This is a genomic window from Aureimonas endophytica, from assembly GCF_014642635.1.
Classification (GTDB): domain Bacteria; phylum Pseudomonadota; class Alphaproteobacteria; order Rhizobiales; family Rhizobiaceae; genus Plantimonas; species Plantimonas endophytica.
Genome location: NZ_BMIQ01000013.1, coordinates 1 through 53915 on the forward strand (window position 1 = coordinate 1; position 53915 = coordinate 53915).

At 67.9% G+C, this 53915-nt stretch carries 62 protein-coding genes (1 of these 62 running past the window's edge); 18 read left to right on the top strand and 44 right to left on the bottom strand.

Features of this window, described 5'->3' with window-relative positions; all coding sequences use genetic code 11:
* From IEY14_RS24400 to motA, 18 genes are all read right to left on the bottom strand, one after another.
* Positions 1-633: flagellin N-terminal helical domain-containing protein (locus IEY14_RS24400; RefSeq protein ID WP_444542174.1), on the bottom strand; the 633-nt coding region annotated here is incomplete at its 3' end.
* A gap of 182 nt (positions 634-815) precedes the next feature.
* Positions 816-1592, bottom strand: a complete 777-nt coding sequence (fliP, locus tag IEY14_RS24405; RefSeq protein ID WP_188913244.1) for a flagellar type III secretion system pore protein FliP — start codon at positions 1590-1592, stop codon at positions 816-818.
* Entirely contained in the window at positions 1589-2125 is a 537-nt protein-coding gene (locus tag IEY14_RS24410) for a flagellar basal body-associated FliL family protein (protein ID WP_188913246.1), read from the bottom strand. Before IEY14_RS24410 ends, fliP begins: the two co-directional genes overlap by 4 nt.
* Before the next feature lie 165 nt (positions 2126-2290).
* On the bottom strand, positions 2291-2971 hold the full coding sequence (gene flgH, locus IEY14_RS24415; protein WP_244639669.1) for a flagellar basal body L-ring protein FlgH: 681 nt from the start codon (positions 2969-2971) through the stop codon (positions 2291-2293).
* A gap of 31 nt (positions 2972-3002) precedes the next feature.
* Positions 3003-3599 carry a MotE family protein gene (locus IEY14_RS24420; protein ID WP_210318574.1) on the bottom strand — a complete coding sequence of 199 codons (597 nt, stop codon included), beginning with the start codon at positions 3597-3599 and terminating at the stop codon, positions 3003-3005.
* Positions 3600-3603: 4 nt separating this feature from the next.
* Entirely contained in the window at positions 3604-4821 is a 1218-nt protein-coding gene (locus IEY14_RS24425; RefSeq protein ID WP_188913252.1) for a flagellar basal body P-ring protein FlgI, read from the bottom strand.
* Positions 4818-5315 carry a flagellar basal body P-ring formation chaperone FlgA gene (gene flgA, locus IEY14_RS24430; protein WP_244639667.1) on the bottom strand — a complete coding sequence of 166 codons (498 nt, stop codon included), beginning with the start codon at positions 5313-5315 and terminating at the stop codon, positions 4818-4820. Before flgA ends, IEY14_RS24425 begins: the two co-directional genes overlap by 4 nt.
* A gap of 67 nt (positions 5316-5382) precedes the next feature.
* Positions 5383-6171, bottom strand: coding sequence for a flagellar basal-body rod protein FlgG (gene flgG / locus IEY14_RS24435; protein WP_188913254.1), 789 nt, complete (start codon positions 6169-6171; stop codon positions 5383-5385).
* Between the two features lie 26 nt (positions 6172-6197).
* Positions 6198-6518: a flagellar hook-basal body complex protein FliE gene (fliE, locus tag IEY14_RS24440; RefSeq protein WP_188913256.1), complete on the bottom strand. Its 321-nt coding sequence runs from the start codon at positions 6516-6518 to the stop codon at positions 6198-6200.
* Positions 6515-6937, bottom strand: coding sequence for a flagellar basal body rod protein FlgC (gene flgC, locus IEY14_RS24445; RefSeq protein ID WP_188913258.1), 423 nt, complete (start codon positions 6935-6937; stop codon positions 6515-6517). Before flgC ends, fliE begins: the two co-directional genes overlap by 4 nt.
* Positions 6938-6941: 4 nt before the next feature.
* Positions 6942-7322 (bottom strand): flagellar basal body rod protein FlgB, encoded by a 381-nt coding sequence (flgB, locus tag IEY14_RS24450; RefSeq protein WP_188913260.1) that lies wholly within the window; start codon positions 7320-7322, stop codon positions 6942-6944.
* Positions 7323-7750: 428 nt separating this feature from the next.
* Positions 7751-8200, bottom strand: a complete 450-nt coding sequence (locus tag IEY14_RS24455) for a BspJ family T4SS effector nucleomodulin (RefSeq protein ID WP_188913262.1) — start codon at positions 8198-8200, stop codon at positions 7751-7753.
* Positions 8201-8336: 136 nt separating this feature from the next.
* Positions 8337-9419: a flagellar biosynthesis protein FlhB gene (gene flhB, locus IEY14_RS24460; RefSeq protein WP_188913264.1), complete on the bottom strand. Its 1083-nt coding sequence runs from the start codon at positions 9417-9419 to the stop codon at positions 8337-8339.
* A gap of 89 nt (positions 9420-9508) precedes the next feature.
* Entirely contained in the window at positions 9509-10552 is a 1044-nt protein-coding gene (locus IEY14_RS24465; protein WP_188913266.1) for a FliG C-terminal domain-containing protein, read from the bottom strand.
* A gap of 19 nt (positions 10553-10571) precedes the next feature.
* The gene (gene fliN / locus IEY14_RS24470; RefSeq protein ID WP_188913387.1) at positions 10572-10898 is read right to left on the bottom strand and encodes a flagellar motor switch protein FliN; all 327 of its coding nucleotides are present in this window, start codon (positions 10896-10898) and stop codon (positions 10572-10574) included.
* A gap of 141 nt (positions 10899-11039) precedes the next feature.
* Positions 11040-11456 (bottom strand): hypothetical protein, encoded by a 417-nt coding sequence (locus IEY14_RS24475; RefSeq protein WP_188913268.1) that lies wholly within the window; start codon positions 11454-11456, stop codon positions 11040-11042.
* Complete coding sequence (locus tag IEY14_RS24480) at positions 11437-12375, bottom strand: FliM/FliN family flagellar motor switch protein (RefSeq protein WP_188913270.1); 939 nt, start codon at positions 12373-12375, stop codon at positions 11437-11439. The genes IEY14_RS24475 and IEY14_RS24480 overlap by 20 nt, the downstream gene beginning before the upstream one ends.
* Positions 12376-12401: 26 nt before the next feature.
* Positions 12402-13274, bottom strand: coding sequence for a flagellar motor stator protein MotA (gene motA, locus IEY14_RS24485; RefSeq protein ID WP_188913271.1), 873 nt, complete (start codon positions 13272-13274; stop codon positions 12402-12404).
* 197 nt (positions 13275-13471) lie between these two features.
* Here motA and flgF point away from each other — a divergent pair, with 197 nt between their 5' ends.
* Entirely contained in the window at positions 13472-14197 is a 726-nt protein-coding gene (gene flgF / locus IEY14_RS24490) for a flagellar basal-body rod protein FlgF (protein WP_188913273.1), read from the top strand.
* 3 nt (positions 14198-14200) lie between these two features.
* Positions 14201-15535, top strand: a complete 1335-nt coding sequence (locus tag IEY14_RS24495) for a FliI/YscN family ATPase (protein WP_188913275.1) — start codon at positions 14201-14203, stop codon at positions 15533-15535.
* Positions 15536-15620: 85 nt separating this feature from the next.
* On the opposite strand, the gene IEY14_RS24500 is transcribed toward IEY14_RS24495, so the two are convergent.
* From IEY14_RS24500 to aptA, 11 genes are all read right to left on the bottom strand, one after another.
* Positions 15621-16607 carry an ABC transporter substrate-binding protein gene (locus tag IEY14_RS24500; protein WP_188913276.1) on the bottom strand — a complete coding sequence of 329 codons (987 nt, stop codon included), beginning with the start codon at positions 16605-16607 and terminating at the stop codon, positions 15621-15623.
* 30 nt (positions 16608-16637) lie between these two features.
* Positions 16638-17600, bottom strand: a complete 963-nt coding sequence (locus tag IEY14_RS24505) for an ABC transporter permease (RefSeq protein ID WP_188913279.1) — start codon at positions 17598-17600, stop codon at positions 16638-16640.
* Entirely contained in the window at positions 17597-18460 is an 864-nt protein-coding gene (locus tag IEY14_RS24510; RefSeq protein WP_244639670.1) for an ABC transporter permease, read from the bottom strand. The genes IEY14_RS24505 and IEY14_RS24510 overlap by 4 nt, the downstream gene beginning before the upstream one ends.
* A 71-nt stretch (positions 18461-18531) precedes the next feature.
* The gene (locus tag IEY14_RS24515; RefSeq protein WP_308422082.1) at positions 18532-19008 is read right to left on the bottom strand and encodes an endonuclease domain-containing protein; all 477 of its coding nucleotides are present in this window, start codon (positions 19006-19008) and stop codon (positions 18532-18534) included.
* Positions 19009-19102: 94 nt separating this feature from the next.
* Positions 19103-19891, bottom strand: coding sequence for an ABC transporter ATP-binding protein (locus tag IEY14_RS24520; protein WP_210318576.1), 789 nt, complete (start codon positions 19889-19891; stop codon positions 19103-19105).
* Positions 19884-20306 (bottom strand): NUDIX hydrolase, encoded by a 423-nt coding sequence (locus IEY14_RS24525; RefSeq protein WP_188913285.1) that lies wholly within the window; start codon positions 20304-20306, stop codon positions 19884-19886. Before IEY14_RS24525 ends, IEY14_RS24520 begins: the two co-directional genes overlap by 8 nt.
* A gap of 7 nt (positions 20307-20313) precedes the next feature.
* Complete coding sequence (gene hydA / locus IEY14_RS24530; RefSeq protein ID WP_188913287.1) at positions 20314-21762, bottom strand: dihydropyrimidinase; 1449 nt, start codon at positions 21760-21762, stop codon at positions 20314-20316.
* A 15-nt stretch (positions 21763-21777) separates the two neighbouring features.
* On the bottom strand, positions 21778-22110 hold the full coding sequence (locus IEY14_RS24535) for a type II toxin-antitoxin system PemK/MazF family toxin (protein ID WP_188913289.1): 333 nt from the start codon (positions 22108-22110) through the stop codon (positions 21778-21780).
* Positions 22107-22310, bottom strand: a complete 204-nt coding sequence (locus IEY14_RS24540) for an antitoxin MazE-like protein (protein WP_188913291.1) — start codon at positions 22308-22310, stop codon at positions 22107-22109. Before IEY14_RS24540 ends, IEY14_RS24535 begins: the two co-directional genes overlap by 4 nt.
* A 48-nt stretch (positions 22311-22358) precedes the next feature.
* Positions 22359-23606 carry a Zn-dependent hydrolase gene (locus IEY14_RS24545; protein ID WP_188913293.1) on the bottom strand — a complete coding sequence of 416 codons (1248 nt, stop codon included), beginning with the start codon at positions 23604-23606 and terminating at the stop codon, positions 22359-22361.
* An 8-nt stretch (positions 23607-23614) separates the two neighbouring features.
* Positions 23615-24943: an omega-aminotransferase AptA gene (aptA, locus tag IEY14_RS24550; protein ID WP_188913295.1), complete on the bottom strand. Its 1329-nt coding sequence runs from the start codon at positions 24941-24943 to the stop codon at positions 23615-23617.
* 123 nt (positions 24944-25066) lie between these two features.
* On the opposite strand from aptA, the gene IEY14_RS24555 reads away from it, so the two are divergent.
* Positions 25067-25720 carry a TetR family transcriptional regulator C-terminal domain-containing protein gene (locus IEY14_RS24555; protein WP_188913297.1) on the top strand — a complete coding sequence of 218 codons (654 nt, stop codon included), beginning with the start codon at positions 25067-25069 and terminating at the stop codon, positions 25718-25720.
* 75 nt (positions 25721-25795) lie between these two features.
* On the opposite strand, the gene preA is transcribed toward IEY14_RS24555, so the two are convergent.
* On the bottom strand, positions 25796-27145 hold the full coding sequence (gene preA, locus IEY14_RS24560) for an NAD-dependent dihydropyrimidine dehydrogenase subunit PreA (protein ID WP_188913299.1): 1350 nt from the start codon (positions 27143-27145) through the stop codon (positions 25796-25798).
* Positions 27146-27159: 14 nt separating this feature from the next.
* On the bottom strand, positions 27160-28521 hold the full coding sequence (locus IEY14_RS24565; protein WP_188913301.1) for an NAD(P)-dependent oxidoreductase: 1362 nt from the start codon (positions 28519-28521) through the stop codon (positions 27160-27162).
* Positions 28522-28737: 216 nt separating this feature from the next.
* On the opposite strand from IEY14_RS24565, the gene IEY14_RS24570 reads away from it, so the two are divergent.
* Complete coding sequence (locus IEY14_RS24570; protein ID WP_188913303.1) at positions 28738-29151, top strand: hypothetical protein; 414 nt, start codon at positions 28738-28740, stop codon at positions 29149-29151.
* 41 nt (positions 29152-29192) lie between these two features.
* On the opposite strand, the gene clpS is transcribed toward IEY14_RS24570, so the two are convergent.
* Positions 29193-29498 carry an ATP-dependent Clp protease adapter ClpS gene (clpS, locus tag IEY14_RS24575; protein WP_188913305.1) on the bottom strand — a complete coding sequence of 102 codons (306 nt, stop codon included), beginning with the start codon at positions 29496-29498 and terminating at the stop codon, positions 29193-29195.
* 123 nt (positions 29499-29621) lie between these two features.
* On the opposite strand from clpS, the gene IEY14_RS24580 reads away from it, so the two are divergent.
* The gene (locus IEY14_RS24580; RefSeq protein ID WP_188913307.1) at positions 29622-31337 is read left to right on the top strand and encodes a helicase HerA-like domain-containing protein; all 1716 of its coding nucleotides are present in this window, start codon (positions 29622-29624) and stop codon (positions 31335-31337) included.
* A gap of 62 nt (positions 31338-31399) precedes the next feature.
* The gene (locus IEY14_RS24585) at positions 31400-31657 is read left to right on the top strand and encodes a TM2 domain-containing protein (protein ID WP_188913309.1); all 258 of its coding nucleotides are present in this window, start codon (positions 31400-31402) and stop codon (positions 31655-31657) included.
* A gap of 265 nt (positions 31658-31922) precedes the next feature.
* On the opposite strand, the gene IEY14_RS24590 is transcribed toward IEY14_RS24585, so the two are convergent.
* Both IEY14_RS24590 and IEY14_RS24595 read right to left on the bottom strand, forming a co-directional pair.
* Entirely contained in the window at positions 31923-33488 is a 1566-nt protein-coding gene (locus tag IEY14_RS24590; protein ID WP_188913311.1) for an FAD-dependent oxidoreductase, read from the bottom strand.
* A gap of 81 nt (positions 33489-33569) precedes the next feature.
* On the bottom strand, positions 33570-34337 hold the full coding sequence (locus IEY14_RS24595; protein WP_188913312.1) for a L,D-transpeptidase: 768 nt from the start codon (positions 34335-34337) through the stop codon (positions 33570-33572).
* A gap of 261 nt (positions 34338-34598) precedes the next feature.
* Here IEY14_RS24595 and IEY14_RS24600 point away from each other — a divergent pair, with 261 nt between their 5' ends.
* Both IEY14_RS24600 and IEY14_RS24605 read left to right on the top strand, forming a co-directional pair.
* Positions 34599-35201 carry a superoxide dismutase gene (locus IEY14_RS24600; protein WP_188913314.1) on the top strand — a complete coding sequence of 201 codons (603 nt, stop codon included), beginning with the start codon at positions 34599-34601 and terminating at the stop codon, positions 35199-35201.
* Positions 35202-35269: 68 nt separating this feature from the next.
* Positions 35270-35842, top strand: coding sequence for a histidine phosphatase family protein (locus tag IEY14_RS24605; protein ID WP_188913317.1), 573 nt, complete (start codon positions 35270-35272; stop codon positions 35840-35842).
* Between the two features lie 36 nt (positions 35843-35878).
* Here the strand turns inward: IEY14_RS24605 and IEY14_RS24610 are convergent, their stop codons facing one another.
* The 3 genes from IEY14_RS24610 to cysQ all read right to left on the bottom strand — a co-directional run bounded on the left by IEY14_RS24610 (position 35879) and on the right by cysQ (position 39520).
* On the bottom strand, positions 35879-36400 hold the full coding sequence (locus IEY14_RS24610; RefSeq protein WP_188913319.1) for a DUF805 domain-containing protein: 522 nt from the start codon (positions 36398-36400) through the stop codon (positions 35879-35881).
* A 100-nt stretch (positions 36401-36500) separates the two neighbouring features.
* Entirely contained in the window at positions 36501-38621 is a 2121-nt protein-coding gene (locus tag IEY14_RS24615; protein ID WP_373289051.1) for a S9 family peptidase, read from the bottom strand.
* Positions 38622-38752: 131 nt separating this feature from the next.
* Positions 38753-39520 carry a 3'(2'),5'-bisphosphate nucleotidase CysQ gene (gene cysQ, locus IEY14_RS24620; RefSeq protein WP_188913321.1) on the bottom strand — a complete coding sequence of 256 codons (768 nt, stop codon included), beginning with the start codon at positions 39518-39520 and terminating at the stop codon, positions 38753-38755.
* Positions 39521-39631: 111 nt separating this feature from the next.
* Between cysQ and IEY14_RS24625 the strand changes: the two genes are divergently transcribed.
* Both IEY14_RS24625 and IEY14_RS24630 read left to right on the top strand, forming a co-directional pair.
* Entirely contained in the window at positions 39632-40018 is a 387-nt protein-coding gene (locus IEY14_RS24625) for a DUF423 domain-containing protein (protein ID WP_188913323.1), read from the top strand.
* Positions 40015-40800, top strand: coding sequence for an SDR family NAD(P)-dependent oxidoreductase (locus tag IEY14_RS24630; RefSeq protein ID WP_188913325.1), 786 nt, complete (start codon positions 40015-40017; stop codon positions 40798-40800). The genes IEY14_RS24625 and IEY14_RS24630 overlap by 4 nt, the downstream gene beginning before the upstream one ends.
* A 15-nt stretch (positions 40801-40815) precedes the next feature.
* Here IEY14_RS24630 and IEY14_RS24635 read toward each other — a convergent pair whose 3' ends face one another.
* Entirely contained in the window at positions 40816-41163 is a 348-nt protein-coding gene (locus IEY14_RS24635; protein ID WP_188913327.1) for a RidA family protein, read from the bottom strand.
* Positions 41164-41282: 119 nt separating this feature from the next.
* Here IEY14_RS24635 and IEY14_RS24640 point away from each other — a divergent pair, with 119 nt between their 5' ends.
* The 3 genes from IEY14_RS24640 to IEY14_RS24650 all read left to right on the top strand — a co-directional run bounded on the left by IEY14_RS24640 (position 41283) and on the right by IEY14_RS24650 (position 43430).
* On the top strand, positions 41283-42518 hold the full coding sequence (locus IEY14_RS24640; protein WP_188913329.1) for an NAD(P)/FAD-dependent oxidoreductase: 1236 nt from the start codon (positions 41283-41285) through the stop codon (positions 42516-42518).
* Positions 42515-43183 (top strand): DUF1345 domain-containing protein, encoded by a 669-nt coding sequence (locus IEY14_RS24645; protein WP_188913331.1) that lies wholly within the window; start codon positions 42515-42517, stop codon positions 43181-43183. The genes IEY14_RS24640 and IEY14_RS24645 overlap by 4 nt, the downstream gene beginning before the upstream one ends.
* Before the next feature lie 70 nt (positions 43184-43253).
* The gene (locus IEY14_RS24650) at positions 43254-43430 is read left to right on the top strand and encodes a hypothetical protein (protein ID WP_210318577.1); all 177 of its coding nucleotides are present in this window, start codon (positions 43254-43256) and stop codon (positions 43428-43430) included.
* Between the two features lie 6 nt (positions 43431-43436).
* Here the strand turns inward: IEY14_RS24650 and IEY14_RS24655 are convergent, their stop codons facing one another.
* Entirely contained in the window at positions 43437-43676 is a 240-nt protein-coding gene (locus IEY14_RS24655) for a hypothetical protein (protein ID WP_188913336.1), read from the bottom strand.
* Positions 43677-43958: 282 nt separating this feature from the next.
* On the opposite strand from IEY14_RS24655, the gene IEY14_RS24660 reads away from it, so the two are divergent.
* The 3 genes from IEY14_RS24660 (at position 43959) to IEY14_RS24670 (ending at position 47301) form a co-directional block, all read left to right on the top strand.
* The gene (locus IEY14_RS24660) at positions 43959-44333 is read left to right on the top strand and encodes a hypothetical protein (protein WP_188913338.1); all 375 of its coding nucleotides are present in this window, start codon (positions 43959-43961) and stop codon (positions 44331-44333) included.
* A 119-nt stretch (positions 44334-44452) separates the two neighbouring features.
* Positions 44453-46141, top strand: a complete 1689-nt coding sequence (locus IEY14_RS24665; RefSeq protein WP_188913340.1) for a sensor histidine kinase — start codon at positions 44453-44455, stop codon at positions 46139-46141.
* A gap of 86 nt (positions 46142-46227) precedes the next feature.
* Positions 46228-47301 (top strand): magnesium transporter CorA family protein, encoded by a 1074-nt coding sequence (locus IEY14_RS24670; RefSeq protein WP_188913342.1) that lies wholly within the window; start codon positions 46228-46230, stop codon positions 47299-47301.
* Positions 47302-47309: 8 nt separating this feature from the next.
* On the opposite strand, the gene IEY14_RS24675 is transcribed toward IEY14_RS24670, so the two are convergent.
* Positions 47310-48311: an asparaginase gene (locus IEY14_RS24675; protein ID WP_188913344.1), complete on the bottom strand. Its 1002-nt coding sequence runs from the start codon at positions 48309-48311 to the stop codon at positions 47310-47312.
* 122 nt (positions 48312-48433) lie between these two features.
* Between IEY14_RS24675 and IEY14_RS24680 the strand changes: the two genes are divergently transcribed.
* Both IEY14_RS24680 and IEY14_RS24685 read left to right on the top strand, forming a co-directional pair.
* Complete coding sequence (locus IEY14_RS24680; protein WP_244639672.1) at positions 48434-49177, top strand: DUF3750 domain-containing protein; 744 nt, start codon at positions 48434-48436, stop codon at positions 49175-49177.
* A gap of 101 nt (positions 49178-49278) precedes the next feature.
* On the top strand, positions 49279-50229 hold the full coding sequence (locus IEY14_RS24685) for a carbohydrate kinase family protein (RefSeq protein ID WP_188913348.1): 951 nt from the start codon (positions 49279-49281) through the stop codon (positions 50227-50229).
* Positions 50230-50303: 74 nt separating this feature from the next.
* On the opposite strand, the gene IEY14_RS24690 is transcribed toward IEY14_RS24685, so the two are convergent.
* The 4 genes from IEY14_RS24690 to IEY14_RS24705 form a co-directional block, all read right to left on the bottom strand.
* Complete coding sequence (locus IEY14_RS24690; protein ID WP_188913350.1) at positions 50304-51101, bottom strand: outer membrane beta-barrel protein; 798 nt, start codon at positions 51099-51101, stop codon at positions 50304-50306.
* A 292-nt stretch (positions 51102-51393) separates the two neighbouring features.
* The gene (locus IEY14_RS24695) at positions 51394-52188 is read right to left on the bottom strand and encodes an outer membrane protein (protein ID WP_188913351.1); all 795 of its coding nucleotides are present in this window, start codon (positions 52186-52188) and stop codon (positions 51394-51396) included.
* Positions 52189-52569: 381 nt separating this feature from the next.
* The gene (locus IEY14_RS24700) at positions 52570-53487 is read right to left on the bottom strand and encodes a class I fructose-bisphosphate aldolase (RefSeq protein WP_188913353.1); all 918 of its coding nucleotides are present in this window, start codon (positions 53485-53487) and stop codon (positions 52570-52572) included.
* Positions 53488-53748: 261 nt separating this feature from the next.
* A protein-coding gene (locus tag IEY14_RS24705) for a sarcosine oxidase subunit gamma (protein ID WP_188913355.1) crosses the window boundary here: on the bottom strand, positions 53749-53915 show its 3' portion. It continues 415 nt past the right edge of the window; only the last 167 of its 582 coding nucleotides appear in the window; its start codon lies off the right edge, out of view; the stop codon is at positions 53749-53751.

Genomic DNA, 53915 nt, shown 5'->3' on the forward strand with positions numbered 1-53915 from the left:
GCCCGCGCTGGCGCCGGCCGTCGTGTTGGAGCCGCCGACCGTCACGCCCGACAGATCGACCGCCGTGTCGAGGACGCCCTTGGTCACCGCCGTCGTGTTGCCGTCGTAGAGGACGAACGAGCCGGCATTGATGTTGATCGTGCCGATCGACACCGAACCGGTCGTATCACGGCTGAAGGAGGCGACGACGGTCTTCGTCGTGCTGTAGCCATTGGCCGAGGAGTCGACCTGCAGCCAGTTCTCGCCGGAGAAGACCGAGGAGGCGGCGATCGACTTCAGCTGCGCCTGCAGCTGGCTGATCTCGTTCTGGATCGTGTCGCGGTCCACGCCGTCCTGCGTTGCCGCCGTCAGCTTGGCCTTGATCTCGTCGAGAACGTCCTTGGCCTTGTTGAGGCCCTGATAGGCGACGTCAACCGTCGAGCCGCCGAGGTTGAGCGCGTCCTTGACCGTGGAGAGCGACTTGTTGTCGGACTTCAGCGACGTGGAGATCGCCCAGTAGGCGGCGTTGTCCTTGGCTTCGCCGATCTTGTAGCCGGTCGAGATGCGCTGCTGCGTCTTGTCGAGATCCGCGTTGGTGCGCTGGAGGGTGCGGAGCGCCGTGATCGCCGCCGCGTTGGTGTTCACGCTTGCCATGAGAGTGTGCCCTGGAAAAGGAAATTCGAGGACATGCTGGACGCGCCAGCTTCGCGGGTCGGCATCATGCCTTTGACCGACCCCTCCCTTGAGGGCGCGTCAATCCGCCTCTAGAAGATGACATTAGGCGGGTAAGGTTAACACCAGCCTAAGATGGGCGGCTTCCCCTGCGGCAAAGCGCGCTAGAAGAACGAGCGCACCAGGGAACCCGTCAGCATGTTCCAGCCGTCGATCAAGACGAAGAACAAGATCTTGAACGGCAAAGAGATTACGGTCGGCGGCAGCATCATCATGCCCATCGACATGGTCAGCGTCGCGACGATCAGGTCGATCACCAGGAAGGGCAGAACGATCAGGAAGCCGATCTCGAAGCCGCGTCGCAGCTCGGAAATCATGAAGGCCGGCACGATGACGCGTAGATCGACGATCTCGCCCTCCCCCGCGCCCTGTTCGTTCTTCGGCTGCAGGCGGTCGCGCCCGCCGGCCTCGTTGAAGTCGCTGAAGAGCTTCAGGTCCTGGGGGCGCACCTGCGTCAGCATGAAGTCGCGGAAGGGGTTGGAGATCCGGTCGAAGGCCTCCCCTTCCGTGATCTGATTGTCGAGAAGCGGCTTCAGCCCTTCCCGCCAGGCCTGATCGAAGGTCGGCGCCATGACGAAGAAGGTCATGAACAGCGACAGCGAGATGATGATGAGGTTGGCCGGCGTCGATTGCAGGCCGAGGCCGGAGCGCAGGATCGACAGGGCGATGACGATGCGCGTGAAGGAGGTGACCATCACCAGAAGGCCCGGCGCCACCGACAGGACGGTGACGATGCCGAAGAGCTGGATGATGCGCCCCGAGGCCGAGGCTTGGCCGGCGGGGATGAGGCCGGCCAGCCCCTGCGCGATCGCGCCCGCGTCCTGGGCGAAGGCCGGCGTCGCCGCCAAGGCGATGATCAGCGCCAGCGCGAGCCGCTTCATTGGGCGACCAGCGATTCGATGAGATAGTCCTTGATCGCCGGCGAGCGCAGCTTGGCGCGTTCCGTCAGATCCTCCTTCAGGTGAAGGAGGCCGCGCGTGCCCTCGATCTGGACGATGTCGACCGTGCGCAGGAAGGCGAGCGTGTCGCCCTCGACCTCCGCGGCGAGGACGGCCGGATCCGGCACGTCGGCCTTGCGGTAGACGATGCTCGCCTGGAGGCGGATGACCATCGACGACGGCGTCGCGACATTGGTGAGGATCGGCTGCAGCTTGACGATGGCATCGGGACCGGGCGGCGGCGGGGGCGCCTCCTTCTCGGCCGCCGGCTCTTCCTTCGGCTTGGCGAGCGCCTCCGCCTTCCGCAGCGCCTGGCCGCCGACCGTCCAGCCGACCGCCGCGCCGCCGCCGACCGCGACGAGGGTCAGGCCCACGATCACGCCGATCGTCGCGACCATCCCGCCCTTCTTCTTCGACTGGTCCGGCAGGGCGCCGGTCGCCTGCGCGATGAGCGCGTCCGCGCTTGTATCCGTCATGGACCGTTTCCTCTCATAGGAAGCGTGGAGGCCTGGCCTCCCTCGGGCTCCCTCATGGAGACCCGGTCCGACGATTAGGCGTCCACCCTGTTACGAGCCTTGCGGCGGTGCGGAGGAAACGAAAGAGCCGCCCGAAGGCGGCTCTTCTGTCGTTCGGTTCGTCGCCTACCAGGGCGCAACGACGTCGATCGCCTGCTGGCCCCAGCCCGGCTGCTGCACCTCGCTGAGCCGCCCGCGCCCGCCATAGGAGATCCGCGCCTCGGCGATGCGGTCATAGGGGATCGTGTTGTTCGGCAGGATGTCGCCCGGCCGGATGACACCGGCGATGGAGAGGACGCGCACCTCAAAATTGACCCGCATCTCCTGCTGGCCGGTGATGTAGAGATTGCCGTTCGGCAGGATCTGCGTCACTACGGCCGCGACGGAGAGCGCGATCTTCTCGGAGCGCTTGATATTGCCCTTGCCGGTCGTGTCGGTGCCGCCGCTCAAGCCGATCTTGCCGCCGAGCGTGCCGAGGAAGGACTTGCCGTTGAAGGTCGGGTTGACATCGGCGCCGATATCGACGCCGGATTCGCGCGAGCGCTTGGAATTGTTGTCGAATTCCGCCTGATCCTTCACCTCGATGCGCACGGTGACGATGTCGCCGAGATGCAGCGCCCGCGCATCGCGGAAGAGGTTGGCGTTGTTGTCGGTCCAGAGCGAGTTCTTGCGGATCTGCGTCACCTCCACCGGAAAGGCGGCGGGCGTGATCATCGAGGGATTCTGCACGAAGCCGGCGCCTGGCGGCGTCATCACCGGCGCGGCCAGGAAGTCCTGCTTGGTGGTCGAGCAGCCGGCAAGGCCCATCAGCGCGAGAAGTGCGAGCTTCTTCAATGGATCAACCCTTGCTCAGACCGGCCATGGCGCCGTCCGGCGTCTTGGTCGTCTTCTCGACGATCAGATTGCCGAGCTCGGCGGCGATCGGCGCCGACATTTCCGCCAGGATGGCGCTGGCCGTGCGGGCGTTCAGCTTGACGAGCAGCGCCGCCGCCGTCGGCCGATCGACGGCCGCGAGCTGGGCGGCGGCCGCGTCCGGCTTCATCTTGGCATAGATGTTCAGCATCGTGTCCGAGACGGAGTCGAGAAAGACCTGCCGTTCCTTCAGCCAGGTCTGGTAGTCGGCGCGCTTCTTCTCCAGCTCGTCGATGCGGGCATCGACCTGCGCCTCCAGATCCTTCAGCTTCTTCTGCTGGACCGCGATGCGCGCCTCGCGCGCCGGATCGGCGATGGCGCTGCAATAGCGCTCCACTTCGCTGCCGGGCTCCGGCGGCGGCACCGGCTTGCCGTCCGAGCCGATGACGCGCACGGCGGACTGGTCCGGCGGCGGCGGGCCTTCGTTCTTCTCCGCCTTCTCGGCGAAGGCCGTCGTGACGGACAGGCCGAGAAGGAGGGCGGAGACGGCGACGAGAGGCGAGGAGCGGGTCGGGCGAAGCATCATCTTATTGCACCACGAGATCGGCCTGGAGGGCGCCGGCGGTCTTGATCGCCTGGAGGATGGCGATGATTCCGGTCGGCTTCAGACCGAGACGGTTGAGTCCGCGAACGACGGTCTCGAGATTGGCGCCGGAGACATAGGCGAAGTTGCCGCCCTCCTGGCGCGCGTCGACGGTCGTATTGGAGGTGACCACCGTCTGTCCGTTGGGCGAGAAGGGCGCGGGCTGCGACACTTCGGGCATCTCGGTGATGCGCACGGTGAGATTGCCGTGGGTGACGGCGACGGTCGAGATCTGCACGTCCTTGCCGATCACCACAGTGCCGGTCTTCTCGTCGATCACGACGCGGGCCGCCGTGTCGGGCTGGATCGGCAGGTCGCCGATCGCCGCGATGAAGCGCGTCGAGGACAGCCGCGCCGGCCGCGTCATGCTGATGGTACGCAGATCCTGCTCGCGCGCCACCGGCTTGCCCCAGGTCTTGATGGCATAGGCGTTCACCGCGTCCACGATGCGGATCGTCGTGCGATAGTCGGGATTGCGCAGTTCCATGGTGATCTGGTCGGTCTCGACCTGGGCGCGGGGCACCTCGCGCTCGATGATCGCGCCGCCGGAAATGCGGCCGGAGGTCGGCACCCCTTGCGTCAGCTTCTCGCTTTCGCCGGCCGAGGTGAAACCGCTGACCGCCATCGACCCTTGCGCGACGGCATAGACCTCGCCGTCCGGCCCGTAGAGCGGCGTCATCACCAGCGTGCCGCCCATCAGCGACTGCGCGTCGCCGAGCGAGGAGACGTTGACGTCGATGCGCGAGCCGGCCCCGACGAAGGGCGGCAGTTCGGCGGTGACGACGACGGCCGCGACATTCTTGGTGCGCGGATTGCCGGCGCGCACGTTGACGCCCATCCGGTCGAGCATCGATTGGAGCGACTGTTCGGTGAAGGGCGAGTTGCGCAGGGAATCGCCCGAGCCCTGGAGGCCGATGACGAGACCGTAGCCGACGAGCTGGTTCTCGCGCACGCCCTTGATGGTGGTGATGTCCTTGATGCGCACGCCCTCGCTGCGCAGCGCGTTGAGGCCGGGGCGGACGGTGTCGAAGCTTTCCCGCGCGCCGATGCCGGCCTCGTAGGCCTGGGCCGGAGCGCCGCCGTCCAGGATGTCGGCCGCCTGCGCCGCGCCCTGCCCCAGAAGGAGCACCGGCACGAGGAGAGCCCTTGTCATGCGCTTCATTGCGAATCGACCTCGATCGTTCCGTCCGCCTGAACGACGCCGTTGATGGTGATGCCGCTGTCGACATTGCGCACGCGGATGCGCTCGCCCTCGGCCGCCGAGACGAGCGGCATGCCGATGCCGGCGATGAAGACGCCGCCCTCGCGATAGACGATCGGCGCGTTGACGCCGGCGCGCACGATGTCGGGCGATTTCAGGTCGGACAGGAGGATGGGCTGGTTCGGCAGGAGGGTGCGCTTGGCGACGCGGTCGCCGAGCATGCCCTCCTCGATGACATAGGCCGAGAGCTTGGCGGCCGGCACCCGGAAGCGGACGCGGGACAGGCCCTTGTCCGAGACGCTCTGGCCCGGATAGACGACGCCGGCCGGAACCGGCAGGTCGATATCGGCCGAGGCGGGCTGTGCCGGCATCGCCGGTCCGGCGAAGGCCATGAGAATGGCGAGCACGGCGCCGGACCGGCGCGGCATCCGCCGGCGCTTCGAATGGGCTTCCATGGTGCCGCAGCTCCGTTGCGATCGCGGCGCCGAGGCGCCGCCTGTCCTTCGTCGCGTCCCGCGCCGGTCAGCGCAGGCCGGTGGAGATGACCTTCGACATGTCGTCGGCCGCCTGGATCACCTTCGAGTTCATCTCGTAGGCGCGCTGCGCCGAGATCAGCTCGGAGATCTCCTTCACCGGATCGACGTTGGAGCCTTCGAGATAGCCCTGGTTGATCACGCCGAAGCCGGGATCGCCGGGAACGCCGGCGATCGGCGTGCCGGAGGCCGTGGTCTCCTTGAAGAGATTGCCGCCCTGCGCCTCGAGACCCGGCTCGTTGGCGAAGTTGACGAGGGTCAGCTGGCCGAGGAGCTGCGGCGCCGCCTGCCCGGCGACGGTCGCGTAGACCTGGCCCGCCGACGTGACGGTGGTCTTCGTCGTGTTCTGCGGAATGGTGATCTGCGGATCGACGAGGAAGCCGTCGAGCGTGACGAGCTGGCCCTGGTCGTTGGTGTTGAAGGCGCCGTCGCGGGTATAGAGCGTCTCGCCGCCCGGCCCCTGGATCTGGAAATAGCCGTTGCCGTTGATCGCGAGATCGAAGGTGTTGCCCGTCTGGTCGAGCGTGCCCTGGATATGGGTGGTGCGGATCGCGGCGGTGCGCACGCCGAGACCGATCTGGGCGCCTTCCGGCACCACCTGGTCGCCGCCGCGCGCCGGCACGCCCTGCATCCGCTCGACCTGGTAGAGGAGGTCGGTGAACTCGGCGCGGGCGCGCTTGAAGCCGGTCGTGTTGATGTTCGCGATATTGTTCGCGATGACTTCGACATTGGTCTGCTGCGCGTTCATGCCGGTCGCAGCGATGGCCAGGGCTCTCATCGTATCGTTCCTCTCGTCCCGCGGCGTCAGATCGCCATGCGGGAGATTTCCTGATAGGCGGCGACGACCTTGTCGCGGACGACCACGGCCGTCTGCAGGGCGCGCTCGGCGCCCATCACGGCGTCGACGACGGCCTGGGTGGACGCCTCGCCCTTGATGCCGGCAATGGAGGCGGTCTCCGCGCCCTTGATCGTGGCGACGGCATCGGTGGAAACCTTGGCGAGCACCGCGCCGAAATCGGCGCCGGCGCCCTGCGACGCGAGCGCGGGGGCACCCACGCCGCCGACCGGGTCGGGGCGGCTGGTCTGGAAGGTCGGCAGGGCCGAGCCGATGGCCGGAAGGATCATGAACCGTTCCTCAGAAGATCGATGGTCATGGTGATCAGTTCGCGCGACTGCTTGATCACCTGGAGATTGGCTTCGTAGGACCGGTTGGCCTCGCGCATGTCGGCCATTTCGGTCAGCATGTTGACGTTCGGCATCTTCACGTAGCCGTTCGAGTCGGCGGCCGGATTGCCGGGATCGTGCTCGACCGTGAAGTCGCTCTTGTCGTTGCCGTAGCGCGCGACCTTCACGAGCTCGGCGCCGCTCAGGCGATCGACCTCGCTCTCGAAGGTGATGGTCTTGCGCCGATAGGGATCGCTGCCGGGCGTCTTGCCGGTGGAGCGGACGTTGGCGACGTTCTCGGAGACGATGCGCAGCCGGTTCGACTGGGCCTCGAGGCCGCTCGCCGCGATCTTGAGGGAGGAGACGATCGGATCGGACATCGCGTCAGCCCTTCACGCTCATGAGGTAGAACCGCTGGAAGGCCTTGGTGACGGAGGTGTTCAGCGAGAAGTCGCGCTGCACTTCGCCGGCCTTCAGCATCTCCTGTTCGAGGCTGACGGAATTGCCGGAATGGGTGATGTCCCAGGCCGTCTCCTTCTGCGCCTCGACCTCGGTGGCGCGGCCGCCGCTCGCCGCGAGATGCAGCGGATTGGTGCCGGCCATGGTCAGCTGCGTCGCCTCCATGGCTTCGGTGAAGCCCTTGACGTCCTTGCCCGTGTAGCCGGGGCTGTTCACGTTGGCGACGTTCTCGGCGATGACGGTCTGGCGCTGGGAGAGCCAGTCCGCGCGCCGCGAGGACAGGCCGAAAAGGTAGATGTCGCTCAAGGGGGCCTCGGAACGAATTGTCGCTGAAGAAAGTCTTAAGTCGACGCACTTGTCCGAAGCTTGCTGTATTTCGCGCCGCCGAAATGGTTCCCGAAAAAGAAAAAACGCGCCGCCGAAGATCGGCAGCGCGCATCGTAAGTAATAGTTAACAGATATTAACGATTGAGCTTGAGGCCGCCGAAAGCCTCCGATCGGGCCTCCTGTCCGGCGCGCTGACGCCTCAATCTTTGCCCGCTCCCTTTCAGCTTCGTCATCCCGGGCCTGACCCGGGATCCATGCCTTCTGCGGAACCACGGGGATGAGGTTGGAAACGCGGTCTCCTTCCGCATCGCTTCCGGCCTGTCGTGACCGGCTTGGAATGGATCCCGGCTCAAGGCCGGGATGACGAAGCGGCGGGATGATCGGGTCTTTGCGAAGGCGCGAGCGTCTCAGTCCGCCGGGCGCCAGTCGACATGCGCGCCGCGCATCGCGGCAGTCAGGCGTTCGGTCTGTTCGTCGGGCGAGAGACCGGGCTCGTCGAAAGCGAGATAGCTGAGCGTCACGGCGGCGGCGGCGGCGGCGAGATGCAGACGGAAATGCGCCGTCACGCCCGCATGGCGGAACTCCATGCCGAGCTCGATGGTCGGCGGCGCGTTCCAGGTGACGTTCGCGTCACCCTCCCCCGAGAAGCGCAGGCTGCCGGCCTGGAGGTAGAGCTGGGCGGAGGAATTGACGATGTCGTCGATATTGCCGAGCCGGTCGAGCCGCAGGAAGGCGATATAGTCGACGATGTCGACGAGACGCAGCTCGGCCACGACCTCGCTTATGCCCTCCGCCAGGATCTGCTCGCGCGCGGCGACATGCTTGTTGCGGAAGTCCGGCATGAAATGGGAACCCATCGAACTCCAACCGTGAAAGACATGTCGCGCGACGAGACGTCGGGAACACGAACGGGTCGGCGAATCGGCGTCGCAACCCGGCAGGCAACACATCCCGGCAAAAACGCCGCGCCGGGCACTCGCTTCGATATCGGCTTCAGGCCGCGCCGGCTCGCGCCGGCGACTTGGACTGAAGGAAGTAGATGAGTTCCGCGACGGCCTTGTAGAACTGCTGCGGAATCATCTGGTCGATTTCGACATGGTCATACATCGACCTTGCCAAGAGCTTGTCTTCGAAGACCGGCACGTCGTTCGCCTCGGCGATCTCGCGGATCTTGAGGGCGATGAGATCGGTGCCCTTGGCGACGACGGTCGGCGCGCCGCCCTCCTCGCGCGAATAGCGCAGCGCGATGGCGTAATGGGTGGGATTGGCGATCACCAGCGTCGCCTTCGGCACGGCGGCCATCATGCGCTTGCGGTTGCGCTCGCGGGCAATCTGGCGCTGGCGCGCCTTGATCATCGGATCGCCTTCCTGCTGCTTCATCTCCTCCTTGATCTCCTGCTTGGACATGCGCAGGTCGCGCCGCCAATGGATGCGCGAGAACAGAAGGTCCGCCGCGACGAGGACGATCGTCGCGATGGAGACGATGGACAGGATCTGCATCGCGAGCGACAGCAGCGTTTCGGGGAGCCGGAGCGGATCGGAGAACATGGTCTTCAACGTGTCCGGCAGGCGGCGCGAGAGCAGCCAGCCGACGATGAGCGTGACCGCGCCGAACTTGAAGATCGACTTGCCGAATTCCGTGAAACCCTTGACGCCGAACATGCGGCTCCAGCCGCTGGCGATCGACAGGTTCGACCATTTCGGCCGAATGCGCTCCATGTTGATCTGGGGCGGATTCTGGAGGACCGAGGCCGCGATGCCGGCGACGATGAAGAAACCGGTCGCCGGCAGGACGAAATGCCCGCACTGGATGGCGATCGTCTGGAGGAAATGCAGAGCGTCGGCACCGTTCTCGATATCCCACTGGGTCGGGTTTTCGAAGGTGCTTCGAAGATTCGCGACCAGCGTATTCGAAACATCCCGCGCGGCGAAGACCGTGAAGGCCATCGAGGCGAGGAGAGAACCGAGGATGGGCGCTTCCTTCGAAAAGGGCAGATTGCCCTTCTCGATCGTATCGCGGATGCGCTTCTCGGTCGCTTCCTCTGTCCTGGAGTCCTTCTCGACGCCTTCGGCCACGGCGATCCTGCCTCACGTCGTCTTAAAACTGCCTTACGGTAAAATGCCGGGCGCGAAAGCGCCCGACCTTCGAGCCCCGCAAGCGGGCGCTATTCTTCCTTCGCGGCGGAAAGGACGATCCGTCCTTCGGACGCGAGGCGCAGCGCCAGCGCGGCGATGGTGCGGCGCGCCGCCGTGACGTCCTTGATCGACACGTCCGCCGCCTGGGCGAGCTCCGCCTCGACCATGCGCCGCGCGCGGGCGGCGAGCGCCGAGGTCACCGCTTCCGTCAGTTCCGCCGCCGCGCCGCGCAGTGCGAGCGTGACGGTTTCCGTCGGCACGGTGTCGAACAGGATGAGGCGCGCCTTCTTCGGCACGTTCGGCAGGTCCTCGAAGGCGAAGAGCAGGCTGCGGATCGCCTTCGCCTCGTCCGGCTCGTTCGCCTCGATGGAGGCGAGAAGCTCGTCCGTCTGCGCCTTCTCCATACGGTTGGCGATCTCGGCGAGGGCGGCGCGGCGCGCCTTCTTCTCGGCCGTGCCGGAGCCCGCGACGAAGACCTCGCGCATCTTCTCCTCGATCAGCGCCTCGGCGGTGCCTCCAAGCGCCTTCGCGTCGAGCATGCGGCGCATGACGTCGTTGCGCAGGTCCGCCTCCAGCCCCGCCACCACCGCCGCCGCGATCTCCGGCTCGATGCGGCCGAGAATGGTCGCGGCGACCTGCGGATGTTCGGCCGAGAGGAGCTGCTGGAGAGCCGGCGTGCCGAGCTTCTCCATCTCCTCCCAGACGGTGAGGATCGGACCGGTGAAGAGGCTCTGGTCGATGAAGTCGTCGGCGCCGAAGATGGAGGTCATCTCGTCGGCCGAGAGAACGCTGCGCATCAGCTTGTTCAGCTCGTCGTCGAGATCCGACAGGCCGGAGCCGCTCTTGAACTCCTCCTGGAACTCGCTGACGAGGCGATCCAGCTGATCGGCCGAAACGCTCTTCTGCTCGGCCACGCTCTCCTTCATCGCGCGCAGCTCGTCGGGGCTGAAATGCTTCATCAGGCGCCCCGCGCCGTTGGAACCGAGCGCCAGCAGCAGAACCGCCGCCTTCGCCGGGCCGGGCATGGAGACGTCGAGGTCGCCGGAGAATTCGGAGTAGGAAGCGAGGCTCATCGCGCGATATGCGGCTCGTTCAGGCGTTCAGGGATTTGGGACGCTGCGGGCGCGTGCCGGGCGAGACGATCTCGGTGAGCGTGATGCCGAAGCGGGAATCCTCGTTCTCGAGCACCACGACCTCGCCGCGCGCCACGATGCGGCCGTTGACGATGAGATCGACCGGATCGCCGATCGCGGTGTCGAGCTTGACCACGGCGCCGCGGCCGAGCTTCACCAGATTGGCGACGGGCATCACGGCCGAGCCGAGCACGACCTGCATCGTCACCGGAATGTCCATGATGATGTTGAGATCGGGCTTGCTGTCGGCGACGGCCTCCTGGACCGCGTCCTCCTCGCCCGGCATCTCGAAGGCGGGGGTCTCCGAGAAATCGATCTCGGACGTCTCGAAACCTTCCACGCCGTCCGTCTCGTCGTCCATCATCGTCGCATCTCCTTGTCTTCGATAGGGTCTGGCGGGGCGGCCCGCCGCGACTCCTACCTTTCGTTAACGATTAGCGGCCGAAGCTGACGCGAGGCGGGACTCGATGAGGCTGAGCCAGGTGTCCTGCGGGCCGCCGGCCGCGGCCTCGGCGCGCGCCGGCGCAGGGGCCGGGGCGGCGACGTCGTTCGCCACCGCCAGACGGCGATCGGCGACGTTGATCCGGTCTTCCAGATCGCCCGCGATCTCGCGCGCGGCGGCGATCCGCTCGTCGAGGGCCGCGAGGATCTCGATGCCCTCGCTCCGCAGCATCACGACGGCATGGGCGGCGCGGTTGATCGAGGCATCCGCCTCCTTCAGCGCCGTCGAGAGCTCGGTCTCGCCCCGGCGCAGCTGGCGCAGCTCGCGGCACATGGTCGTGGTGCGCCAGCCGGTGAAGGCGAGCGCGCCGAGAAGTACGCAATCAATCAGCGAGGATATCATCGATGAATTCCTCCGTGGGATCGATCTTCTCCTCGATCCGGACCACATAGGCGTCGCGGGTCATGCCCATGCGGCCGCGGAACAGGCGCTGCTCCTCGCATTCGACGACGATGAGGCTGTCCATCGTCGCGTCGAGGACGATCGTCTGGCCGACCGCGAAGCGGGACACCTCGCCGAGCGTGATCTGCCGCTCGTCCAGAAGGGCGCGGACTTCGAGATCGGCGAGCTGCAGGCCCTCCTGGATGTTCTTCGCCCAGGTCTCGTCGGCGGCCGGCGCGGCGCGCTCGGGCACGGTCGCGAGCTTGCGCCGGTGCATGGCGAAGGCCTTTTCCGGCAGGCAGGCGCGCAGCGAAGCGCTGACATCGCCGAGCCGCAGGCGGAAGGTGAGGACGATGAAGCCGCGCCCGTCCGCCGGCAGAAGCTCGTCCAGCTCCTCGGGAATGGCGGTGGACACGAAGAGGTCGGATTTCAGATCGAGCGGCGCGATCTCGGCGAAGACGGGATTGGCCGCCTCGGCGAAGGTGGCGAGGCCCTTCTCGGCCAGGCGCTTGTCGAGGGCCGTCAGCGCGCGCTGCATGCTGCCGGCCGAGGCGCGGCTGCGCCCCGGACCGCCGAAGATTGCTTCCGCGAAGAGATCGGCGGCCATCGCGTCGCCGAGAACGAAGCCGATCTCCGTCCATTGCGGCGAGCGCAGCATCAGGCAGAGCGCCGCGTCGCGCGCTTCCGGCGCGCCGGCGCCGATGGTCAGCGGCGCGACCCCGGCGAATTCGGCCGAGAGACCGCCGCCGCAGAATTCGGCGAAGTCCTTGGTGGCGGCTTCCGCCCATTCCTCGCCGAGCAGCTTCAGGCGCGGCAGCTTGTGCGGCTCGATCCGCGAGGCGGAGCGGATCTGCGCCTCGATGGTACGCTCTGCGGTCATGCTCATCGCTCCGGCGCCCTCCCCGCTCAGGCGGCCTGGGCGGCAGCGCCGCCGCCGATGGTCTCGGACTCGACCTGATCGATGGTCGGACGCTCATAGGCCGAGATGGTCTTGCGGCCGTATTCCAGCGCGACCTGCGGCATGGCGCCGTTGATATAGGCGATCAGCGTCTGCTTCACGATCACGTAGCGGCGCAGCTTCTTCTCGCGCACCACGCGGACCTTATGGGAGATCGGCGCGAAGATGCCGTAGGAGAAGAAGATGCCGGCGAAGGTGCCGACGAGCGCGGCGCCGATCAGCTCGCCGAGAACCTGCGGCGACTGGTCGAGCGCGCCCATGGCGTGCACCACGCCGAGAACGGCGGCGACGATGCCGAGGGCCGGCAGGCCGTCGGCGACGTCCTGGAGCGCGCCGCTCGGCTTCAGCGAGTCGCGCGACACGGTCTGGATCTCCTCGTCCATCAGCGCCTCGACCTCGTGGCCGCGCACGTTGCCGATGATGATCAGGCGGCAATAGTCGCAGATGAAGTTGAGGATCGCCTGATCCTTCAGGATCGTCGGATAGGCCGAGAAGATCGGCGACTGGGCCGGGTTGTCGACATGCTCCTCGACCTCCGAGCGCGGCTTGGAGCGCATCTCGCGCATCAGCGAATGGAGGAGGCTGAGCAGTGCCAGATACTCGGCCTGCTTGGGAACGCCGTTCTTCAGCGCTTCGACGATGCTCTTGCCGGTGTCCTTCACTACCTTCATCGAATTGCCGACGAGGAAGGTGCCGAGCGCGGCGCCGAGAATGATCAGCAGCTCGAACGGCTGCCAGAGAATGGCGACGTGGCCGCCATTGGCGACATAGCCGCCAAGCACGCAGGCGATCGTGACGACGAGGCCGAGCAGGATGCCCATGACGAATTTCCTTTGAGAGGTTCATCCCTGGGGTACGGAGAAGCGCTTGTGCGAGGCTGGCGAATGGCCTCGCGGCGCCCGGCGCGCCTGGGAAAGGCTGGCGCAAGCGAGACTTAGCTAAGGTCGCTCTGCTGCGCTCCCCGCATTCCCGCCGGAGCCGCGCCGCGAATCCCGTAAAGTCAGGACCCGGTATCTCGATGCAGACCTCGCTTCCGGTCGCCCTTTCGGCGCAGATCGCCATGGAAAAGCGGCTCGACACGATCGCGGACAACATCGCCAATGCGCGAACGGTTGGTTTCCGGGCCGAGGAAGTGAAGTTCGAATCCTTTCTGTCGCAGGCCTCCGAGCAGCCCGTCGCCTTCGCCTCGACCGGCCAGCACTATCTCTCCACCCGCACCGGCGAGATGACGCAGACCGGCAACTCGCTCGACATGGCGGTGAACGGCGACGCCTATTTCGCCGTCCAGGGCAAGAACGGCACGATCTATACCCGCGACGGCCGCATGGTGATGACCGAGCAGGGCGATCTCCTGTCGCTGAACGGCGAGCCGATCCTCGATGTCGGCGGCGCGCCGATCCAGGTGAACCCGACTGGCGGTCCGATCGCCATCGCCCGCGACGGCATGGTCACGCAGAACGGCGCGCAGGTCGGCGCGGTGGGCCTCTTCCAGATGCCGGCCGGCGCCAAGCTGGCGCGCGTCGGCACGTCCGGCATCCGGCCGGACAGCCAAGCGCTGCCGATCGTCGATTTCGCCGGCATCAACGTCCTCCAGGGCTTCGTCGAGGGCGCCAACATCAATCCGGTTCTGGAGATGACGCGGCTCATCGAGGTGCAGCGCGCCTTCGAGAGCGCCTCGAACCTCATCCAGACCTCCGAGAAGTCGCTCGACGACGCCGTCAGCACCCTGGGGGCGAAGGGCTAAGCCGTGCAGCCTTACCAGCGTCCCGAGAAGGGCTCGCTCAGCGAGCCGCCGATCCGCGTCTCCGGCCATATCGTCGACGTGTCCGCCCAGGCCTTCCGGGTCGCCGGCCTGTCGCCCTTCGTCCGCCTCGGCGACTGCGTGGCGGTGCGCGGCCCGGACGGCGACGAGCTCGGCGAGGTGGTGCGCGTCGAGGAGAAGACGGCGACCGTCAAGCCCTTCGCCGCCAACTTCCGCAGCGGCGTGCGCAGCCCCGCCTGGCGCACCGGGCCGATCACCGTCGCCCCGGCGCGGAGCTGGAAGGGCCGCACCGTCGACGCCTTCGGCCGCCCCTGCGACAATCTCGGGCCGCTCGAGAAGGGTCCGCGCGAATGCACCGCCGACACGATGCCCGACACGGCCATGGGCCGCGGCCGCATCGAGAAGCCGGCGCCGACCAACGTCAAGGCCATCGACATCTTCACCCCGCTGGTCAAGGGCCAGCGCCTCGGCATCTTCGCCGGTTCCGGCGTCGGCAAGTCGACGCTGATGGGCATGCTCGCCCGGGCCGAGGGTTTCGACACGATCGTCGTCGCGCTCGTCGGCGAGCGCGGCCGCGAGGTGCGCGAGTTCCTGGAAGTGACGATGGGCGGCGACCTGTCGCGGCTCGTGACCGTCGTCGCCACCGGCGACGAGAGCCCGATGATGCGGCGCCTCGCGCCCAAGACCGCGATGACCATCGCCGAATATTTCCGCGACGAGGGCGACGACGTCCTTCTCATCGTCGATTCGGTGACGCGCCTCGCCCATGCGGCGCGCGACGTGGCGCTGGCCGCCGGCGAGCCGCCGGTGGCGCGCGGCTATCCGCCGAGCGTCTTTTCCGAACTGCCGCGCCTTCTGGAGCGCGCCGGTCCCGGACCGATCGGCAAGGGTACGATCACCGGCCTCTTCGCCGTCCTGGTCGACGGCGACGACCATAACGAGCCGGTGGCCGACGCGATCCGCGGCACGCTGGACGGCCATATCGTGCTGTCGCGCGCCATCGCCGAGGAAGGGCGCTTTCCGGCGATCGACGTCCTGAAATCGATCTCGCGCCTCGCCGACATCTGCTGGGACGCGCAGGAGCGCGAACTGGTGATGCGCCTCAAGGCGATGATCGCGCGCTACGAGGACACGCGCGATCTGCGCCTTCTCGGCGGCTATATGCGCGGCGGCGATCCGGCGCTCGACCAGGCGGTCGATCTCGTGCCGCTGATCTATTCGACCATCCGCCAGTCGCCCGGCGATCCGCGCATCGACAAGCCCTTCGACGAATTGTCGCGCCAGCTGAAGCAAGGCATCGTCGCCGCCCAGCAGGGATAGGCGCCGCGTCCGCCGATCCGGCGCGGTGGCCGCCGGCACGTCCGAAGAGGCAGGGCGCCGGACCCAAGGCCGGCGCCCTTGCCCGTCACTTCGCCATGTCGGTGATCTTCGAGGTCCAGGCGCCCTGCGGCGCCTTCGAGATCACCGGGTCCGAGCCGCCGGACATCAGCACCTTCACGGTGTTCTCGGCCGCCGCGACGTCGAGCTTCGCCGACGAGCCGAGAAGCTTGGCGACTTCCGCCATCATGAACTTCTGATGCGCCTCGGTCTGGGCGCCGGTCGTGTCGTTGTCGAGGACGATGCCCGCCGCCTCGTCGGGATGGGCCTTGGCATAGTCCCAGCCCTTCATCGAGGCGGAGACGAAGCGCGCCAGGGCATCGGCCTTCTTGGCGTCGCCGAGCACCGCCTCGGTCGTATAGAGCCCGTCCTCCAGCGTGGCGACGCCCTGGTCCTCGTATTTGAAGACGACGAGATCCTCCGGCTTCAGCCCGGCATCCAGCACCTGGCCATATTCGTTATAGGTCATGGTCGAGATGCAGTCGGCCTGCTTCTGGAGCAGCGGATCGACATTGAAGCCCTGCTTCACCACCGTCACGCCCTCCGGCCCGCCATCGGTCTTCAGCCCCAGCTTCGACATCCAGGCGAGGAAGGGATATTCGTTGCCGAAGAACCAGACGCCGAGCGTCTTGCCCTTGAAGTCGGCCGGCGACTTGATGCCGGTCTCCTTGCGGCAGGTCAGCATCAGGCCGGATTTGGCGAAGGGCTGGGCGATGTTGACGAGCGGCAGGCCCTTCTCGCGGGCCGAAAGCGCCGCCGGCATCCAGTCGACGATCACGTCGGCTCCGCCGCCGGCGATCACCTGCTCGGGCGCGACGTCCGGGCCGCCCGGCTTGATCGTCACGTCGAGCCCGGCCTCGTCGTAATAGCCCTTCTCCTTGGCGACGTAGTAGCCGGCGAATTGCGACTGCGCGACCCATTTCAATTGCAGCACCACCGGGTCCGCCGCCAGCGCCGGAGCGGCCGTCGTGGCGGCCAGCGCGAGGCCGAGGCCCGCGAGGATGATCGACTTCATGTCCCTCATTCTCCCCTTGTGATGCGCCGCCTAGCCCCTGCGGTAGGACGGATGCCAGAATGTCGAGAGCCGCTCGACGACGGATAGGAGGCCGTAGCCGACGGAGCCGGCCAGCGCCGCCACCGCGATCTCCGCCCAGACCATGTCGGTGTTCATGCGCCCCATCTCGGCCGAGATGCGAAAGCCCATGCCGACGATCGGCGTGCCGAAGAATTCCGCGACGATGGCGCCGATCAGCGCCAGAGTCGAGTTGATCTTCAAGGCATTGAAGATGAAGGGCAAGGCGGCCGGCAGCCGCAGCTTGACGAGCGACTGGGGATGGCTCGCCGCGTAGGTATGCATGAGATCCCGCTCCATCGCGCCTGCGGCGGCGAGACCCGCCAGCGTGTTCACCAGCATCGGGAAGAAGGTCATCACCACGACCACCGCCGCCTTCGACGGCCAGTCGAAGCCGAACCACATGACCATGACCGGCGCGATGCCGATGATCGGCAGGGCCGAGACGAGATTGCCGATCGGCAGGAAGCCGCGCTTCAGGAAGGGCGAGCGGTCGATGAGGATGGCGGCGAGGAACCCGGCGCCGCAGCCGAGCGCATAGCCGGCGACGACTGCCTTCAGGTAGGTCTGGCGGAAATCGGCCCAGAGGATCGGCAACGAGCCGACGAGCCGCGCCGCGATCGCCGAGGGCGGCGGCAGGAGGACGGAGGGCACGGCGAGCCCGCGCACGACGCATTCCCAGAGAAGGATGACCGTCGCCCCGAAGACGAGCGGCACGCCGAGATCGGCGAGACGCCTTCCCCATTCGGTGCCGGGCACCGTGCGCGCGAGCCGCGCCGCGAACTGCCAGGCGACGAGCCAGACCGCGACGAGCAGCAGCCAGAAGCCGGGACCGAAGGCGCCGGCCTGGAGCGAGCCGATCAGCACGGCACCGCCGAGAAGCGCGAGGACCGCCGGCAGCGCGAGGCCTTGGCGCAGAAGAGCAAGGCCGCTCATCGCGCGCCCGTCCGCTTGAGCACGAGCCGTTCCGCGACGCCGACCGTCCAGACGAGGAGCCCCGCCATCACCGAGGCCGCGACGAGGGCCGCCCAGATCTGCACCGTCTGCCCGTAATAGGAGCCGGCGAGAAGACGGGCGCCAAGCCCCGCCTGCGCCCCGGTCGGCAGTTCGCCGACGATCGCTCCGACCAGCGCCGCCGCCACCGCCACCTTCATCGAGGCGAAGAGGAAGGGCAGCGAGGCGGGCAGGCGCAGCTTCAGGAGCACCTGCGTGGGGCTTGCGTGATAGGTGCGCATCAGGTCGGTCAGCATCGTATCGGGCGAGCGCAGCCCCTTCACCATGCCGACGGTGACGGGGAAGAAGGACAGATAGGTCGAGATGATCGCCTTCGGCAGAAGGCCGGTGATGCCGAGCGAGGCGAGGACGACGATGATCATCGGCGCGACCGCCAGGATCGGGATCATCTGGCTGGCGACGATCCAGGGCATCAGGCTCTTGTCGAGAGTCTTCGAATGGATGATCCCGATGGCCAGCGCGATGCCGAGCCCGGTGCCGATGGCGAAGCCGAGCAGCGTCGAGGACAGGGTCACCCAGGCATGGAAGAGGAGCGAGCGCGGCGAGGTCACGCGCATCTCGACGACGGTCTTCCAGAGTTCGGCGACGACCTGGTGCGGGGCCGGCAGGACGGGCCGCTCGGCCTGCATCGTCTGTGACAGGATCTCGGAAAAGCCCGGCGCGCCGCCGGCCCGCGTCAGGCGGTCGACTGTGGTCTGCCAGTTGAGGAAGGCGGTGCCGAGATACCAGAGAAGCACGATGGCGAGCGCGACGACGAGGACGGGCAGGACCTTGCCGCCCATCGCCCGCGACACCCATCCCGGCGCGGCGCTCCGCCCGACGCCCCCGCCCGGCGCGGCGATCGGCGCGCCGCTCATGCGGGCCTCCCCAAAGCCATGTCAGGATAAGGCGCCCCGCCCTCTCCCGAGTCGGGAGAGGGTGCCGAGCGCAGCGAGGCGGGTGAGGGAATGACGGGCGCGAACCGCAGACCATGGATCAGCCCCCCACCATCGCATGGTTCGGTCACACGACCGCCCAGCACGGCGAGGATCGTTTCACAAACCGCCCCGCGCTCGCGCAGAACTTCCTCGTTCCAGAACCGCAAGACGGCCCAGCCGTGGGATTGCAGATAGACGGTTCGTGTTTCGTCGCTCCGACGATCGGCATGCTGGCTACCATCGAGCTCGATGATCAGATGACGCGCACGACAGGCGAAATCCGCGATGTAAGGTCCGATCGGAAGCTGCCGCACGAAGCGAAAACCATTCAGCCGCCGCCCCCGCAATTCCGACCACATCCAGGTCTCGGCATCGGTGGCGGCATGTCGCAGGTCGCGGGCATTCTGGAGCAAGGCTGCCGGCGTCGCGCGAGGCTCCCTCATCCGCCTGCCGGCACCTTCTCCCGACTCGGGAGAAGGACGCGGCTTTACCGCCCCCTCCCCGTCCTCAATCATAGCTGTGCCCCGCCCGCAGCCCTTCGCGCACGCGGTGGGCGATGTCGAGGAAGCGCGGCGTCTCGCGGATTTCGAGCGGCCGGTGCGGGCCGAGATCGCAGTCGACGATCTCGTGGATCCGGCCGGGGCGCGGGCTCATCACCACGATGCGGGTCGAGAGGAACACCGCCTCGGGGATGGAATGGGTGACGAAGACGACCGTCTTGCGCGTCTTCGCCCAGAGCTTCAGCAATTCCTCGTTGAGGCGGTCGCGGACGATCTCGTCCAGGGCGCCGAAGGGCTCGTCCATCAGGAGAAGGTCGGGATCGAAGGACAGGGCCCGCGCGATCGAGGCGCGCTGCTGCATGCCGCCGGACAATTGCCAGGGAAACTTGCCGCCGAAGCCCTTCAGCCCGACGAGATCGAGCCCCGCCTCGACGCGTCGGCGCCGCTCCGCTCTGCCGTGCCCCATGATCTCCAAAGGCAGGCCGACATTGCCGGCGATGGTGCGCCAGGGATAGAGCGCCGCCGCCTGGAAGACATAGCCATAGGCGCGCGCCCGCCGCGCTTCGTCCGGCGTCAGGCCGTTCACCGCGATCGTGCCGCCGCTCGGCCGTTCGAGATCGGCGATGACGCGCAGCAGCGTCGTCTTCCCGCAGCCCGACGGGCCGATGAAGGAAACGAACTCCCCCCGGCCGATCGTCAGGTCGACGTCCTTCAGGGCATGGACGGGACCGTCCGCCGTCTGGAAGGTCAGGGACAGGCCCTTGGCCGCGATGACCGGTGCGCCGCTCTCAGACAAGGGCGGCCTCGGGCTCAGCGGCGAGCCTTCGCGCCAGCGGCAGGAGATGCTCGGCGGTCAGCGCCGCGAGCGGCAGCGCCGTTCCCTCCCTCGGGTCGATCCACACCGCCTCCTCGATCTCGGCCGCGGCGCGGACCGCCTCGGCGGTGCGCAGGCTGAAGACATGCGCGACGACGATCGTGTCGGGTTCGTTGGCGGCCGGCGCGGTGAAGACGCCATGCGCGGTCAGCGCGGCCGGCGCGACGCGGAGGCCCAGTTCCTCGCCGATCTCGCGCGCGGCGGCGGCAACGAAGCTCTCGCCCGCTTCCGGCTTGCCGCCCGGCTGCATGAAGCGCAGCGTGCCGCGCTTGCGCACGAGCAGCGTCCGGCCTTCCGGGTTGATCAGGATCGCCGCGGCGACCGAAATCTCGCGCATGCGCCGCTCACACCCCCGCCGGAATGCCGGACCGCGCCACCGGACGCGGCGCGACGAGATCCTTCCAGGTGGAGAGCGCCCGGCCGACCGGCGCATGGCTCGGCCGCTCGATGAAGCGCCCCGCTCCCGTCTCGGCCCGCACCTCGCCGTCGCGATAGGCGATCCTGCCGCCGGAAAGGGTCACGGCCGGCAGGCCCTTCAGCTCGAAGCCCTCGAAGACATTGTAGTCGATCGCCGATTTCTGCGTCGCGGCGCGGATGGTCTTCGTCGCATGAGGATCGAAGATCACGAGATCGGCGTCGGCGCCCGGCAGGATGGCGCCCTTTCGGGGATAGACGTTGAGGATCTTCGCGATGTTCGTGGAGGTGACGGCGACGAACTCGTTCATCGTCAGCCGGCCGGTGTTCACGCCCTTCGTCCAGAGCACGGCGAGGCGATCCTCCAGCCCGCCGGTGCCGTTCGGGATCTTGGTGAAGTCGCCGAGGCCGAAGCGCTTCTGCTCCGTCGTGAAGGCGCAATGGTCGGTCGCCACGACCTGGAGCGAGCCGGAGGCGAGGCCGGCCCAGAGCGAATCCTGGTGCTTCCGGTTGCGGAAGGGCGGGCTCATCACGCGCCGCGCCGCATAGTCCCAGTCGGGATTGAGATATTCGCCCTCGTCCAGCGTCAGATGCTGGACCAGCGGCTCGCCGAAGACGCGCATGCCGGCTTGGCGCGCCCGGCGGATCGCCTCGTGGCTCTCCTCGCAGGAGACATGGACGACATAGAGCGGCACGCCCGCCTGATCGGCGATCATGATGGCGCGGTTCGTCGCCTCGCCCTCCACCTGGGGCGGGCGGGAATAGCCATGCGCCTCCGGGCCGCGATTGCCCTCGGCGAGCAGCTTCTGCTGGAGCGAGGCGACGACGTCGCCGTTCTCGGCATGGACGAGCGGCATGGCGCCGAGCTCGGCGCAGCGCTGGAACGAGGCGAACATCTCGTCGTCGTTCACCATCAGCGCGCCCTTATAGGCCATGAAATGCTTGAAGGTGTTGATGCCGCGCGCCACCACTTCCGGCATCTCGTCGAAGACCTGGCGACCCCACCAGGTGACCGCCATGTGGAAGGAGAAGTCGCAGCGCGCCTTGCCCGCCTTCTGGTGCCATTCCTGCAAGGCCTCGATCAGGCTCTGCTCGGGCGCCGGCAGGCAGAAATCCACCACCATCGTCGTGCCGCCCGCCAGCGCCGCCGCCGTGCCGGTGTCGAAATCGTCGGAGGAGAAGGTGCCCATGAAGGGCATTTCGAGATGGGTATGCGGATCGATGCCGCCCGGCAGGACATAGGCGCCGGACGCGTCGATCACCTCGTCGCCGGAAAGATCCGGCCCGACCGCGACGATGCGCGTGCCCTCGACCAGCACGTCCGCCTTCTGGGTGAGATCGGCGGTGACGACGGTCCCGCCCTTGATCGCGATGGTCATGGTTCCGTTCCCAAGTCAGATTTCGGCCAGGCCGAGCGTTATCGTGAGGGACCGCGCCAGCCGGCGCAGGTTGTCGTCGTCGAGACGGCCGATGATCTGTCCGATCTTCGAGCGGTTGGCCGCCTGCAGCTTGTCGACCATGATCTCGGAGGGGAGTCGCAAGCCATTTTCCAGGGTCGGCTCGAGGGTCACGCGGAAGATGCTCGGATCGGATGAGTAGCTGCTGATGGGACAGAGAAGAACGGTGCGGATCGTTTCGGTCAGAACGTCGGTCTGAACGATGACGGCCGGTCTCGGCTTACCGGCATCGCCCGGCAAGGATACCGTGACGACATCGCCGCGCTTCATATCTGATCCTCGCCCTCCCACATGTCCTTCTGAACCAGCTCGAGCCAATCCATGACGCCTTCGTCTTCATCGGCGCGCGCGATCCGCTGCCCCTCCTCGACCGCAAGCGCCCTGAGATCAGGATCGGACAGATCGGGAACCCAAAGCTCCACGGGCCGATAGCCCTTCGCCAGAAGCTCGGCGCGTTCCGTATCGCTCAACTCTCTCGGCCGTCCCATTGCCCCAGCCTCCCATCGCTCCGGTTCGCCCTATTCCGCGATGCCCGCCGTCTCGACCACCGCGTGCAGCAGGACGTCGGCGCCGCGCTTCGCCCAGTCCTTGGAGATCTCCTCCGCCTCGTTATGCGACAGGCCGTCGACGCAGGGGCAGAAGATCATCGCGGTCGGCGCGATGCGGTTGATCCAGCAGGCGTCGTGGCCGGCACCCGAGACGATGTCGCGATGCGACAGGCCGAGCCGCTCGGCGGCACCGCGCACGGCCGCGACGCAGGCCGGATCGAAGGCCACCGGATCGAAATGGCCCGCCACCTGGATGTCGTGGCCGAGCCCGAGTTCGCCCGCGACGGAAGCGATGCCCGCCTCGATCCGCTCGCGCATCGCGTCCAGCACGGCCTTGTCGGGCGAGCGGATGTCGATCGTGAAGGTGACGCGGCCGGCGATGATGTTGCGCGAATTCGGATAGACCTCGACATGGCCGATGGCGCCGACCGCGTTCGGCTGATGCTCCATCGCCACCTGATGGACGAGCTCGGTGACCCGCGCGAGGCCGAGGCCGGCATTGCGGCGCTTGGCCATCGGCGTCGAGCCGGTATGCGATTCCTTGCCGGTCAGCGTCACTTCCAGCCACCACAGCCCCTGGCCATGGGTGACGACGCCGATATCGATGCCCTCGTCCTCCAGGATCGGCCCCTGCTCGATGTGATATTCGAACAGCGCCCGGATCGGCCGCCCGCCGACCGGCTCGTCGCCCTCCCAGCCGATGCGCCGCAGCTCGTCGCCGAAGCGCTTGCCGGCGGCGTCCCGGCGGTCCTTGGCCCAGGCCTCGTCATGAAGGCCGGCGAAGACGCCGGAGGCGAGCATCGCCGGGGCGAAGCGGGTTCCCTCCTCGTTCGTCCAGTTGACGACGACGATCGGATGGCGCGTGCGGATCTCGAGATCGTTCAGCGAGCGCACGAGTTCCAGCCCGGCGAGGACCCCGAGCACGCCGTCGAACTTGCCGCCGGTCGGCTGGGTGTCGAGATGGCTGCCGACATAGACCGGCGGCAGATCGGGCTCGGCGCCCTCGCGCCGGGCGAACATGTTGCCGATCGTGTCGACGCTCAGGGTCATGCCGGCCGCCTCGCACCAGCGCTTGAAGAGATGGCGTCCCTCTCCGTCCGCGTCGGTGAGGGTCTGGCGATTGTTGCCGCCGGCGATGCCGGGGCCGATCTTCGCCATCTCCATCAGGCTGTCCCAGAGCCGATCGCCGTCGATCTGGATATTGGATTCGAGGGCCATGGCGGGTCTCAGTCGAGCGAGGCGAGAACGGACTTCAGCGTATCGACGATCTCGCCGATCTGGCTCTCCTCGATGATCAGCGGCGGCGACAGCGCGATGATGTCGCCGGTGGTGCGGATGAGGAGGCCCTTCTCGTAGGCCTTCACGAAGGCGGCGAAGGCGCGCTTCGTCGGCTGGCCGGCGATGGGTTCGAGCTCGACCGCGCCGATGAGGCCGATGGTGCGGATGTCGATGACGTGCCGCGCGCCCTTCAGCGAATGGATCGCCTCGGCCCAGACCGGGGTCAGCGCCTTCGCCCGCTCGAACAGCCCTTCCTCCTTGTAGGTCTCAAGCGTGGCGAGGGCGGCTGCGGAGGCGATCGGATTGCCGGAATAGGTATAGCCGTGGGCGAATTCGATCATGTGCTCCGGCCCCTGCATGAAGGCCTGATAGATCGTGTCGCGCACGAAGACGGCGCCCATCGGGATGACGCCGTTGGTCAGGCCCTTGGCCGTGACGATGATGTCCGGCACCACGTCGAAATGGTCGGCGGCGAAGGCGGCGCCGAGCCGGCCGTAGCCGGTGATCACCTCGTCGAAGATGAGAAGGATGCCGTGCTGGTCGCAGATCTCGCGCAGCCGCTTGAGATAGCCCTTCGGCGGCGGCAGCACGCCGGTGGAGCCGGCCACCGGCTCGACGATCACGGCCGCGATGGTGGAGGGATCGTGCAGCTGCGCGATGCGCAGGAGATCGTCGGCAAGCTCGGCGCCATGCTCCGTCTCGCCCTGCGGATAAGGATTGCGCGCCGGATCATGGGTGTGGCGCATATGGTCGACGCCGGTGAGCAGCGTGCCGAACATCTTGCGGTTGCCGACGATGCCGCCGACCGAGATGCCGCCGAAATTGACGCCGTGATAGCCGCGCTCGCGCCCGATCAGCCGGAAGCGCCCGCCCTCGCCCCGGACCCGCTGATAGGCGAGCGCGATCTTGAGCGCCGTGTCGACCGATTCGGAGCCGGAATTGGTATAGAACACGTGGTCGAGCCCGGGCGGCGCGATGCTGACGAGCCGGGAGGCGAGCTCGAAGGCCTTGGGATGGCCCATCTGGAAGGCGGGAGCGTAGTCGAGCTCGGCTGCCTGTTTCTGGATCGCCTCGGTGATCTTCGGCCGGCAATGGCCGGCATTGACGCACCAGAGCCCGGCGGTGCCGTCGAGCACTTGGCGCCCGTCGGCGGTCACGTAATGCATGTCCTTGGCGCCGACGAACATGCGCGGCGCCTGCTTGAACTGCCGGTTCGCCGAGAACGGCATCCAGAAGGCTTCCAGATTGTTGGTCTGGACGGGCGACATGTCGTTCATGGCGAAGACTCCGAGGAATGCCGAGCCGGCTGCGAGGTTCGCGGGCATTCTTGACTGGCTGGTCAAAATCCAGGCTAGAAGGGCGATCGGGACCGGTCAAGCGGGAAGGAAAAAGGGGACGCGATGGATGCGAAGGCGGACGAAGGGCTTGCCTCCGCCGGCGAAGCGCCGGTCACGCGCATCCAGGGCATCAACCGGGCGCTGATCCTCGACGCGGCGCTGGAGGTCTTCTCGGCCCACGGCTTTCGCGGCTCGACGCTGGACGAGATCGCGGCGAAGGCGGGCATGTCCAAGCCGAATCTTCTCTACTATTTCAAGCGCAAGCAGGACATCTACGAGGCGGTGCTGGAGGCGACGCTCGACGCCTGGCTGGCGCCGCTGGAAGCGATGGCGGCCGATGGCGACCCGGTGGAGGAGCTGCGGCGCTACATCACGGCCAAGCTCGCGATGTCGGCCGAGAAGCCGGAGGCGTCCCGCCTCTTCGTCAACGAGATCCTGGCCGGCGCGCCGGTGATCGGGCCCTTTCTCGAAACGCGCCTGCGCGGGCTCGTCACCGAGAAGGCGGCGATCATCAGGGGCTGGGTGACGGAAGGTCGGCTCGCGCCGATCGATCCCGTCCACCTGATCTTCGCCATCTGGGCGACGACGCAGCACTATGCCGATTTCGACGTGCAGATCCGCGCGATCCTCGGGCGCGAGGTCGGCCGGCCCGGCTTTCGCGAGCAGACGGCGCAGGCCGTGCTTTCGATCATCCTCAACGGCGTGAAGCCGCGCTGAGCCCCGGCCCGCCCCCGCCCCGGGAGCGGGCGAGGGTCCGGCGTCTGGACCCATCGCGACGCCCCTGTCCGCCGCTCACTCCGCCGGCTCGGCCTCCAGCACCACCGGCTCCGGCGCGAACTGCATCGCCTCGCGGCGCATCGGATTGTTCGGATGCGCGGTCCAGTTGGTATATTCGGCCGGGATCGGCCGTTTGGTGCGCGGATCGTAGTCGGCGATCCGCTCCATGGTGATGCAGTTCTCCACCGGACAGACATTCACGCAGAGATTGCAGCCGACGCATTCCTCGTCGACCACCTCGAAATGGCGTCGCCCGTCGAGCATCGAGGTGATCGCCTGATGCGAGGTGTCCTCGCAGGCGATGTGGCAGCGGCCGCATTTGATGCAGAGATCCTGGTCGATCCGCGCCTTGGTGACGTAGCTGAGATTGAGATATTGCCAATCGGTGACGTTGCGCACCGCGCGGCCCCGGAAATCCTCGATCCGCGCATAGCCCTTCTCGTCCATCCAGTCGGACAGGCCGGCCGTCATCTCCTGCACGATCTTGAAGCCGTAGGTCATCGCCGCCGTGCAGACCTGCACCGTGCCGCAGCCGAGCGCGATGAATTCCGCCGCGTCCCGCCAGGTGGTGATGCCGCCGATGCCGGAGATCGGCAGGCCGTAGGTCTCGCGGTCGCGGGCGATCTCGGCGACCATGTTGAGCGCGATCGGCTTCACCGCCGGACCGCAATAGCCGCCATGGCTGCCCTTGCCGTCGATGGTCGGCGTCGGCGCGAAGCTGTCGAGGTCGATCGAGACGATGGAGGAGACGGTGTTGATCAAGGACACGGCATCGGCGCCGCCGCGCCTGGCGGCGCGGGCCGGATAGCGGATGTCGGTGATGTTGGGCGTGAGCTTCACGATCACCGGCAGGCCGGAATTCTCCTTGCACCAGCGTGCCACCATCTCGATATATTCGGGCACCTGCCCGACGGCAGAGCCCATGCCGCGCTCGCTCATCCCGTGCGGACAGCCGAAATTCAGCTCCAGCCCGTCGCAGACCGTCGCGTCGACGCGGGACAGGATCGCCTTCCAGCTCTTCTCCTCGCAGGGCACCATCAGCGAAGCGACGAGGGCGCGGTCCGGCCAGTTGCGCTTCACCCGCGCCATCTCCTCGAGATTGATCTCGAGATCGCGATCGGTGATCAGCTCGATATTGTTCAGCCCGAGCAGCCGCCGGTCCGGCCCGTGGATCGCGCCGTAGCGCGGGCCGTTGACATTGACGACGGCCGGCCCCGCCTCGCCGAGCGTCTTCCACACGACGCCGCCCCAGCCCGCCTCGAAGGCGCGCTGCACGTTGTATTCCTTGTCGGTCGGCGGCGCGGAGGCGAGCCAGAACGGGTTCGGCGAGCGGATGCCGAGGAAATCGACGGATAGATCGGCCATGGTCCTGTCCTCCCTCAGGCGTTCGCCATCAGCGTCGCGTGAATGTCTTCGGCCGCGATCTTGCCGTCCTCCACCGCGATGACGGTGAGATCGTCGCCCTCCGCGATGCAGTCGCCGCCGGCCCAGACGCCGGACAGGCTGGTGCGCCGCCGGGCATCGGCCAGGATGCGGCCGCGCTCCATCGCCAGCGCCGCCCCTTCGGGAGCGATCCCGTCGCCGAGAAAGGTCTGGCCGATCGCCTTGAAGACCTGATCGGCCTCGATCATCACCGTCTCGCCGGTGAGGACGAGTTCGCCGTTCTCGGTGCGCGTGCGCTCGAATTCGATGCCGGAGACATGGCCGCCCTGGCCGAGAATGCGCTTCGGCTGAAGATTGCAGCGCAGCGCCACGCCCCAGCGCAGCGCGAGTTCCTGCTCGAAGACCGAGGCGTTCATCGCCTCCCGCCCCCGGCGATAGGCCAGCGTCACCTCCTCCGCCCCGAGCGCCTTGGCCTGGACGGCGGCATCGACCGCCGTCATGCCGCCGCCGATCACCACGACGCGCCGTCCGACCGGCAGGCTGCCGAGATCGGTGGTCTGGCGCAGATCCGCGATCCAGGCGACCGCGTCCTGGCTGCCGCCATGCCCCTCGCCTTCCGCGCCGAGCGCGTTGACGCCGGCAAGGCCGAGGCCGAGAAACACCGCGTCGAAATCCCGCCGCAGCGCGTCGAGATGGATGTCGCGGCCGAGCGCCTTGCCGTTCTCGACCGTGATGCCGCCGATCTCCAGGATGAAGTCGACCTCCTCCTGGGCGAAGTTGCGCGTCGCCTTGTAGGCCGCGATGCCATATTCGTTGAGACCGCCGGGCTTGGCCCGCGCGTCGTAGAGCGTCACCGCATGGCCGTGGACGGCGAGGCGATGGGCGCAGGAGAGGCCCGCCGGCCCCGCCCCCACCACCGCGACGCGCTTGCCGGTGTCCGGCGCGCGGGTGAAGGGATGCCGGCCCTTCTCCATCAGATGGTCGGTCGCATAGCGCTGCAGCATGCCGATCTTCACCGGCTTGCCCTCCGCCGCCTCGCGCACGCAGGCTTCCTCGCAGAGCGTCTCCGTCGGGCAGACGCGGGCGCACATGCCGCCGAGGATATTGGCCGAGAGGATGGTCTTGGCCGCCCCATTCGGATTGCCGGCCTGGATCTGCCGGATGAAGAGCGGCACGTCGATCGAGGTCGGGCAGGCCTGCATGCAGGGTGCGTCGTAGCAGAAATAGCAGCGGTCGCTTTCGACCAGCGCCTCATGCGCTTCGAGCGGCGGGTGAAGATCGTCGAAATTGCGCGCCAGGGCGTCGAGGCCGAGACGGCCATGCGCGATATCCGGCTTGACGGGGGACAACTCGTTCATCGCGAACCTCGCATCCTGGCACCGGCCGGCGCGCTTTCGGCCGGTTCAGTTTAGAATGATGCGAATTTTCGGGCCCGTCAAATATTTTGATCGTTTGGTCAAATCCTGCCGCTGCGTGGCCGGGCATCCAAAGCGGCGGGAACGGCCCCATGGGCTGGATCGTCTCCCTCTCGACAGGGCGCCGCTTCCGCCGGCGCCGATCGAAAGGCGAAATCCATGAAAAAGCTCATCGGTTCGGCGGCCTTGGCCGCGCTCCTCACCTTCGGCGCGGCGGCCGGCGCCTACGCGCAGTCGGGCGGCGGTTCGGGCGGTTCGGGCGGCGGCGCCAGCAGTTCGGGCTCGAGCGGCGCCGGCAATAGCGGTGCCGGCAGCACGGGCGCCGGTTCGACGGGCTCCGGCAATGCGGGCGCCGGCAGCACGGATACGACCGGCAGCGTGTCCGGCGGCCGGACCGGCGCCGACAGCACCAACTCCGTCGGCAATATGAGCGGCGGCAGCGGCGGCAACAGCATGACGAGCGGCCGCAGCCAGGGCGAGACGACGAACGGCAACTCGTCCGGCAATCGCGGCAACAACAGCCAGAACTGCGCGCCCGGCACCGAGAACACCGCCGCCTGCTCGCAGCAATAAGAAACCTGCCGGACGGCCCGTCATGGGGCCGTCCGCGCTCCCTATTCCTCCGGCTCGGTCGTGAAGAGCAGCGGATAGCCCGCCCGGCGCCCCGCCTCCGTCGCCCGCGTCGCCTTCGTCTCGGCGACGTCCCGGGTGAAGACCGCGACGACGCAGGACCCCTTCTGATGCGCGGTGACCATCACGCGATGCGCCAGATCCTCGCCCATCCGGAATTCCGCCTTCAGCACCCGCACCACGAATTCGCGCGGCGTGAAGTCGTCGTTGACGAGAATGACCTTGTGCAGCTTCGGTCGCTCGACCTTCGGCTTCACCGTCTGACGGGGCTTCAGCTCGATTTCCGCCATCGGAACATCCTCGATCCGCGAACCGGTTGCGACGAAAGGAACGCACCGCGACTCCAAGCGTGGCTTTGAACGCGCGGCCGAGGCTTCTATAACGCTTCCTGAGCGAAACGAGGATGTCGCGCGGTGCTGCAGGAAGGCAAGGTCTTTATCGGTGCCGCCGTCGACGGCGCGAACAAGCCCCTGGAGGGCGAATATCTCGATCTAAAGCTCGCCAATCGGCACGGGCTCGTCACCGGCGCCACCGGCACCGGCAAGACGGTGACGCTTCAGGTCCTGGCCGAGGGTCTGTCGGAAGCCGGCGTTCCCGTCTTCTGCGCCGACATCAAGGGCGATCTGTCCGGCATCGCCAAGCGCGGCGAGCCGAAGCCCTTTCTCACCGAGCGCGCGGCGGCGATCGGGCTCGATCCCTATTACAACGACAGCTATCCGGTGATCTTCTGGGACATCTTCGGCGAGAAGGGTCACCCGGTCCGCGCCACCATCGCCGAGATGGGTCCGCTCCTCCTTTCGCGCCTGATGAATCTCAGCGAGGCGCAGGAAGGCGTCCTCAACATCGTCTTCAAGCTCGCCGACGACGAGGGCCTTCTGCTCCTCGACCTCAAGGATCTCCAGGCGATGCTGACCCATGTCGCCGACCATGCCGACGAGATCTCGCGCGACTACGGCAATATCGCCAAGCAGACGGTGGGGGCGATCCAGCGCGCCCTTCTCGTGCTCGAACAGCAGGGCGCGAAGAACTTCTTCGGCGAGCCGGCGCTGAAGATCACCGACCTCCTGCGCACCGATCGCGACGGACGCGGCATGGTGAACGTCCTGGCCGCCGACAGGCTGATGATGAGCCCGCGCCTCTACGCGACCTTCCTGCTCTGGCTCCTGTCGGAACTCTTCGAGGAACTGCCGGAGGTCGGCGACCTCGACAAGCCGAAGCTCGTCTTCTTCTTCGACGAGGCGCATCTTCTCTTCGACGACGCGCCGAAGATCCTGACCGACCGCGTCGAGCAGGTGGTAAAGCTGATCCGTTCCAAGGGCGTCGGCGTCTATTTCGTCACGCAGAACCCGCTGGATCTGCCCGAGGCGGTGCTGGCGCAGCTCGGCAACCGGGTGCAGCACGCGTTGCGCGCCTATACGCCGCGCGAGCAGAAGGCGGTGCGCACCGCCGCCGAGACCTTCCGGCCGAACCCGGCCTTCGACACGATGGAGGCGATCACCGCCCTCGGCGTCGGCGAGGCGCTGGTCTCGGTGCTCGGCAAGGGCGGCGTTCCGACCATGGTGCAGAAAACGCTGATCCGGCCGCCGGCCGCCCAAATCGGCGCCATCACGCCGGCCGAACGGGAATCGATCATCGCCGGCAGTCCCGTCGCCGGGGACTACGACAATGCGATCGACCCAGAATCGGCCTACGAGAAGCTGAGCGGCCGCGCCGCCGCCGATGCCAAGCGCGAGGCCGAGGCGCGCGAGGCGGAGGCCGCCGCCCGAAGCCAGGAGACCGCGCGCCGGGCGGAACGGGCGCGCGCCCGCGCCGAGGCGGAAGAGGAGGCTGCGCCGGCGGCCCCGCGCCCCTCGGGCCCCTGGGGCGAGGAGACGGTGCGCCGCACCCGGACCGGCTTCCAGATCCCGGATTTCGGCCTCGGCGGCGGCGGGCGCGACGACACGGAGGACGAGGAGGCCCGTGAGGCGCGCCGCCCCTCCCGCCGCGCGCAGGCAAGCCGGCCCTCCTCCGGCTATCAGCGCCAGACGATCGCCGAGACGGTGCTGAAACAGGTCGGCCGCACGGCGGCCTCCACCATCACCTCCGCCGTGTTGCGCGGAATCCTCGGCGGACTGAAACGCGGCCGATAAAACCGCCGCCGCCCCTCGAAGGACGCGGCCGGCGGTGTCATATAAGTGTCATGTCTCATGCCATGACACCTCCGCCGGCGCAAAGGTCCGGCCTTGCCGCCTATCTTCTCTGGTTCTTCTGCCTCACCGGGATCTGCGGCCTGCACCGCTTCTATCTCGGCCGCCCCTGGTCGGGCCTCCTCTGGCTCGTCACCTTCGGCCTGCTCGGCATCGGCCAGATCGTCGATCTCTTCCTGATGCCGTCCATGCTGCGCGAAGAAAATCGCGAGCGCCGCCTCGACGCCCTCTACGTGATGCAGCAGCGGCAGATGCGGGCCTGACGCCGCGCACTTCTGCATCTATCTTTGGCCACTCCCTCTCAGCGTCGTCATCCCGGGCCTGACCCGGGATCCATGCCTCTCCCGAACTGCCTGGATGAAACGCGACCGGCGTCCTTCCGCATCGCTCCAGACCTGTCGCGACCGGCTTGGAATGGATCCCGGCTCAAGGCCGGGATGACGAAGTGGTGAAGTCAGCGGGTTTCCTGCGGAGGCGCGGTCGTATGATAGGCGAGTCCTGACGAAAGCCGCCAACGGCTTGTCGCCGTCAGCCGCGCAGGAGTTTCTCCGGCGCCCAACCGACGCTTTCCAGCGACGCGCGCGACGGGGTCGGGTCGCTCAGCATCAGGGCGTGCAGCGCCGGTGTCCGGTCGCCCTTGCCGCGTCCGATGGCGGCGGTGACGGTCCCGCGTTCGACATAGAAGGCGGTGTAGGAGCCGGCGGCGAGATCGCCCTCGATATGCACCTCGTCGGCGCTGTCGGCATGGCCGAGATAGGAGACGCGGTCGAACTGCGCCGTCCAGGAGAAGGGAATGCCGGCGAAGGGCTCGGCCTCGCCCAGCATGGCGCGGGCCGCCTGCCGCCCGTGCTGCTCGGCGACGCGCCAATGCTCGATGCGCAGCGGCTTCATCCGGCCGGGCAGCGGCACGGCGGCGATGTCGCCGCCGGCATGAACGCCGGGGGCGAATTCGAGGAAGGCGTCGACCGCGACGCCCTTGCCGGCCTCGGGATCGAGCAGCTTCGCGCGCGGCGCGGCGCCCACCGCGACGAGCACGAGATCGGCTTCGATCTCCTGGCCGGATTTCAGGCGCACCGCCGCGACCCGGCCGTCGGCGCCCTTCAGACTTTCGACCTCCTGCCCGCCCTGGATCGCGACGCCCTTTTCCTTGTGCTGGTCGGCGATCTGGCCGGCGACGTCCGGGCCGAACTGCCTGACGAAGGGAATCTTGTCCCGGGCGATCACCGTCACGCGCTTGCCGAGCGTCGCAAGCTGCGCCGCCGCCTCCATGCCGATGAAGCCGGCGCCGACCACGACGATATGCCGAGCCCGAGGGAGTGCCGCCTTCAACGCCGCCGCGTCGCAATGCGAGCGCAAGACATGGACGCCGTCGAGATCGAGGCCCGGAAGGTTCGGCCGCGCCGCGGCGCTGCCGGGCGCGACGAAGCATCGGTCGAAGCGAAGCGGCTCTCCTACCGTGAACCGGATTTCCCGTGCCGACGGATCGACCCGCGTGACCGTGGCGGTGCGGCGCTCGATGCCGAGCCCGTCCAGCGCCTCGGGCGCGGCGAGCGGCAGCTTCTCGTCGGGCAGCTTGCCGGCAAGATAGGTCTTCGACAGGTCGGTGCGGTCATAGGGCGGCTCGGCCTCCGGCGAGATCATCACGATCCGGCCGTCGAAGCCGAGCTTGACGAGTTCCTCGGCGCAGGCGAGCCCGGCCGCGCCCGCTCCGACGATCGCGAAGAGCTTGTCACCACCCCGCCGGCGCTGGGCGGCCTCGACCTCCGGGCGATGCAGGCCCTGCCCTTCGGCGATCTCCACGAAGACGCGGCCGTCCTCGACGCTCGCCGCGAAACGGTTGAGGCAGCCCTTGCCGGGCGGCTCCAGATGATCGCCGGTCGCGACATCGAAGATCGCATGATGCCAGGGACAGATCAGCTTCGAGCCGACGCGCATTCCGTCCTTCAGCGGCGCGCCCTTGTGCGGGCAGAGGCCGCCAAGGGCCTGGACCCGATCGCCGGGCTCGCGCAGAAGGAGGATCTTGAGGCCTTGCGCCTCGACTTCCGTCATTCCCTCGACGGACAGGTCGGACAGGGCACAGACATCGTGGCGCATTCGGGCGTTCCTTCCATCGGGAGCCGGCGTTGCGCAACGCCGTTTGCCGCCTCCCGTTCCTGGAGCGCTCGCCGTTCGGCCTCAGGCGATGCCGCCGCCCTGGATCACCCGCACCTTCGCGCCGGTCGGCACCCGATCGTAGAGATCGATGATGTCGTGATTCATGAAGCGCACGCAGCCGGAGGAGACGGCATGGCCGATCGTCCAATATTCCGGCGTGCCGTGCAGGCGGTAGAGCGTGTCCTGCCCGTCATGGAACAGATAGAGCGCGCGGGCGCCGAGCGGGTTCTTCAGGCCCGCCTGCATGCCGTCGCGATAGACCTCGAGCTCCGGCTGGCGGGCGATCATCTCCGAGGGCGGCGTCCATTTCGGCCATTTCTGCTTCCATTGGACATTGGCGTCGCCCGCCCAGGCGAAGCCATCGCGGCCGATGCCGACGCCGTAGCGCACGGCCGTGCCGCCGCCCTGCGAGAGATAGGCGAAGCGCGAGGCCGTATCGATGGTGATCGTGCCGGGCGCGGCGCCGGTCGGATCGGCGACGACCTGCCGGAAGTAGCGCGGATCGACGCGGCGGAAGTCGATGCCGGGAATGAGGAAGCCGTTGTCCTCGATCGGCCCGTACATGGCGACATATTCGGCCGGCACGCCGCCGGGCGCGCCGCGATAGGCCTCTTCCGGGCCATAGCCGTTGCCGCCATATTCGGGCGAGTAATAGACCGGACCGACGGCGGAATCGGCGATGCGGGCCCGCCCGCCGCTCATGCAGCCGCTGGCGAGCGCCGTGGCCCCGAGGCCGAGGCCGGTGAGGAATCTGCGGCGCGAGACGCCGTTCGTGGAAAGCGGAACCATAGCCAGTCGACCTCGTCGCGGAGCAACGTCGGGCACCAGCCTCGCGTCTCCGTTCTCGTTTCCGGCACAACCGCGCGGGACGGACGAGGTTCCGGCGCGGCGCGCCGATGACGCAAGCGTGTTAAGCCCCGCGCAAGCCGCCGGATGCCGGCCGAAGCGCGAAGAGACCTTAGACGAATCGCCCTTTTGTCCTATCTAGGGGCGCGGTTTCGAACGGCGTGCCACGCCGCGCTTCGAGACCCCGAAGAGGAGACCAGCATCATGGCATTCACGCTTCCGCCGCTTCCCTACGACTACACGGCGCTGGAGCCGTTCATGTCGAAGGAAACCCTCGAGTTCCACCACGACAAGCACCACAACGCCTATGTCGAAACCGGCAACAAGCTGGCGGCCGAGGCCGGCCTCGGCGACAAGTCCGTCGAAGAGGTGATGAAGGAGGCCTATGGCAAGAACCAGCCGCTCTTCAACAATGCCGGCCAGCACTACAACCACATCCATTTCTGGCAGTGGATGAAGAAGGGCGGCGGCGGCCGCAACCTGCCGGGCAAGCTCCAGACGGCCTTCGATTCCGATCTCGGCGGCTATGACAAGTTCAAGGCCGACTTCATCCAGGCCGGCGTCACGCAGTTCGGCTCCGGCTGGGCCTGGGTCGCCTTCAAGGACGGCAAGCTGCAGATCGTGAAGACGCCGAACGGCGAGAACCCGATCGTGCACGGCGCGCAGCCGATCCTCGGCGTCGATGTCTGGGAGCATTCCTATTACATCGACTATCGCAACGCCCGGCCGAAATATCTCGAAGCCTTCGTCGACAGCCTGATCAACTGGGACCACGTCCTGGAAATGTACGAGAAGGCCGCCGGCTGATCCGACGCCCGCGCTTCACCCTCTCCCGCTCAGGGAGAGGGTTTTCCTGACCGGGAGCCGCCCTCCGCTTGCGCAGCCTCTTCTTCATCACCCATCCCGAAGTCGTGGTGGATGCCGGGCGGCCGGTGCCGCGCTGGCATCTTTCGGATCGGGGCATCGCCCGCATGCGCGCCTTCGCCGCCGGGCCGGACCTCGCCGGCATCCGCGCGATCTGGGCCAGCGACGAGACCAAGGCGATCGAGGCGGCGGGGATCCTGGCCGGCGCGCTCGGCCTGCCCATCGCCGTCGATCCCGACCTGCGGGAAAACGACCGCAGCGCCACCGGCTTCCTGCCGCCACCGGAATTCGAGGCGATGGCCGACGCCTTCTTCGCCGAGCCGTCGCGGAGCGTGCGCGGCTGGGAACGGGCGATCGACGCGCAGGCGCGCGTGCGCCGGGGCTTCGACCGCATCCTGACGGGATCGGGCGGCGGCGACATCGCGATCGTCGCCCATGGCGGCGTCGGCACGCTCCTCCTCTGCCAGCTTCTCGGCGAGCCGATCAGCCGGCGGCGCGACCAGCCGTTCCAGGGCCATTACTGGCGCTTCGACATCGATGCCGAGACGATCGGCCATCCCTGGCGCCCGATCGCGGAGCGCTGAGGCACCGCCCGAACGGAAGGCGGCCAGCGCCAGCCCTCAGGCGCTGATCGCCCGGTCGAGCGCCGCCCGGCTTTCCGCCTGCCGATCCGGGCCGAAGGCATTGCCGCCGCGCTCGCCCGGCAGGAAGCCGAGCAGGACGAGCATCTCCAGATTCGACACGAGGATGACGAAGGCCAGGCCCTCGGCGATTCCGCCGCCGCCCACGAAGCCATGCGACGCCTTGGCGATCAGATTGAAGGCCGCGATGAGGACGAGATCCCATCCCCAATCGCCGCGATCGTGACGGCGGCGGATGCCGGCCGGCAAGATGCAGGCCAGCCAGAAGAGAGAAAGAACGAGATCGGCAGTCGAGTCGGCCGCGAGTGTCGGCGCGTAGAAACCGGTCATGCCGCCGCCATCCAGGCGGATTGCGGCGGGATGGAGGCCATGCACGCTCCAGCCGAAGAGATGGAAGGCGAATCCGACCAGCGAGGTGAGGATGGACGCCTTCACGGCGGCCAACCAGAACTCCCCGCGTCCGGCCCGCCCGGAGAAATGAAAGAACCGTCTAAAGCCCATGGCCGCACCAATCCCAAATCGAAAGGCGATGTAGGATCGTTAGCCAGGAATGGAATTTCTAGCAACCGCCTCTGCGCAAAGAGGCCGGCCGGTCGAGCCTTCAGGCCTTGCCCATCAGATGCAGGGCGAAGGCGTCGATCAGGGCGATCTCCTCCAGCCGGTTGAAGCGGCCGGAAGCGCCGGCATGGCCGGCATCCATATTGGTGCGGAAGAGGATGACGTTGTCGTCGGTCTTCCTCTCGCGCAGCCGGGCGACCCATTTCGCCGGTTCCCAATAGGTGACGCGCGGATCGGTGAGGCCGGCGAGCACCAGCATCGGGGGATAGGCCTTCGCCTCGACATTGTCGTAGGGGCTGTAGCCGGCGATGCGGTGGAAATCCTCGACCGAGGCGATCGGATTGCCCCATTCGGGCCATTCCGGCGGCGTCAGCGGCAGCGTGTCGTCGAGCATCGTGTTGAGCACGTCGACGAAGGGCACGGCCGCGACGATGCCGCCGAACTTCTCCGGCGCCAGATTGGCGACCGCGCCCATCAGCATGCCGCCGGCCGAGCCGCCCTGGGCGACGATGCGGGCATGGCTCGTATAGCCCTCGGCGACGAGATGATCGGCGGCGGCGATGAAATCGGTGAAGCTGTTCGGCTTGAACTCGCGCCGCCCCGCCTCGTACCAGCGGAAGCCCTTGTCCTTGCCGCCGCGGATATGGGCGGTGGCATAGACGAAGCCGCGATCGACCAGGCTGAGGACATTGGTCGAGAAGGAGGCGGGAATGGTGATGCCGTAGGCGCCGTAGCCGTAGAGCATGCAGGGCGCCGAGCCGTCGAGCGCGGTGTCCTTGCGGTAGAGCAGCGTCACCGGCACGGTCTCGCCATCGGCGGCGGGGGCGAAGACGCGCCGGGTGACATAGGCGTCGGGATCGTGGCCGGAGGGCACTTCCTGCGTCTTCAGCAGCCGGCGCTCGCGCGTCTCGACATCGTAGTCGTAGGTCTGGCCCGGCGTCGTCGGCGAGGAATAGCTGAAGCGGATGGTGTTCGTGTCGAACTCGTAGGTGCCGCCGAGGCCGAGCGAATAGGCTTCCTCCGCGAAGGCGATCGCATGCTCCTCGCCATCGGCGAGACGCTTGACCACGATGCGCGGCAGGCCCTCGCGCCGCTCCAGCCAGACGAGATGCCGCTTCAGGACCATGTGGTCGAGGATCAGGCGTCCGTCCTCGTGCGGCACGTAGTCGACCCAATCGGCGCGGCGCGAGGAATCGGTCGGCGCGGTGACGATCTTGAAGTCGCGCGCCCCGTCGGCATTGGTCAGGATGTAGAGGGTGCCGTTCGCCTCGTCGACGTCGTATTCCACCGCTTTCTCGCGCCCGGCGAGGAGGCGCGGCTCGGCGGCCGGGTTGGCGGCCGGGATCAGCCAAGCCTCCGAGGTCTGGTGATCGTGGATATGGATCACCACGAACTCGTCCGACTGGGTCGAGCCGACGCTCATGAAGAAGCCGGAATCGGTCTCCTCGTAGACGAGCCGGTCGCTCGCCGGATCGCTGCCGACGCGATGGAAGAAGACGCGGCTCGGCCGGTGATTGGCGTCGAGCCGCACATAGAAGAAGCCGTCCGAGCGGGCCGTCCAGACGACGCTGCCGCCGGTATCCTCGATCCGTTCCGACAGATCCTCGCCGGTGGCAAGGTCGCGCACCGAAACGGCGTAATATTCCGAGCCCTTGTCGTCGCGCGACCAGGCGATCCGCTGGTGGTCCGGCGAATGGGCGACGTCGCCGAGCGAGAAATAGCTGCGCCCCGCCGCTTCCGCCTCGCCGTCGAGCATCACCGTCTCGCTTTCCGGGCCGCCGTCGCGCGGGCGGCGCACGAAGCGCGGATATTCGGCGCCTTCCTTGTAGGCGACGCCATAGGCATAGGGGCCGTCGGGCGCCGGCACGGAGGAATCGTCCTCCTTGATGCGGCCGCGCATCTCGGCGACCAGCGCCTCGCGCAAGGGGGCCAGCGGCGCCAGAAGCGCCTCCTGATAGGCGTTCTCCGCGTCGAGATGGGCGCGGATCGCCGGGTCGAGCAGGCTCGGCTCCTTGAACACGTCCTGCCAGTTGTCGGCGCGCAGCCAGGCATAGTCGTCGACGCGCCGGTTGCCATGGGTCTCGATCGGCAGCGGCCGGCGCTCGGCATGGGGCGGCGCGAGATCGGCGGGAGGCGCGAAGGGCTTGGTCTCGGATGTCGTCAAGGCGGTCTTCGATCTTGCTGGGCGGCCGGCGATAGGTCGCGAATCCTGCAATGCCGCATGCGGCGGGCGATGTCGATATGCGGATCGACGGCTTTCATGGTCGCGCCGACCGGCGCTTCCCGAGCGCCGCCTCAGCTCTCCCGGCCGCGCGCGTAGAAATGCGGATTGGCGAAATCCGCCTCGCCCGCAAGGCCGCGCTTGCCATAGGCGAGCGGCGAACCGTCGCGCCGCAGCACCGCGCCGCCGGCCGCCTGGAGCACGGCATGGCCGGCCGCCGTGTCCCATTCCATCGTCCGGCCGAGCTTCGGATAGAGATCGGCCGCCCCTTCGGCGATGCGGCAGAATTTCAGCGACGAGCCGACCGGCACGACGGCGTCGATCGCATGAGTGCCCAGAAAGGCATCGGCGTCGGAATCGTAATGCGAGCGGCTGACGACGGCGATGAGGCGCTCCGGCGCGATCCGAGCGGCGATCGGATGCGCGTCGCGGCGCGCGCCCTCCGCCTCGACGATCTCCTTGAAGGCGCCCCGCCCGGCGGTGAAGAACAGTTCGCCGAAGGCCGGCGCGAAGACGACGCCCGCAACCGGCGCGCCCTCTTCCACGACGGCAATGTTGACGGTGAAGTCCGGCAGGCCGGCGACAAATTCGCGCGTGCCGTCGAGCGGATCGACGAGCAGGAAGCGGCGGCCGAGCTCCGGCGGCACGTGGCCGGTCGAGACCGCCTCCTCTGCCACGATCGGCAGGCCAGCGAAGACCGGCCGCAGGCGATCCGCGATCAGCTCCTCGGCCTCGCGGTCGCATTCGGTGACGGGCGAGCCGTCCGCCTTCGCATCATGCGTCCGCGCGCCCCCGAAGCCGCGCATGATGCGCCTGCCCGCCAGGAGGGCGGCGTCGATCATGGTGGCAAGTTCGATTTCGGAAACGGATGATGGCGCCGACATGGCGCGATATGAACGGAGCCGCGCGGGCAAGGCAATCCCGGGACGTGGCAGGATCGGAAAGGAAACGCGATGCGACTGGAACCGCTTCTCGCCGGCGCGGCGGGGCTCGTCGGCGCCGCCGGCACCGCCATGGCGGCCGTCTCGGCCCATGGCACCGGCGAAGCGCGGCTGATGGCGACGGCGGCCGGCATCGCCCTCGTCCACGCGCCGGCGCTCCTGGCGCTGGCCCTCGCGCCGCCGGCGCGCCTGCGCCTCGCGCCCCAGGCCGGTCTCGTCGTTCTCGCCGGCACGGTTCTCTTCTCCGGCGATCTCGCCTATCGCTTCTTTTCCGGGGAGCGTCTGTTCGAAGGCGCCGCGCCGACGGGCGGGCTGCTGATCATCGCCGGCTGGCTCGCCGTCACGGCGGGCGCGGTTCTGGCGGCCAGCCGGCCGGGCAAGGGAGGGAATGGGGAATGAATCACGGTTTCGAGCCGACATTGTTCGCCGGCCGGCGCGTCGTCGTCACCGGCGCGGGGCGCGGCATCGGCGCGGCGGTGGCGCGCGCCTTTCTGGCGACGGGCGCCGAGGTCGTCGCCCATGCCGGGCGCAGCGAGGACTATGTCGCCCGCGACCTGACGCCGGGTCTCGACGCGGACGCCCTCGCCCGGCTGACCCTCCTCACCGCCGATCTCGGCGCGCCGGGCAGCGGCCAGGCGCTGGCCGAGGCGATCCTGGACAAGGGCGAACGGGTGGACGTCCTCGTCAACAATGCCGGCACGATGGGCGGGCGCATCCCGGCCGCCACGGTGACGGACGCGGAATACGACCGCATCCTCGACCTCGACATCCGCTCGGTCGTTTCGCTGACGACGGCGCTGTTGCCCGCCCTGAAGGGCGCCGGACATGGCGCGATCGTCAACACCTCGTCCATCTCGGCGCGGATCGGCGGCAGTCCCGGCTCCTCGCTCTATTCCAGCGCCAAGGCCTTTCTCTCGACCTGGACGCGGGCGCTCGCCCGCGAGCTCGCCCCGGACGGCATCCGCGTCAATGCCGTGTCGCCGGGCACGATCATGACCGACTTCCACCGCCGCTATTCGTCGGAGGAGAAGCTGAAGGCGACGGCCGAGGCGATCCCGATGAAGCGTCTCGGCACGGCGGAGGACTGCGCCCCCGCCTATCTGTTCCTCGCCTCCGAGCGCCTGTCCGGCTACCTGACCGGCCAGGTGATCGAGGTGAATGGCGGCCAGCTCATGGTCTGACCGCCGGCCGGAGGCTCAGAGCGCGGCGGTGACGATGACTTCGACCAGATAATCGGGGGTAGCGAGATCCGCCTTGCCCATGGTGGCACGGGCCGGCGGGTTCGCCGGATCGATCCAGGCGTCCCAGACGGTGTTCATCGCGCCGAAGTCGGCGATGTCCTTCAGCCAGATCTGGGCCGAAAGGATCTTCGACTTGGAGGAGCCGGCGGCCTGGAGGAGGCGGTCCACCTCGGCCAGCGCGCTCGCCGTCTGTTCGGCGATGCCGCCATCCGGGTCGCCGACCTGGCCGGCGAGATAGACCGTATCGCCATGGATCACGGCGCCCGACATGCGCTTTCCGGGCTCGATGCGGCGAATGCTCATGGAACTGTCCTTCCTCAGGTTGCCGGGCGGGACTAGCAAATGCGTCGCGCGGTTTGAAGCTTGCCGGCGGTCTCGTCCCCATGGCATCGCTGCCCGCCGAGCGACAAGGGGAAGAAGGCATGGAGCGCGTCGTCATCGTCGGAGCGGGACAGGCCGGCCTGCAGGTGGCCGTCAGCCTGCGCCAGGGCGGCTTTGCCGGTTCGATCACCCTCGTCGGCGACGAGGATCGTCTGCCCTATCAGCGCCCGCCCTTGTCGAAGGCCTATCTCCAGGAGGATTTCGGCTTCGAGCGCCTGGCGCTGCGGCCGGACGCCTTCTTCGCCGACCAACGCATTGAGGTCCTGGCGAACGATCCGGCCGTGCGTCTGGACCGGCCCACGCAGCGCGTCTCGCTTCGCTCCGGCCGCGCCCTTCCCTACGACCGGCTGGCGCTGGCGACCGGCGCGCGCAATCGCCGCCTCGCGGTCGATGGCGCGGACCTAGCCGGCGTCCACATGCTGCGCGGCGCGGCGGACGCGGAAGTCTTGCGCACGGAACTCGGCCGGGCGGAACGGCTCCTCGTGATCGGCGGCGGCTTCATCGGGCTGGAGGTCGCGGCCTCGGCGCGCGGCCGGGGCCTCGCCGTCACGGTGCTCGAAGCCGGCCCGCGCCTGATGGGCCGCGTCGTCTCGCCGCCCGTCTCGGACTTCTTCCTCGCCGCCCATCGCGCGATGGGAACGACGGTGCTGCTCGACCAGCGCGTCCTTCGCCTCACCGGCACGGCGCGGGTCGAGGGGGTCGAGACGGCGGCGGGCTTCCATGCCGCCGATCTCGTGCTCGTCGCGGTCGGCGTCGAGCCTCGGGACGAGCTCGCCCAGGCGGCGGGGCTCGACTGCGCCGGCGGCATCCGCGTCGATCGTTTCATGGTGACCAGCGATCCGGCGATCTTCGCCATCGGCGACTGCGCGGTCTTCGAAAGCCGCCACGCGCGCGGTCCCGTACGGCTCGAATCGGTGCAGAACGCGGTGGATCAGGCGAAATGCGTCGCCTCCGTCCTTCTCGGCGAGGCGCGGCCCTATGACAGCGTGCCCTGGTTCTGGAGCGACCAGGGCGGGCTGAAGCTCCAGATCGCCGGTCTCACCGCGGGGGCCGATCATGTCCATGTCGCCGATGGCGGCGACGGGCGGCTCGTCGCCTATTCCTTCCGGGGCGACGACTTTCTCGGCATCGAGACGGTGAACCGGCCGGGCGAGCATATGGCGGGACGCCGCCTTCTCGCCGCCGACTTCCGCCTGGCGCGCGACGAGGTCGCCCGGCACGATTTCGACCTCAAGACCCATCTGGCGCGGCTCGGCGCCGCCGAAGGCAAGGCATGACCGCCCTTCCCGTCCATCGCCGCGTCTGGCGGATGATCCGCCTGAGGCCGCGCCTCGTGATCGCCACCCTTGTCGGGCTCGCCGTCTGGGGACTGCTGCCGGCCGAGCACCGGCCGAGCACGCGCGGCCTCATCGGATGGAATGCCGGCGCGATGCTCTACCTCGTCACCAGTTGGGTGCAGATGCTGCGCGCCGACATCGCCTCGCTGCGCCGGCGCGCGGCGAAGCAGGACGAGGCGGAATGGATCGTCCTTGCCCTGGCGATCGCCGCGACCCTCGTCAGCCTCGCCGCGATCGGCATCGAGCTGCATGTCTCGGGGCCCGGCGACCAGAAGCCGCCTTTGTCGCATCTCGGCCTCGCCGGCCTGACGATCGCGATCTCCTGGGCCTTCATCCACACGGTGATCACCCTGCACTATGCCCGGCTGTTCTACGGCACGGGCTCGAAGCCGGTCGGCGGGCTGGAATTTCCGAAGACGGTCGAGCCCGACTATGCCGACTTCCTGTATTTCTCCTTCACCATCGGCGCGGCGGCGCAGACCTCCGACGTCGCCGTGTCGAGCCGCGCCATGCGCCGCGTCGTGCTGGTCCAGACCATCCTCGCCTTCCTGTTCAACACGACGATCCTGGCGCTCGCCATCAATATCGGCGCGAGCCTGATCTGACGCCGGACCAGAACCGGAACGGGAAGCCCCGATCCAGGTTGTCGGGATAGACAGGCCGGAGACGATGGCGATGGACCGCGACAGGCATCAACCGCAGGAGGACGTCCCGCCCGAGACGGTCGAGGACCGCGAAGCGGCACGGGACGGCATGACGCGTCAGGACCTTGAGTCGGAGCGCGAGCCCGCGCCGGGCCGCACGAGCTTCGGCGACGATTCGGTCACGCCCCGTCTCAATGACGGACGCTGACGACGGTCAGGACAGGTGTGCGAGAAAGGCCGGCGGCATGTCGAGCGCGGCGACGAGGGCCATCGCCTCCACCGGTGTCGGGGCGAGGCCCGCCTCGATCAGACAGAGCCGGCGCGGCTCCACATGGGCGGCCTCCGCAAGCTCGAAGATCGACCGATCGGAATAGATCCGAAAAGCCTTGGCCGGCGAGATCCCCGCCTCGATGGCCTCGGCAATGGTCTTCGGGATCGAATGCATATCTCCCATAGCATCGCTCCGTTTCGCTGAAGACGTATCCTAGACGAGTTCGAATCGATTGACTTGCAGATTTTAAGCCGAACGCCTCCGGCTGGTTACCGCCATATGGCGATCGTTAGGCGGCAAAATGTCGCACCCTGCGCGTGCTTGGTCGGGTGTGGCATGTGCGCGCCCGGCCGGATTTTTCCGCAGCTTTTCCGCCTCGCTGCGGGCTCCGACCCGTGGTCCGGCGAGCGCCCGTGCTTAGATAGGGCGAAGCGGATCATTCGAAGCATGAAAGGAGCGTCGCTCATGCAGGAACTCGTCAGCAGGATCGCGGCGGAGACCGGCCTGACGCCGGAACGGGCGCTCGAGGCGGTGGGCCAGATCCTCCTCTACATCAAGACCGAAGGCAGCGATCCGGCGATCGACACGATGATCGAGGAGACGCCCGGCGCCAACGAGGCGATCGTGCAGGCCGGCACGACCGGCACCCAGGAGGGCGGCGGCCTGTTCGGCGGCGGCGGCATCATGGCGCTCGGCTCGCGCCTGATGGCGCTCGGCCTCGATATGGGCGGTATCGGCACGGTGTCGCGAGAACTCGTCGCCTTCGCCCGCCAGCATGCGGGCTCCGACGTCGTCGACCGGGTGATCGCCACGACGCCCGGCCTGTCGCAATTCGCGTGAGCCGCCGTCCGATCGGTGTTGAAAGCGCCATGATCGGTTCATAGTCTCGGACGGCAAGGACCGAGCGGAAACGGTGCGCGGGCGACGGATGTCGCCCGGCGCCGGGAATGACAGGGGCGATGACGATCGAGGCGAATACGGCGCGGCAACCTGCCGGCGGGCTGCGCCCGTTCCGATTTTCCCGGCTCTGGCGCCGGCCTCCGCTTCTCGTCCATGTCACGATCTTCGCGCTGGCGATCATCGTGCCAGCCCTCCTGTTCAGCGCCTTCCTGATCCTGCGCTTCTCCCAGCAGCAGGCGGACATCGCCGAGGAGCAGGTCGCGGAAGCCGCCGAGATCCTGTCCGACACGATCGATCGCGAACTCTCCACCATGATCACCATGGCGCGGGTGCTGGCCGCCTCGCCGGCGATCGATTCCGGCGATCTCGCCGATTTCAACGCCCGCACCCGTTCGGCGCTGGCCGCGACCTCGCCCTCGGACGCGCTGCTGATCGACCCGGATCTGCGCATCGTCGCCGACACCCGCCGCGACGGCATCGGCGAGCCGGAGGCGAGCGCCGAGACGGCGATGGCCGAGGCGGTGTTCCAGACGCGCCAGCCGCTGGTCTCGGACGTCTTCCACAGCGATCGCTCGAACGACTTCGTCTTCCATGTCGCGGTGCCGGTGATCCGCGACGACCGCGTCGTCTATGCCCTCGCCGTGACGCGCAGCGCCAAGGATCTCGGCAGCTTCGTCGCGCGGCGCAACCTGCCGGCCACCTGGTCGGCCGTCGTCGTCGATCGCCAGCATCATCGCGTCGTCGCAGCGCTCGCCACCGGCGGCAAGCTGCGGGAGAACCGCGATGTCGACTTCACCAATCCCTCCATCGACCTGTCGCTCGGCGAGTTGGAGCGCGACGACCTGATCAAGGCCGACTTCACCTCGACTCTTTCCGGCTGGACGACGCTCGTCGCCGTGCCGGATGCGGTGATCGGCCAGCCGATCACGCGGTCCTGGTGGCTGCTGATCTTCGCCGTGCTTCTGCTTCTCGGCTTTTCCGCCGGCATGGCGGCGCTGTTCGGCCGGCGGCTGGTGGAGCCGATCGCCGCCCTCGCCCATCAGGCCGACGCGATCGGCAAGGGCCGGCCCGCCCATCCGGTCGGGACCAGCATCGCGGAGATCGGCGACGTCTCGCGCGTCCTCGCCCAGGCCTCGCGCGAGCGGCGCGAGGCGGAGGAGCAGAGCCGCTTCCTGATGCGGGAGATGACGCACCGGGCGAAGAACCAATATGCCCTGATCGCCGCCATCGCCCGCCGCGCCGCCAAGGAAAGCGCCAATACGACGGAATTCCTCGACACCCTGTCCGAGGCGCTGAACTCGCTCGCCCGCTCCGCTGATCTCCTCGCCGGGCGCGGCTGGGAGAGCGTGCCGCTCGCCGAGCTCGTCGCCTCGCAGCTGAAGGCCTTCGGCGCCGCCGATGCCGGCCAGTTCGTGATCGCCGGTCCGCCGCTCCAGCTCAACCCGACGGCCGCCCAGACCATCGGCCTCGCGCTGCACGAGCTCGCCACCAATGCCGCGAAATACGGCGCCCTCTCCGTGCCGGACGGCCATGTCAGCATCCATTGGTCGGCGGGCGAGCGATTCGAGCTCACCTGGCGCGAGATCGACGGCCCGCCTGTGCAGGCGCCGAAGCGCTCCGGCTTCGGCACGCTCGTCGTCCAGAAGATGACGGCGCGCGGCCTCGGCGGCAGCGTCGACATGGACTTCGCGCCGAGCGGCGTCGTCTGGACCCTGCATTGCCCAGTGGACACGGTGACGGCGCGCTGAGCCGCGCCCGCCGCGCCGCTTGCAGATGACAGGCAAAACGGTGATGCAGCGCGGGCGAGTCGCTGTCTGCCGCGTGGAGTGCGTCCATGATCGACGTTTATCAACTGGACGGGATGCGCGCCCGCGCGACGCGGCTCCAGGGCACCGCCATTCCGCCGGACGCGATCTGGATCGACCTCATCAGCCCGACGCGCGAGGAGGAAGCGGCGGTGGAGCGCTTCTGCGGCCTCGAAGTGCCGACGCGCGAGGAAATGCGCGAGATCGAGGTGTCGAGCCGGCTCTATTCGGAGGACGGCGGCGACTTCATGACCGCCTCCGTGGTCTACGGTCTCGACAGCGGCATGCCGATGTTCGCCCCGGTCACCTTCATCCTCGTCGGCGGCCGGCTCGTCACCCTGCGCTATACCGAGCCGAAATCCTTCGCCATCTTTTCCGGCAAGCTCTGCCGCGACCTGTCGGAGGCCGGACTGCCGAAGGCGATCGCGACGGAGGCGCCGCTGATCGTCGAATCGGAGGAGGCCGAGCCGCCCCGCGCGCCGAACGCGACGCGGGCGAAGGCGCCGACCGCCGACACGATCCTCATCGGCCTCCTCGAAACGGTCATCGACCGCGTCGCCGACATGATGGAGACGATCGCCGCCGATCTCGACCGGATCGCCGCCGACATCTTCACCGCCTCGCGCGGCAAGGCGCCGATCGCCACCCACGAGTTCAAGAGCCTCCTCCGCCGCATCGGCGCGGCGGGCGACCTCTCCTCCCGCACCCGCGAGAGCCTCGCGACGCTCGACCGGATGATGCCCTTCCTCCAGATCGTGCTGATCGGGCGCAAGGCGCCGAAGGAGGCGCGGGCCCGTACCAAGGCCATGGTGCGCGACCTCCACTCGCTGAACGACTTCGTCGCCTTCCTGTCGAACAAGACGACCTTTCTCCTCGACACGACGGTCGGCATGATCTCGATCGAGCAGAACGCCATCATCAAGATCTTCTCGGTGGCGGCGGTCGGCTTCATGCCGCCGACGCTCGTCGCCTCGATCTACGGCATGAATTTCGAGCATATGCCGGAGCTGAAATGGGCGCTCGGCTATCCGATGGCGCTCGGCGTGATGCTGCTTTCGGCGGTGCTGCCGCTGATCTTCTTCCGCTACAAGCGCTGGCTCTGACGGGACGGTCAGAGCGCCATGGCACGGACCTCGCCGGTCTCGGTCTTCTTCCAGTTGCGCAAGCCGGCGCGGGACTGCTCGGCATAGATGGCGGCGAGCGCCGGGTCGTGGGGCTCGAAGAGGCGTGCGAGCAGCGAGGCCGTCAGCGCTTCCGCCGCCCGCGTCGCCCCGTCCTCGATCTTGAGGGCGAAGCCGAGGCCGAGTTCGGGCACGGCGCCGCAGAACACCCCTTCCGCCCCCGTCTTGGCGAAGACGCGGCCGGGCGCCGCCTCCATCAGCAGGGTGCAGGCGCGACGCGTGCCGGCCATGTACCAGGGCTCGGCCATGCAGGCCTCGATCAGCCGCCGGCCGGCGGCGAGCCGCTCCGGCGCCGCGCCTTCGTCCGCGACGATCCGCGCGAAGGCCTGGGCGAAACCGCGCAGCGGGGCGGCATAGGTCGGGATGGAGCAGCCGTCGATGCCGGCCTCCTCCGGATCGAGCGCCGTGCCGGTCAGGTCCGCCAGAGCGGCGCGCACCCGCTCCTGCACCGGATGGCGGGCGCCGACATAGCCGCGCGTCGCCTCGCCGAGATGCACCGCCGTGCAGAGAAAGCCGGAATGCTTGCCGGAGCAATTGTTGTGGAGCTGGTTCGGCTCGCGCCCCTCCCCGGCGATCCGCCGGGCGACGGCGCCGGCGAAGGGCCAGTGACAGCCGCATTCGAGATCGCCCTCGCCGAGACCCGCTTTGGCGAGGATGTCCGAGGCGAGCGCGACATGGCCCTCCTCGCCCGAATGCGAAGCGCAGATCAGCGACAATTCGCGCGCACCGAGCCCGAAGCGGTCGGCCGCACCGCTCTCGATCAGCGGCAGCGCCTGCAGCACCTTCACCGCCGAGCGCGGGAAGACCGGCGCCTCGATGTCGCCGGCGGCATGCACCGCCCGCCCCTTGGCATCGACCACCGCGAAGGCGCCGCGATGCCGGCTCTCCACCCGTCCGCCCCGCGTCACCTCGACGACAATCGGATTTTCCATCGCGGCCTTCCCTTTCCGAAGCGGCGATCCGCCGCCTTTCGCGGCCAGGTCCTTACCACCATATGACTGCAACGCCACGGAACCCCGATCGCATGGCGCCTCCCGTCATCCCGTCTCTGCGAATGCCGCGCGTCTTGAAACTCGCCCTCCTGCTTCTCGGTCTCGTCTATCTGCTGCCGGCGGCGCTCGCCGTCGCGCTCTGGACCGCCGGCAACCATCCGGCGAGCTGGCGCGACGCCGACTGGACGAGCGCCCGGCTCCTGCCCGCACCGCAGGCGGATCGCGAGGCGGCGCTCTATGTCTTCGCCGCGCGCACCGGCGGCCTCAAGGGGGCGCTGTCCGAACATTCCTGGATCGTCGTGAAGGAGAAGGGCGGCGCGGCCTATGAGCGCTGGGACAAGGTCGGCTGGGGCATGCCGATCCGCCGCAACGCCTATCCGCCGGACGGCCGCTGGTATTCCAACCCGCCCCGCCTCGTGCTCGAACGCCACGGCCCGGCGGCCGAGGCGGTCCTTCCGGCGGTGCGCGAGGCACTCGCCTCCTATCCCTATGCGATGGCCGGCGGCTATCACATCTTTCCGGGGCCGAACTCCAACACCTTCGTCGAATACGTGCTGCGTCATGTGCCGGGGCTGCGCACCGCCCTGCCGCCCGTCGCGGTCGGCCGCGACTATCCGTCCGACGGGCGCCTCGCGGTCTTCGACCGCGACCGGGGGGACCTCCGCCTGTCGCTCTTCGGCTTTGCCGGCCTGTCGCTCGGCCGCACGGCGGGCGTCGAGATCAATCTCCTCGGCCTCGTCGCCGGTCTCGATCCCTGGCGGCTGGCGGTGAAGGTGCCGGCCTTCGGCACCTTCGGCCTGCGCTGACCGAAGCGACGCTCGCCCGAGTTTCCCAGGCGGCGATTTCCTGCTAGCCGAGAGCGAGACGAAAGGCGGGACAGGCCGCCGGACGGAGGGGGTTCATCACGATGTTTCTGTCCTGCGGCGACTCGCTGTTCGACGTCTTCGCCGATCTCGACGCGGATGTGTCGCGCATCAATCTTTCGGCGCGGATCGGCGGCTCGGCGCTCAACGCCGCGCTCGGCCTCGCCCGGCTCGGCCACGGCTCGGCCTTCTTCTCGAAGATCTCGGGCGATCTCTACGGCCGGCGCCTGCGCGCCTTCATGGAGCAGGAGAAGATCGACCAGCGCTTCCTGATCCATACCGAGCGCAACACGACGCTCGCCATGGTGTCGCTCTCGGCGGCGGGCGTGCCGGAATATTCCTTCTACACCGAAGGCACGGCCGACCGCTCCATCGCGCCGGAAGAGGTGCCGGCGGCGCTGCCGGACGAGGTCGCCGCGATCCATATCGGCGGCTCCTATACGACGGTGAGCGAGCCGACCGCCTCCGCCCTGGTGCGGCTGGTGAAGCAGGAGAAGGACCGGCGCTTCATCTCCTACGATCCGAATATCCGCGCCTCGGTCGTGCCCGATCTCGACATCTGGCGGGCAAAGGTGGCCGAACTCGTGCCGATGACCGCGCTGGTGAAGGCGAGCGACGAGGACCTGTCGCAGCTCTATCCGGGGCGCTCCATCGAAGCCGTCCTCGGCGACTGGGTCGCGGCCGGCGCCAGCCTCGCCGTCTGCACGCGCGGCGAGAAGGGCGCGGTGGCGCTGGCGAAGTCGGGCATCGGCGCCTCCCTCCCCGGCATTTCGGTCCATGTGGTCGATACGGTCGGGGCCGGCGACACGTTCTTCGCGATGATGCTCGCCAAGCTCTTCGAGGACGGGCATCTCTCCCGTCAGGCATTGGAGAGCTTCGGCGAGAACGAATTGAAGGCGCTCATCGGCGCGGCGATCCGGGCCGCCGCCGTCACCTGCTCGCGGCGCGGCGCCGACCTGCCGAACCGCGCCGATCTCGGCCTGCCGCCGCTCTGATCGCCCTTTTCATAAGATGCGAAAAGGCCCGCCGGACGGCATGTCCGGCGGGCCTTTCTCATGACTGACAGCGATCAGTTGAAGCGGTAGGAGGCCTTCGCCATCACCGTGTGGAAGTCGAGATCCGTCTTGGTCTTGGCCGAGAAGGACGAGGCGTCGCCGGCGGCGACCGGGCTCGTCGCGGCGAAGTTGGTCTGCGACTGCGCCTTGCCGAGATCGGTATAGAGATATTCGAGGCCGAGCGAGACGTTCTGCGTGGCGAGGACGTCGACGCCGCCGCCGACCGCATAGCCGAACTGATCCTTGTCGGAATTCGCCGTGGCGGAATAGGTCGTGCCGTTGGCCGAGGTGAACGTGCCGTTACCGGACACGCCGTCATTCACCTTGCCATAGGCCAGACCGCCCGTGCCGTAGACGGCGACGCGATCGACCGCGACGCCGGCCTTGCCGCGAACGGTGCCGAAATACTTCAGATCGGCCTTGCTCTCGTAGGACGCGTCGTTGACCGTGCCGTTCTCGAGAACGACGCCGTTCTTCTTGTCCTTGTCGATATAGTTGAAGTCCGCGACGCCGCCGACGATGAAGTTGTTGATCTGGTGGTCGTAGCCGACATGGGCGCCGCCGGTGAAGCCGGCATCCGAACCCTTGCGATAGGTCGCGGTGTCGTTCGGGAAGCCATCGACGCCGGCCGCGCCCTTCGAGCCGCCGAAGGCGCCGCCCGCCTGACCGCCGACATAGACGCCGGTCCAGTTCGCGGCCGGGGCCATCTCGACCGGCGCCGGGGCCGGCGGCTCGTCATAGGTGATGTCGGCGGCGAGAGCGGGGGTCGCGAACACGGCCGCGAAAGCCAGGAGAAGAGCGATGCGTTTCATGGGAGGTACTCCGTATTGATACAGGCACGACCGCCCGCGCCCGCGGGCCGGCATCGCTCCTGCCGACACAATGGCGCCGCCTCGCGGCCGCGCCGGTTGCTTTCCGTCCCGGGGCCCGCTTTCGGCGAAGCACCCGAATGCAGCTTCGCCTTGCCTGAGCCTTGCGAACCGCCTTGGTGAATTGTTTCTAAGCTCCAATCCTTGCCATTGAATTAAAATGCCTGCCGGAGGAGAACCCCGGCGGGCATTTTGTTATCCCAGTTTCGTGAGAAAGGTTAAGGCGTTAACCTTACTAGTTAAAGCGATAGGACGCCTTGGCCATGATCGTGTGGAAGTCGAGATCGGTCTTCGTCTCGGTCGTGAAGCTGGCCGGATCGCCGAAGGCGGAGGCCCCGACCGCATTGAACGTCGTCTCGGTCTTCGCCTTGCCGAGGTCGGTATAGAGATATTCCAGGCCGAAGGAGATGTTCTGCGTCGCCAGGAAATCGACGCCGCCGCCGACCGTGTAGCCGACCTTGTCCTCGTCGCGCTCGACGGAGGCGCTGTAGACCGTGCCGCCCGGCGAGGTGAAGCCGCTGGTGCTCACGTCGTTGTCCACGCCGCCATAGGCGAGACCGCCGGTGGCATAGACCGCGACGCGGTCCATCGCATAGCCGACCTTGCCGCGCACCGTGCCGAAATAGTTGATGTCGACATCGTTGGTGAGGCTGTTGCCGGTGCCCGCGAGATTCTCGAAGGTCGCGCCGTTGCCTTTGTTGACGTCGACATAGTTGAAGTCGGCGACGCCGCCGATGATGAAGTTGTTGATCTGGTAGTCGTAGCCGATATGGCCGCCGCCGGTGAAGCCGGTGCTCGAATCCTTGCTATAGGTCAGGACGTCGTAGGGATAGTCGCCGAAACCGCCGATCGCGCCGTTCGAGCCGCCGATGGCGACGCCGGCCTGACCGCCGATATAGAGGCCGGTCCAGTTATAGGCGGGGGCGAGTTCCACTGGGGCCGGCGCCGGCGGCTCCTCGGTGATGACGTCGGCCGCGAAGGCCGGGGTGGCGAGGGCCGTGGCGGCCAGAAGAAGAGCGAAACGCTTCATGATTGATACTCCAGCATTCGTCCCGCCTCGCGGCGGGTGGTTCTTGAGAGTCGGCGGTCGCGGATCGCCGCGCGGGTTTTTCGTGACTACCGAACTCGTCTGCCCATCCAAGTGATCCACAGCCATGTGGCCAACAAGCGGCAAGGCCTTCGATCCAGAAGCGCCTGTTGCAGTCCGGCAACAAATCGGACGGCACGAGAGCGCGATATTCCAACCGCAAACCGAAGCGAAGCCATTGAAAGTGAACGGCTTTCCAAGCGAAAGCGCCGCCGCGAGCCTCGGCGCAATCGCGGCGGGTTCACGGCGGCGTTATCTTGACGGGATCAGGATTTCATGCCGCTGCGGAAGCTTGCAGGCTCCCGCGACGGCCGGGCTCCGTTCTCAGGCGTAGATGTCCATGATCTCGCCGAGCAGCTTCAGCGCCTCGTCCTTCGAGCGCTGGAACGAGTTGCGGCCGATGATGGATCCGTTGCCGCCGCCCTCGCGGATGCCGCGCACCTCGTCGAGGAGGTCTTCGCGGGTCTTCGCCTCGCCGCCCGAGAAGACGACGACACGCTTGCCGTTGAAGCTCGCCTGCATGATGTGGCGCACGCGTTCGGCGATCGTCGCATGCGGCACGTCGTATTTCTCGTAGGAGGACTTCGCCGCGTCGAGATCGATCCCGTCGCTCGGCAGCTTCACCTTGATGATCGTCGCCCCCATCAGCGCCGCGATATGGGCGGCATAGGCGATGATGTCGAGCGAGGTCTCGCCGGAGCCCTTGGTGATCTTGCCGCCGCGCGGATAGGACCAGACGACGCTGAGCAGGCCGCGCGACTTCGCCTCGTGGCTGATCTGGCGCAGTTCCTCGATCATGTCATAGGCCATGTCCGAGCCCGGATAGATGGTGAAGCCGACGCCGACGCAGCCGAGCCGCATCGCGTCGTCCACCGTGCCGGTCAGCGCCTGGTCGTTGGCGGAGGCGGCGAGCGAGTTGCCGCTGTTGACCTTCAGGATCAGCGGCACTTCGCCGGCGAAGGTGTCGGCGCCCTGTTCCAGAAGACCCAGCGGCGCGGCATAGCCGGAAACGCCGGCCTCGATCGCGAGCTGATAGAGGTAATGGGGGTCGTAGGCGGCCGGGTTCGGCGCGAAGGACCGCGCCGGGCCGTGCTCGAAACCCTGGTCGACCGGCAGGATGACCAGACGACCCGTGCCGGCGAGGCGGCCATGCATCAGGAGGCGGGACAGATTGGCCTTGAGACCGGGAGTCTCGCCCTCGTACCAGGACAGGATGTTGCGGACGGTTTCGGTTCTGATCATGGTTCCCCTGCTCTCCACTCAAGGGGCGATCGCGCCCCTCCCTGGTGCCTTTTCTGTGGCCTCGACCACGGCAGGTAAAGAGGAGCGGAACTGACGCCTCGGAATAAAATCGTTTCGCAACATCCGTTTGTCAGCGACGAAGTAAATGTCGCCGATCCCGGCCCGCGCCGACTTGCGAGATCGCGCGCCCGATCAGGCAACGGCCGCCCGATGGGCGGCCGTCCGACGAATCATCGCGCAACGAGGCGGGATCTTCTGTTCCTAGAGCGCCGGGGCGCGCGTCGCTTCGACCAGATAGTCCCAGACATAGTCGGCGAAGGAGCGGCCGCAGAACAGCTCGAACCGCGTCTCGCTTCGCCGCCAGAGCACGATCTCGGCCCGCGCCAGGACCGAGCGGCTGACCGCGCCGACCGGAAAGGCGGGAAGAC

Bases quoted from the DNA above. Each gene is read 5' to 3' on its own strand.
- fliP (WP_188913244.1), bottom strand. From the start codon at position 1,592: ATGAAGCGGCTCGCGCTGGCGCTGATCATCGCCTTGGCGGCGACGCCG.
- IEY14_RS24410 (WP_188913246.1), bottom strand. From the start codon at position 2,125: ATGACGGATACAAGCGCGGACGCGCTCATCGCGCAGGCGACCGGCGCC.
- flgH (WP_244639669.1), bottom strand. From the start codon at position 2,971: ATGGGCCTTGCCGGCTGCTCGACCACCAAGCAGGACTTCCTGGCCGCG.
- IEY14_RS24420 (WP_210318574.1), bottom strand. From the start codon at position 3,599: ATGCTTCGCCCGACCCGCTCCTCGCCTCTCGTCGCCGTCTCCGCCCTC.
- IEY14_RS24425 (WP_188913252.1), bottom strand. From the start codon at position 4,821: ATGAAGCGCATGACAAGGGCTCTCCTCGTGCCGGTGCTCCTTCTGGGG.
- flgA (WP_244639667.1), bottom strand. From the start codon at position 5,315: ATGGAAGCCCATTCGAAGCGCCGGCGGATGCCGCGCCGGTCCGGCGCC.
- flgG (WP_188913254.1), bottom strand. From the start codon at position 6,171: ATGAGAGCCCTGGCCATCGCTGCGACCGGCATGAACGCGCAGCAGACC.
- fliE (WP_188913256.1), bottom strand. From the start codon at position 6,518: ATGATCCTTCCGGCCATCGGCTCGGCCCTGCCGACCTTCCAGACCAGC.
- flgC (WP_188913258.1), bottom strand. From the start codon at position 6,937: ATGTCCGATCCGATCGTCTCCTCCCTCAAGATCGCGGCGAGCGGCCTC.
- IEY14_RS24455 (WP_188913262.1), bottom strand. From the start codon at position 8,200: ATGGGTTCCCATTTCATGCCGGACTTCCGCAACAAGCATGTCGCCGCG.
- IEY14_RS24465 (WP_188913266.1), bottom strand. From the start codon at position 10,552: ATGAGCCTCGCTTCCTACTCCGAATTCTCCGGCGACCTCGACGTCTCC.
- fliN (WP_188913387.1), bottom strand. From the start codon at position 10,898: ATGCCGGGCGAGGAGGACGCGGTCCAGGAGGCCGTCGCCGACAGCAAG.
- IEY14_RS24475 (WP_188913268.1), bottom strand. From the start codon at position 11,456: ATGATATCCTCGCTGATTGATTGCGTACTTCTCGGCGCGCTCGCCTTC.
- IEY14_RS24480 (WP_188913270.1), bottom strand. From the start codon at position 12,375: ATGACCGCAGAGCGTACCATCGAGGCGCAGATCCGCTCCGCCTCGCGG.
- motA (WP_188913271.1), bottom strand. From the start codon at position 13,274: ATGGGCATCCTGCTCGGCCTCGTCGTCACGATCGCCTGCGTGCTTGGC.
- flgF (WP_188913273.1), top strand. From the start codon at position 13,472: ATGCAGACCTCGCTTCCGGTCGCCCTTTCGGCGCAGATCGCCATGGAA.
- IEY14_RS24500 (WP_188913276.1), bottom strand. From the start codon at position 16,607: ATGAAGTCGATCATCCTCGCGGGCCTCGGCCTCGCGCTGGCCGCCACG.
- IEY14_RS24505 (WP_188913279.1), bottom strand. From the start codon at position 17,600: ATGAGCGGCCTTGCTCTTCTGCGCCAAGGCCTCGCGCTGCCGGCGGTC.
- IEY14_RS24510 (WP_244639670.1), bottom strand. From the start codon at position 18,460: ATGGGCGGCAAGGTCCTGCCCGTCCTCGTCGTCGCGCTCGCCATCGTG.
- IEY14_RS24525 (WP_188913285.1), bottom strand. From the start codon at position 20,306: ATGCGCGAGATTTCGGTCGCCGCGGCGATCCTGATCAACCCGGAAGGC.
- hydA (WP_188913287.1), bottom strand. From the start codon at position 21,762: ATGACCATCGCGATCAAGGGCGGGACCGTCGTCACCGCCGATCTCACC.
- IEY14_RS24535 (WP_188913289.1), bottom strand. From the start codon at position 22,110: ATGAAGCGCGGCGATGTCGTCACGGTATCCTTGCCGGGCGATGCCGGT.
- IEY14_RS24545 (WP_188913293.1), bottom strand. From the start codon at position 23,606: ATGGCCCTCGAATCCAATATCCAGATCGACGGCGATCGGCTCTGGGAC.
- aptA (WP_188913295.1), bottom strand. From the start codon at position 24,943: ATGAACGACATGTCGCCCGTCCAGACCAACAATCTGGAAGCCTTCTGG.
- IEY14_RS24555 (WP_188913297.1), top strand. From the start codon at position 25,067: ATGGATGCGAAGGCGGACGAAGGGCTTGCCTCCGCCGGCGAAGCGCCG.
- preA (WP_188913299.1), bottom strand. From the start codon at position 27,145: ATGGCCGATCTATCCGTCGATTTCCTCGGCATCCGCTCGCCGAACCCG.
- IEY14_RS24565 (WP_188913301.1), bottom strand. From the start codon at position 28,521: ATGAACGAGTTGTCCCCCGTCAAGCCGGATATCGCGCATGGCCGTCTC.
- IEY14_RS24570 (WP_188913303.1), top strand. From the start codon at position 28,738: ATGAAAAAGCTCATCGGTTCGGCGGCCTTGGCCGCGCTCCTCACCTTC.
- clpS (WP_188913305.1), bottom strand. From the start codon at position 29,498: ATGGCGGAAATCGAGCTGAAGCCCCGTCAGACGGTGAAGCCGAAGGTC.
- IEY14_RS24585 (WP_188913309.1), top strand. From the start codon at position 31,400: ATGACACCTCCGCCGGCGCAAAGGTCCGGCCTTGCCGCCTATCTTCTC.
- IEY14_RS24590 (WP_188913311.1), bottom strand. From the start codon at position 33,488: ATGCGCCACGATGTCTGTGCCCTGTCCGACCTGTCCGTCGAGGGAATG.
- IEY14_RS24595 (WP_188913312.1), bottom strand. From the start codon at position 34,337: ATGGTTCCGCTTTCCACGAACGGCGTCTCGCGCCGCAGATTCCTCACC.
- IEY14_RS24600 (WP_188913314.1), top strand. From the start codon at position 34,599: ATGGCATTCACGCTTCCGCCGCTTCCCTACGACTACACGGCGCTGGAG.
- IEY14_RS24610 (WP_188913319.1), bottom strand. From the start codon at position 36,400: ATGGGCTTTAGACGGTTCTTTCATTTCTCCGGGCGGGCCGGACGCGGG.
- cysQ (WP_188913321.1), bottom strand. From the start codon at position 39,520: ATGATCGACGCCGCCCTCCTGGCGGGCAGGCGCATCATGCGCGGCTTC.
- IEY14_RS24625 (WP_188913323.1), top strand. From the start codon at position 39,632: ATGCGACTGGAACCGCTTCTCGCCGGCGCGGCGGGGCTCGTCGGCGCC.
- IEY14_RS24630 (WP_188913325.1), top strand. From the start codon at position 40,015: ATGAATCACGGTTTCGAGCCGACATTGTTCGCCGGCCGGCGCGTCGTC.
- IEY14_RS24635 (WP_188913327.1), bottom strand. From the start codon at position 41,163: ATGAGCATTCGCCGCATCGAGCCCGGAAAGCGCATGTCGGGCGCCGTG.
- IEY14_RS24640 (WP_188913329.1), top strand. From the start codon at position 41,283: ATGGAGCGCGTCGTCATCGTCGGAGCGGGACAGGCCGGCCTGCAGGTG.
- IEY14_RS24645 (WP_188913331.1), top strand. From the start codon at position 42,515: ATGACCGCCCTTCCCGTCCATCGCCGCGTCTGGCGGATGATCCGCCTG.
- IEY14_RS24650 (WP_210318577.1), top strand. From the start codon at position 43,254: ATGGACCGCGACAGGCATCAACCGCAGGAGGACGTCCCGCCCGAGACG.
- IEY14_RS24655 (WP_188913336.1), bottom strand. From the start codon at position 43,676: ATGGGAGATATGCATTCGATCCCGAAGACCATTGCCGAGGCCATCGAG.
- IEY14_RS24660 (WP_188913338.1), top strand. From the start codon at position 43,959: ATGCAGGAACTCGTCAGCAGGATCGCGGCGGAGACCGGCCTGACGCCG.
- IEY14_RS24665 (WP_188913340.1), top strand. From the start codon at position 44,453: ATGACGATCGAGGCGAATACGGCGCGGCAACCTGCCGGCGGGCTGCGC.
- IEY14_RS24670 (WP_188913342.1), top strand. From the start codon at position 46,228: ATGATCGACGTTTATCAACTGGACGGGATGCGCGCCCGCGCGACGCGG.
- IEY14_RS24675 (WP_188913344.1), bottom strand. From the start codon at position 48,311: ATGGAAAATCCGATTGTCGTCGAGGTGACGCGGGGCGGACGGGTGGAG.
- IEY14_RS24680 (WP_244639672.1), top strand. From the start codon at position 48,434: ATGCCGCGCGTCTTGAAACTCGCCCTCCTGCTTCTCGGTCTCGTCTAT.
- IEY14_RS24685 (WP_188913348.1), top strand. From the start codon at position 49,279: ATGTTTCTGTCCTGCGGCGACTCGCTGTTCGACGTCTTCGCCGATCTC.
- IEY14_RS24690 (WP_188913350.1), bottom strand. From the start codon at position 51,101: ATGAAACGCATCGCTCTTCTCCTGGCTTTCGCGGCCGTGTTCGCGACC.
- IEY14_RS24695 (WP_188913351.1), bottom strand. From the start codon at position 52,188: ATGAAGCGTTTCGCTCTTCTTCTGGCCGCCACGGCCCTCGCCACCCCG.
- IEY14_RS24700 (WP_188913353.1), bottom strand. From the start codon at position 53,487: ATGATCAGAACCGAAACCGTCCGCAACATCCTGTCCTGGTACGAGGGC.